Annotated in this window: 52 protein-coding genes (1 of these 52 running past the window's edge); 28 read left to right on the top strand and 24 right to left on the bottom strand. The window is 70.2% G+C overall.

Annotated elements, in window-relative coordinates:
• Nucleotides 1-373, top strand: partial view of an RNA polymerase subunit sigma-70 gene (locus tag ACWEKR_RS09515; protein WP_452354091.1) — the 3' end only. It extends 602 nt beyond the left edge of the window; only the last 373 of its 975 coding nucleotides appear in the window; its start codon lies beyond the left edge, outside the window; it ends in the stop codon at nt 371-373.
• A 9-nt stretch (nt 374-382) separates the two neighbouring features.
• On the opposite strand, the gene ACWEKR_RS09510 is transcribed toward ACWEKR_RS09515, so the two are convergent.
• Both ACWEKR_RS09510 and ACWEKR_RS09505 read right to left on the bottom strand, forming a co-directional pair.
• Nucleotides 383-2317: a UvrD-helicase domain-containing protein gene (locus tag ACWEKR_RS09510; protein ID WP_452354090.1), complete on the bottom strand. Its 1935-nt coding sequence runs from the start codon at nt 2315-2317 to the stop codon at nt 383-385.
• 136 nt (nt 2318-2453) lie between these two features.
• Nucleotides 2454-3491 (bottom strand): AraC family transcriptional regulator, encoded by a 1038-nt coding sequence (locus ACWEKR_RS09505; protein WP_452354089.1) that lies wholly within the window; start codon nt 3489-3491, stop codon nt 2454-2456.
• A 70-nt stretch (nt 3492-3561) separates the two neighbouring features.
• Here ACWEKR_RS09505 and ACWEKR_RS09500 point away from each other — a divergent pair, with 70 nt between their 5' ends.
• Nucleotides 3562-5067 carry a flavin-containing monooxygenase gene (locus tag ACWEKR_RS09500; RefSeq protein WP_452354088.1) on the top strand — a complete coding sequence of 502 codons (1506 nt, stop codon included), beginning with the start codon at nt 3562-3564 and terminating at the stop codon, nt 5065-5067.
• A gap of 31 nt (nt 5068-5098) precedes the next feature.
• Here the strand turns inward: ACWEKR_RS09500 and ACWEKR_RS09495 are convergent, their stop codons facing one another.
• Nucleotides 5099-5911 (bottom strand): DUF1460 domain-containing protein, encoded by an 813-nt coding sequence (locus ACWEKR_RS09495; RefSeq protein WP_452354087.1) that lies wholly within the window; start codon nt 5909-5911, stop codon nt 5099-5101.
• A gap of 166 nt (nt 5912-6077) precedes the next feature.
• On the opposite strand from ACWEKR_RS09495, the gene ACWEKR_RS09490 reads away from it, so the two are divergent.
• Nucleotides 6078-6455: a hemophore-related protein gene (locus ACWEKR_RS09490; protein ID WP_195084697.1), complete on the top strand. Its 378-nt coding sequence runs from the start codon at nt 6078-6080 to the stop codon at nt 6453-6455.
• A gap of 51 nt (nt 6456-6506) precedes the next feature.
• Here the strand turns inward: ACWEKR_RS09490 and ACWEKR_RS09485 are convergent, their stop codons facing one another.
• Nucleotides 6507-7670, bottom strand: coding sequence for a sensor histidine kinase (locus tag ACWEKR_RS09485; protein WP_452354086.1), 1164 nt, complete (start codon nt 7668-7670; stop codon nt 6507-6509).
• Entirely contained in the window at nt 7667-8323 is a 657-nt protein-coding gene (locus ACWEKR_RS09480) for a response regulator transcription factor (protein ID WP_452354085.1), read from the bottom strand. Before ACWEKR_RS09480 ends, ACWEKR_RS09485 begins: the two co-directional genes overlap by 4 nt.
• A 113-nt stretch (nt 8324-8436) precedes the next feature.
• On the opposite strand from ACWEKR_RS09480, the gene ACWEKR_RS09475 reads away from it, so the two are divergent.
• Nucleotides 8437-8847: a nitroreductase family deazaflavin-dependent oxidoreductase gene (locus ACWEKR_RS09475; RefSeq protein WP_195084700.1), complete on the top strand. Its 411-nt coding sequence runs from the start codon at nt 8437-8439 to the stop codon at nt 8845-8847.
• Nucleotides 8848-9070: 223 nt separating this feature from the next.
• Here the strand turns inward: ACWEKR_RS09475 and ACWEKR_RS09470 are convergent, their stop codons facing one another.
• Genes ACWEKR_RS09470 through ACWEKR_RS09460 form a run of 3 tightly spaced genes read right to left on the bottom strand, consistent with a single transcriptional unit; the run spans nt 9071 to nt 11692 of the window.
• A complete protein-coding gene (locus ACWEKR_RS09470) occupies nt 9071-10063 on the bottom strand; it encodes a hypothetical protein (protein ID WP_452354084.1) in 993 nt (330 codons plus the stop codon).
• Entirely contained in the window at nt 10050-11372 is a 1323-nt protein-coding gene (locus ACWEKR_RS09465; protein ID WP_452354083.1) for a hypothetical protein, read from the bottom strand. The genes ACWEKR_RS09470 and ACWEKR_RS09465 overlap by 14 nt, the downstream gene beginning before the upstream one ends.
• A complete protein-coding gene (locus ACWEKR_RS09460; protein WP_452354082.1) occupies nt 11369-11692 on the bottom strand; it encodes a hypothetical protein in 324 nt (107 codons plus the stop codon). The genes ACWEKR_RS09465 and ACWEKR_RS09460 overlap by 4 nt, the downstream gene beginning before the upstream one ends.
• A 404-nt stretch (nt 11693-12096) precedes the next feature.
• On the opposite strand from ACWEKR_RS09460, the gene ACWEKR_RS09455 reads away from it, so the two are divergent.
• The 4 genes from ACWEKR_RS09455 (at nt 12097) to ACWEKR_RS09440 (ending at nt 16493) form a co-directional block, all read left to right on the top strand.
• A complete protein-coding gene (locus tag ACWEKR_RS09455; RefSeq protein WP_452354081.1) occupies nt 12097-13176 on the top strand; it encodes a sugar ABC transporter substrate-binding protein in 1080 nt (359 codons plus the stop codon).
• Between the two features lie 73 nt (nt 13177-13249).
• Nucleotides 13250-14023: an ATP-binding cassette domain-containing protein gene (locus tag ACWEKR_RS09450; protein ID WP_452354080.1), complete on the top strand. Its 774-nt coding sequence runs from the start codon at nt 13250-13252 to the stop codon at nt 14021-14023.
• Nucleotides 14020-15255, top strand: a complete 1236-nt coding sequence (locus ACWEKR_RS09445) for a sugar ABC transporter permease (protein ID WP_195084705.1) — start codon at nt 14020-14022, stop codon at nt 15253-15255. The genes ACWEKR_RS09450 and ACWEKR_RS09445 overlap by 4 nt, the downstream gene beginning before the upstream one ends.
• 29 nt (nt 15256-15284) lie before the next feature.
• Complete coding sequence (locus ACWEKR_RS09440; protein WP_452354079.1) at nt 15285-16493, top strand: ROK family protein; 1209 nt, start codon at nt 15285-15287, stop codon at nt 16491-16493.
• A gap of 79 nt (nt 16494-16572) precedes the next feature.
• Here the strand turns inward: ACWEKR_RS09440 and ACWEKR_RS09435 are convergent, their stop codons facing one another.
• Nucleotides 16573-17814: a phthiocerol/phthiodiolone dimycocerosyl transferase family protein gene (locus ACWEKR_RS09435; protein ID WP_452354078.1), complete on the bottom strand. Its 1242-nt coding sequence runs from the start codon at nt 17812-17814 to the stop codon at nt 16573-16575.
• 226 nt (nt 17815-18040) lie between these two features.
• Between ACWEKR_RS09435 and ACWEKR_RS09430 the strand changes: the two genes are divergently transcribed.
• The 7 genes from ACWEKR_RS09430 (at nt 18041) to ACWEKR_RS09400 (ending at nt 23305) form a co-directional block, all read left to right on the top strand.
• The gene (locus ACWEKR_RS09430) at nt 18041-18727 is read left to right on the top strand and encodes a crotonase/enoyl-CoA hydratase family protein (protein WP_452354077.1); all 687 of its coding nucleotides are present in this window, start codon (nt 18041-18043) and stop codon (nt 18725-18727) included.
• A 6-nt stretch (nt 18728-18733) separates the two neighbouring features.
• The gene (locus ACWEKR_RS09425; protein ID WP_452354076.1) at nt 18734-19315 is read left to right on the top strand and encodes a TetR/AcrR family transcriptional regulator; all 582 of its coding nucleotides are present in this window, start codon (nt 18734-18736) and stop codon (nt 19313-19315) included.
• Nucleotides 19316-19401: 86 nt separating this feature from the next.
• The gene (locus ACWEKR_RS09420) at nt 19402-20754 is read left to right on the top strand and encodes a flavin monoamine oxidase family protein (protein WP_452354075.1); all 1353 of its coding nucleotides are present in this window, start codon (nt 19402-19404) and stop codon (nt 20752-20754) included.
• 58 nt (nt 20755-20812) lie between these two features.
• Entirely contained in the window at nt 20813-21256 is a 444-nt protein-coding gene (locus ACWEKR_RS09415; RefSeq protein ID WP_452354074.1) for a universal stress protein, read from the top strand.
• A gap of 59 nt (nt 21257-21315) precedes the next feature.
• Nucleotides 21316-21798, top strand: coding sequence for a fluoride efflux transporter CrcB (gene crcB, locus ACWEKR_RS09410; protein ID WP_452354073.1), 483 nt, complete (start codon nt 21316-21318; stop codon nt 21796-21798).
• Complete coding sequence (gene crcB / locus ACWEKR_RS09405) at nt 21795-22163, top strand: fluoride efflux transporter CrcB (protein WP_452354072.1); 369 nt, start codon at nt 21795-21797, stop codon at nt 22161-22163. The genes crcB (ACWEKR_RS09410) and crcB (ACWEKR_RS09405) overlap by 4 nt, the downstream gene beginning before the upstream one ends.
• A 134-nt stretch (nt 22164-22297) precedes the next feature.
• On the top strand, nt 22298-23305 hold the full coding sequence (locus ACWEKR_RS09400) for a cation diffusion facilitator family transporter (RefSeq protein ID WP_452354071.1): 1008 nt from the start codon (nt 22298-22300) through the stop codon (nt 23303-23305).
• 115 nt (nt 23306-23420) lie between these two features.
• On the opposite strand, the gene ACWEKR_RS09395 is transcribed toward ACWEKR_RS09400, so the two are convergent.
• Nucleotides 23421-24839 carry an amidase gene (locus ACWEKR_RS09395; protein WP_452354070.1) on the bottom strand — a complete coding sequence of 473 codons (1419 nt, stop codon included), beginning with the start codon at nt 24837-24839 and terminating at the stop codon, nt 23421-23423.
• A gap of 55 nt (nt 24840-24894) precedes the next feature.
• Between ACWEKR_RS09395 and ACWEKR_RS09390 the strand changes: the two genes are divergently transcribed.
• Both ACWEKR_RS09390 and ACWEKR_RS09385 read left to right on the top strand, forming a co-directional pair.
• Complete coding sequence (locus ACWEKR_RS09390; RefSeq protein WP_452354069.1) at nt 24895-27030, top strand: FUSC family protein; 2136 nt, start codon at nt 24895-24897, stop codon at nt 27028-27030.
• A 37-nt stretch (nt 27031-27067) separates the two neighbouring features.
• Nucleotides 27068-27721, top strand: coding sequence for an SDR family NAD(P)-dependent oxidoreductase (locus tag ACWEKR_RS09385; protein ID WP_452354068.1), 654 nt, complete (start codon nt 27068-27070; stop codon nt 27719-27721).
• A 565-nt stretch (nt 27722-28286) separates the two neighbouring features.
• Here ACWEKR_RS09385 and ACWEKR_RS09380 read toward each other — a convergent pair.
• A complete protein-coding gene (locus tag ACWEKR_RS09380; RefSeq protein ID WP_452354067.1) occupies nt 28287-29540 on the bottom strand; it encodes a cytochrome P450 in 1254 nt (417 codons plus the stop codon).
• A gap of 100 nt (nt 29541-29640) precedes the next feature.
• On the opposite strand from ACWEKR_RS09380, the gene ACWEKR_RS09375 reads away from it, so the two are divergent.
• Nucleotides 29641-30111 carry a winged helix-turn-helix transcriptional regulator gene (locus ACWEKR_RS09375; protein ID WP_452354066.1) on the top strand — a complete coding sequence of 157 codons (471 nt, stop codon included), beginning with the start codon at nt 29641-29643 and terminating at the stop codon, nt 30109-30111.
• Nucleotides 30112-30700: 589 nt separating this feature from the next.
• Here the strand turns inward: ACWEKR_RS09375 and ACWEKR_RS09370 are convergent.
• A complete protein-coding gene (locus ACWEKR_RS09370) occupies nt 30701-31861 on the bottom strand; it encodes a L,D-transpeptidase (protein WP_452354125.1) in 1161 nt (386 codons plus the stop codon).
• 315 nt (nt 31862-32176) lie between these two features.
• On the opposite strand from ACWEKR_RS09370, the gene ACWEKR_RS09365 reads away from it, so the two are divergent.
• From ACWEKR_RS09365 to ACWEKR_RS09355, 3 genes are read left to right on the top strand one after another with little or no spacing between them, the layout of a single operon-like run.
• The gene (locus tag ACWEKR_RS09365) at nt 32177-32473 is read left to right on the top strand and encodes a DUF6285 domain-containing protein (RefSeq protein ID WP_452354065.1); all 297 of its coding nucleotides are present in this window, start codon (nt 32177-32179) and stop codon (nt 32471-32473) included.
• Complete coding sequence (locus tag ACWEKR_RS09360) at nt 32470-33468, top strand: phosphotransferase family protein (RefSeq protein WP_452354064.1); 999 nt, start codon at nt 32470-32472, stop codon at nt 33466-33468. The genes ACWEKR_RS09365 and ACWEKR_RS09360 overlap by 4 nt, the downstream gene beginning before the upstream one ends.
• 8 nt (nt 33469-33476) lie before the next feature.
• Nucleotides 33477-34739, top strand: coding sequence for an acyl-CoA dehydrogenase family protein (locus ACWEKR_RS09355; protein ID WP_452354063.1), 1263 nt, complete (start codon nt 33477-33479; stop codon nt 34737-34739).
• A 10-nt stretch (nt 34740-34749) separates the two neighbouring features.
• Here the strand turns inward: ACWEKR_RS09355 and ACWEKR_RS09350 are convergent, their stop codons facing one another.
• Nucleotides 34750-35424 (bottom strand): class I SAM-dependent methyltransferase, encoded by a 675-nt coding sequence (locus tag ACWEKR_RS09350; protein WP_452354062.1) that lies wholly within the window; start codon nt 35422-35424, stop codon nt 34750-34752.
• Nucleotides 35425-35542: 118 nt separating this feature from the next.
• On the opposite strand from ACWEKR_RS09350, the gene ACWEKR_RS09345 reads away from it, so the two are divergent.
• Nucleotides 35543-35707: a hypothetical protein gene (locus tag ACWEKR_RS09345; RefSeq protein ID WP_195084727.1), complete on the top strand. Its 165-nt coding sequence runs from the start codon at nt 35543-35545 to the stop codon at nt 35705-35707.
• A gap of 49 nt (nt 35708-35756) precedes the next feature.
• On the opposite strand, the gene glpD is transcribed toward ACWEKR_RS09345, so the two are convergent.
• Genes glpD through ACWEKR_RS09330 form a run of 3 tightly spaced genes read right to left on the bottom strand, consistent with a single transcriptional unit; the run spans nt 35757 to nt 39856 of the window.
• Entirely contained in the window at nt 35757-37436 is a 1680-nt protein-coding gene (gene glpD, locus ACWEKR_RS09340; protein ID WP_452354061.1) for a glycerol-3-phosphate dehydrogenase, read from the bottom strand.
• Between the two features lie 51 nt (nt 37437-37487).
• Entirely contained in the window at nt 37488-39008 is a 1521-nt protein-coding gene (glpK, locus tag ACWEKR_RS09335; protein ID WP_195084729.1) for a glycerol kinase GlpK, read from the bottom strand.
• 38 nt (nt 39009-39046) lie between these two features.
• Nucleotides 39047-39856, bottom strand: coding sequence for an MIP/aquaporin family protein (locus ACWEKR_RS09330; protein ID WP_452354060.1), 810 nt, complete (start codon nt 39854-39856; stop codon nt 39047-39049).
• A 256-nt stretch (nt 39857-40112) separates the two neighbouring features.
• On the opposite strand from ACWEKR_RS09330, the gene ACWEKR_RS09325 reads away from it, so the two are divergent.
• The 3 genes from ACWEKR_RS09325 to ACWEKR_RS09315 all read left to right on the top strand — a co-directional run bounded on the left by ACWEKR_RS09325 (nt 40113) and on the right by ACWEKR_RS09315 (nt 43346).
• Entirely contained in the window at nt 40113-40877 is a 765-nt protein-coding gene (locus ACWEKR_RS09325) for an IclR family transcriptional regulator (RefSeq protein ID WP_452354059.1), read from the top strand.
• 48 nt (nt 40878-40925) lie between these two features.
• Nucleotides 40926-42443, top strand: a complete 1518-nt coding sequence (gene glpK / locus ACWEKR_RS09320; RefSeq protein WP_452354058.1) for a glycerol kinase GlpK — start codon at nt 40926-40928, stop codon at nt 42441-42443.
• A 63-nt stretch (nt 42444-42506) separates the two neighbouring features.
• Nucleotides 42507-43346, top strand: a complete 840-nt coding sequence (locus tag ACWEKR_RS09315; RefSeq protein ID WP_452354057.1) for a DUF72 domain-containing protein — start codon at nt 42507-42509, stop codon at nt 43344-43346.
• A gap of 53 nt (nt 43347-43399) precedes the next feature.
• Here ACWEKR_RS09315 and ACWEKR_RS09310 read toward each other — a convergent pair whose 3' ends face one another.
• From ACWEKR_RS09310 to ACWEKR_RS09295, 4 genes are all read right to left on the bottom strand, one after another.
• Nucleotides 43400-43948, bottom strand: a complete 549-nt coding sequence (locus ACWEKR_RS09310; RefSeq protein ID WP_159842547.1) for a YceI family protein — start codon at nt 43946-43948, stop codon at nt 43400-43402.
• A 70-nt stretch (nt 43949-44018) separates the two neighbouring features.
• On the bottom strand, nt 44019-44624 hold the full coding sequence (locus tag ACWEKR_RS09305; protein WP_452354056.1) for an FMN reductase: 606 nt from the start codon (nt 44622-44624) through the stop codon (nt 44019-44021).
• A complete protein-coding gene (locus ACWEKR_RS09300; RefSeq protein WP_452354055.1) occupies nt 44621-45715 on the bottom strand; it encodes an LLM class flavin-dependent oxidoreductase in 1095 nt (364 codons plus the stop codon). Before ACWEKR_RS09300 ends, ACWEKR_RS09305 begins: the two co-directional genes overlap by 4 nt.
• 102 nt (nt 45716-45817) lie before the next feature.
• Nucleotides 45818-47065 carry an alpha/beta hydrolase fold domain-containing protein gene (locus tag ACWEKR_RS09295; protein ID WP_452354054.1) on the bottom strand — a complete coding sequence of 416 codons (1248 nt, stop codon included), beginning with the start codon at nt 47063-47065 and terminating at the stop codon, nt 45818-45820.
• Between the two features lie 183 nt (nt 47066-47248).
• On the opposite strand from ACWEKR_RS09295, the gene ACWEKR_RS09290 reads away from it, so the two are divergent.
• The gene (locus tag ACWEKR_RS09290) at nt 47249-47785 is read left to right on the top strand and encodes an Rv3235 family protein (RefSeq protein WP_452354053.1); all 537 of its coding nucleotides are present in this window, start codon (nt 47249-47251) and stop codon (nt 47783-47785) included.
• A gap of 354 nt (nt 47786-48139) precedes the next feature.
• On the opposite strand, the gene ACWEKR_RS09285 is transcribed toward ACWEKR_RS09290, so the two are convergent.
• Both ACWEKR_RS09285 and ACWEKR_RS09280 read right to left on the bottom strand, forming a co-directional pair.
• The gene (locus tag ACWEKR_RS09285; RefSeq protein WP_452354052.1) at nt 48140-49045 is read right to left on the bottom strand and encodes a cutinase family protein; all 906 of its coding nucleotides are present in this window, start codon (nt 49043-49045) and stop codon (nt 48140-48142) included.
• A 220-nt stretch (nt 49046-49265) separates the two neighbouring features.
• On the bottom strand, nt 49266-49865 hold the full coding sequence (locus tag ACWEKR_RS09280) for a TetR/AcrR family transcriptional regulator (protein ID WP_452354051.1): 600 nt from the start codon (nt 49863-49865) through the stop codon (nt 49266-49268).
• A gap of 103 nt (nt 49866-49968) precedes the next feature.
• On the opposite strand from ACWEKR_RS09280, the gene ACWEKR_RS09275 reads away from it, so the two are divergent.
• Entirely contained in the window at nt 49969-50988 is a 1020-nt protein-coding gene (locus ACWEKR_RS09275) for a crotonase/enoyl-CoA hydratase family protein (RefSeq protein ID WP_452354050.1), read from the top strand.
• 236 nt (nt 50989-51224) lie between these two features.
• Here the strand turns inward: ACWEKR_RS09275 and ACWEKR_RS09270 are convergent, their stop codons facing one another.
• Both ACWEKR_RS09270 and ACWEKR_RS09265 read right to left on the bottom strand, forming a co-directional pair.
• On the bottom strand, nt 51225-53792 hold the full coding sequence (locus ACWEKR_RS09270) for an MFS transporter (protein ID WP_452354049.1): 2568 nt from the start codon (nt 53790-53792) through the stop codon (nt 51225-51227).
• 9 nt (nt 53793-53801) lie between these two features.
• Nucleotides 53802-54299 (bottom strand): MarR family winged helix-turn-helix transcriptional regulator, encoded by a 498-nt coding sequence (locus ACWEKR_RS09265; protein WP_452354048.1) that lies wholly within the window; start codon nt 54297-54299, stop codon nt 53802-53804.
• A 134-nt stretch (nt 54300-54433) separates the two neighbouring features.
• Here ACWEKR_RS09265 and ACWEKR_RS09260 point away from each other — a divergent pair, with 134 nt between their 5' ends.
• Nucleotides 54434-55246: an APH(3'') family aminoglycoside O-phosphotransferase gene (locus ACWEKR_RS09260; protein WP_452354047.1), complete on the top strand. Its 813-nt coding sequence runs from the start codon at nt 54434-54436 to the stop codon at nt 55244-55246.
• The last annotated feature ends 47 nt before the right edge of the window (nt 55247-55293 follow it).

Below are 55293 nucleotides of genomic sequence, written 5' to 3'. Positions count from 1 at the left end.
GCCGGGGCAGCGCGGGCTGCTCGAGGAGTACATGACCGCGTTCCGCCGCGCCGATCCGGCCGCCATCGAACGTCTGCTGCATCGCGACGCCGTACTGGAGATGCCGCCGTCGGCCACCTGGTTCGCGGGCAAGCGGACGTGTGCCGCCTATCTGGCCGGACAGGTCCTCGGCACGCCCGGCGAGTGGCTGATGTTCCCCGCGCCGGCGAACGGGCAGCTCGCCGCGGTCGCCTATCACCGGCAATCCGATTGCGTATACCGGGCTTTCGGCGTCGCGGTGCTCACCACGACGAAGGAGTCGATCGTCCGGATCACCGCGTTCGGCGATCCGGAACTGGTCACCACGTTCGGATTCGCGCCGGTTCTGGGATGAGCGAGCGGGTCACCGCTGGAACTCCTGGCGGGCGTCCCGGACGCCGATCCACACGTAGTCCCGGGCCCTGGTGATCGCGACGAGCTTCTGCCGGTCGGCGAGTTCGGCGCGTTCCCGGTCCGCGCCGGTGCGCGATCGGGGTCCGCCGGACCAGGTCGGATGGAATACAGCCGCGAAATCGAGCCCCTTGGCGCGGTGCACGGTGCCGACCTTGACCGCCGCGTGGGGCGTCCCGTCGTAGTCCTCCAACGGCAGCGTCGCGATGCCAACGGCGTCGAGCGCCCCGGCGAGCCTGCCTGCCTCCTGGCGGGTCCGGGTGAGCACGGCGATGTCGGACAACGATTTTCCGCAGCCGCGGATGCCGTCGACCAGCGCCGCTTCCAGGTACTGGTCGGGCCCGCGCCAGATCCGTACCACGCCGTCGGGGAGGACGACGTCGGCGTCGCGCAACAGCACGCCGGGCGCGTCGTCGAAATCGCCGAGCTCGTTCACCGCGTCGATCCCGGCGGCGTTCTCCCAGACGCGGCGGCGGTTGCGGTAGTCGACCCGCAGGATCGCGCCGCGACCGCGCAGATCGATGCCCGCGTCGGCCATGCGCCAGCCCCCGGCGTACACCTGCTGCTGACCGTCGCCGAGCAGCAGCAGCGGACTCGATCCGTTGCCGCCCGCGATGGCGTGGGCGAGCCGCAGCCCGGCCAGGGTGATGTCCTGCACTTCGTCGACGACGACCGCCTCGTAGGGCTCGGGGAGCGGCTCGTTGCGGATCTCGGCCAGCGCGACGGCGATGACGTCGCTGTAGTCGGAGATGCCCCGCTCACGCATCTCGCTCACATAGGGGACGTACAGCTTGTGCCACACTTCGGCACGCGTGTCGTCATCGAGGCCGATGCCGTTGCGCCCGTGGCGCTCCGCGCCTCGATAGACGTCGAGATCGTCGATCTCCCGGCCCTTGATCACCCGGTCGATCTCCTCGCGCCAGTAGCTCTCGTGCGGCTCGAGGTGCTCGAAGTCGGCTCGCGCCCGCTGCCAAACCCGGTGGAACACGTGGTCGGCTCCGTGCGGGTCGAGTTTCGGCGCCGCGATCCGCTGCGCGAGGAAATCCAGAGCCCAGGAATGCAGGCCGGCGAACTGGACGCGCCCCTCGGTCCCCGGCGCGAGCTGCCGGAAGTAGGTCTCCTGGCAGTTCGCGAGCGTCTTGACGAACGTCGTGTACAGCTGACGGCCGGTGGATCGCTTCGCCTGCCTGGCCATTCGGTGCAGCGCTACTACGGTCTTACCCGTGCCCGCCGGGCCGGCCAGCCGGGCGGGACCGGTGTACGTGCGCGAGACCAGGAGTTCCTGCTCGGGATCCAGGAAGGTCATCCAGTGGTGGAACGGCCTTCCCAGCGCCGCCGCACGCTGCGGCGCGAGGACTTCCGACCGATCGAGCAAGGTGAGATCCGTTGCCTCCGGCGCCGGTTCCTCGATCTCCAGCAGCTCGTACTCCCGGGCCGACTGATGCGCGACGGTGTTCGCGACGGCCTGGACGCGGGTGGGCTTCAGCTGCCGGTGCCGTGCGCGGATCACCCGATCGAGCTCGCCCGGCCGGGCGACAGCGAACCTGCCGTCGCCGCGAAGTCCGACCTCACCGGGGACGAGGAGCACGATCTGCGCATCGTGGGCGACGACCTTCTCCCGCCCGAATTGCAGTCTGCCGAACCGCGCCTCGAGATGGCGGCGGATGCCGTCGAGTTCGGCGGGCACGTCCTCGGCGAACCGGAACGCGAAAAGCCCGGTGCCGCAGACCAGCAGCGCATGGGCATGGTCGGCGGGCACCGGATTCCGGTGGACGAGCAGGCAGCGTCCCGGTTCGGTCAGCGCCTCGGTGAGAAACGCGCGCTGATCCGAGGTACAACCGGGGATGCGAGTGAGCGTGTCTGTGACACGCGAATGCCAGGTGTTCATGGAGTCCCCCTTCCGGTGCACACCTACCCCGTGTTCGACGGTAAAGTCGCGGCGTCGAGGAGGGAATGGGCCGAGGGCTTTCGGAGACAACCGTTATCGAATGGGACTTTCCGGATGCCGGACTGTTGTCGATCTGTCACCCGAAAGTGTTGTGCGCCTGCGTCCTTACCTGTGCCTCGGTGCGACGCAGGCTGGTAGGCGTTGTGCCCCACCACCTTCGGGCGCATCGAGTGAACGTCGCCTGCTCGGACAACCCGATCAACGAGGCGACCTGACTCATCGGCATGTCCGTCGTGGTCAGATACCGCCGCGCCGCGTCCCGGCGGACCTCGTCCAGGATCGCCGCGAACGAGGTGCGTTCGGCGGCGAGCCGTCGTTGCAGGGTGCGCGGATGCACGGTCAACAGCCGTGCCACCGCGCCGATCTCGGGCGCGGAGGTGCCGAGCAGTTGCCGGACGGCGGCGCGCACCTGCGGGGCGATCGCCGCCGTCGCGTCGCCGGACTGCTCGGCGAGAAACGCCATGGCCAGCCGGTGCAGGTTCTCGTCACCCCCGGTGAGCGGCCTGCTCGCCAGGCTGCTCGGCAACCGCAGGGCCGCGAACGGACGCTCGGCCCGCACCGGCGCGCCGAAGAACTCCTCGTACCCGGCGACCGCCGCTGCGGGCCGGTAGGGCAGCTCGACCGACCGCAACCCGTAGCGGTTGTCCACCAAGCGCTGAATGGTGCGGTGCACGAATGCCAGTCCCAGGTCGGTGGCCTGGACCGGGGCCGGAAGCCCGGGGTGCACGCCATAGCGCAGCGCGATCACGCCGCGATCGCCGTAGGGGTCCGGCTCCAGCGTCAAGCTGAGCGACCGCGCGTGCAGGAACAGATAGCGCGCCGAGCACTCGAGCACGTCGGCCAGCGACGGCGAATTGCGGATGGCCAGTGCGAGCGGGCCGAGCATGTCCAGGTCCTGCCGTTGCGCGATCCGCAGGCCCAGATCGGGGCAGCGCAGCTGGTGTGCGGCCAATTCCAGGACGGCCGCGACGCGCTCGTCGGGTACGAGCAGGTCGTCGGCGTCCAAGGCGGCCACCGGCAGGCCGCATGCCGTGGCGAGCGCCTCCGCGTTCCCGCCCAGTTCGGCCACGGTCGCGCGAAAACCACGCAACCCGGCCGAGCGAATGACCGACATGTCGTAGAGAATCAAATAGTTGTCGCGCAAAGTCAAGAATGCGCGGCCGCTCGGCTCGCACACTGGAACAATGACCGAGACCGCCGCAGCACCGGAACACCTCGATGTCGTGATCGTCGGCGCCGGGCTGTCCGGTATCGGCGCGGCCTACCGGCTGCAGACCGAATGCCGGGGCAAGACGTACGCCATCCTGGAGGCCCGCGACACGCTCGGCGGCACCTGGGACCTCTTCAAATACCCCGGTATCCGCTCCGACTCGGACATGTTCACCCTCGGCTACCCGTTCCAGCCGTGGCGCGATGCCAAGTCGATCGCGGACGGTCCGTCGATCCTGCGCTACATCACCGAGACCGCGACCCAGCACGGCATCGACCGGCACATCCGCTATCGCACCAAGGTGGTCGCCGCCGACTGGGACAGCGCGGCCGCGCGCTGGACGCTGACGCTCGCGCGGCGCGACCCGTCGGGCACCACCGAGACACACACGCTGACCTGTGGCTTTCTGTACGCCTGCGCCGGGTACTACGACTACGACCAGCCGTACGCGCCGGAGTTCCCCGGCATCACGTCGTTCGCCGGCCAGGTGGTGCACCCGCAGTTCTGGCCCGAGGACTTCGACTATCGCGGCAAGCGCGTCGTCGTGATCGGCAGCGGCGCGACCGCGGTCACGCTGGTGCCTGCCATGGCGGAGCAGGCACAGCTGGTGACGATGCTGCAACGCTCGCCGACCTGGATCAGCGCGGTTCCCGGCCGGGACAAAGTGGCCGACAAGATCCGCGACCTGCTGCCGCCGCGGCCGGCGCATCGCGTGATCCGCGCCAAGAACATCCTGTTCGGCATCGGCTTCTACCAGTACTGCCGACGGCGTCCGGAAGCGGCGCGCAGACTGCTGACCGGCCTCACCACCCGCATCCTGAAGGACGAGCAGGCCGTCGCCGAGCACTTCACGCCCAGCTACAACCCGTGGGACCAGCGGCTGTGCGCGGTCCCGGACGCGGACTTCTTCAAGGCGATGCGCAAGGGCAAAGCCGAGGTCGTCACCGACCACATCGACACGTTCGTGCCGGAGGGCATCCGGTTGCGGTCGGGCCGGGTGCTGGAGGCGGACGTCGTGGTCACCGCGACGGGGCTGCAGCTGCTCGCCTTCGGCGGGATCGCGCCCAGCGTCGACGGCGTGCCGGTCGGATTGTCCGAGCAGTTCGTCTGGCAAGGGGCCATGCTCACCGGCGTCCCCAACTTCGCCGTGTGCATCGGGTACACCAATGCGTCCTGGACGTTGCGTGCCGACCTCACTTCCCGGTTGGTCTGCAAGGTGCTCGATCACATGGACCGCCGCGGTTACGCCGCGGTGGTGCCCGAGCCGCAGGGCGAACTCGCCGAAAACCCGCTGCTGGATCTGGCTTCCGGTTACATCCAGCGCTCCATCGGCGACTTTCCGCGTCAGGGTGACCGTCATCCGTGGAAGGTGCGGCAGAACTACCTGCTCGACTCCGCCACGACCCTGCGCACGGACTTGGACAAGACGCTCACCGGGACGCCGAAATCGGCGCTTCGGCGGCCGGTGCCCGTCGCCTAGCCCGGACGAACGATCACGCGTCCGAGTGCGGTCAGCGGACCCGGAGCACCACGATGCCCGGCACCGACCGGACGTAATCGGCGAACGGCGAGTCGACCACCCTCTGATTGACCGCGAGCGAGGACGCGTTGCGGAAGACCGGACCCGTGTCGGTCATGACGAAGATGCCGACGTGGGTCACGTCCAGGCCCGGTTGGTCTGTGTACGCGCCGATGTAGTCGCCGGTGCGCAGCCCGCTGACGACATCCGAGCCGACGGCGGCGCTCGGGATGTAGGTGACGGCGCGATCGACCACGGGCAGTCCGGGGAGATAGGCGCCGCCGTCTGGTCGGGCATTGAGGTGCTTGCCGACGGTCACGGCCGCGGCGCTCAACGTAGCCGTGACGTCGGTGGCCGCGATGTCGGCGACGTGCGACCAGTCGGTGAAGAAGTGTTTGCGGTGCGGGAACTCGACTCGCCCCCCGGCGTAGCGCGTCCGGATCAGGTTCGCGGTGAACTGGTCGCGGTCGGTCGACGCGGTGAGTGCGTGGACATAGTCGAGGTAGGTGAAGCAGTCCAACCGGCGGAAGTCGATGACCAGTTGTTCGGGCTCGGTCGCCGACCCGATGAGCATGTTCGCGCCGTAGGGCGTGCCGAGGAAGGGGCGCGACAGCAGCTCGATCAGCTCCGCCTTGCTCGCCGAGACGGAGGCTCGACCGCGCAACGCCAGCAATTCGTCGAGCTTTGCGGCGGTGACGTCGTCGAGGCGCGCGGCTTCCGGCGCGCCGAGTGCCGAGGGAGGTATCGACACAGCGCAACAGACGAGGGCCGCGAGAACGAGCAGTACCCGAACGATGATGCGCAAGACGCCTCCAGCAGAAGGGATCGGCCGATCGGTACACGACAGCGCTACCACGGTAACCCGGCGACGGCGTCGGCAAGACCTAGCGCCGTACAAACACCCTTGCTGGTGGACTGAACGCCGGGTCACCACGCGGTGGCCCACGTTCCGACCGAAAGGTTTATCCGACATGACGAGAATCGTTCGAGCCACCCTGGCACTCGGCGGCCTGCTCGCCGCGGGGGCGCTGCTGGTTCCGGCGGCCGCCTCCGCGCAGCCGCAGCCGGGCGGCCTGCTGGAGACGACGTGCAGCTTCGCGCAGATCGACGCCGCCGTCCACGCCCAGTTTCCCGACGCCGCCGCCCGGCTCGACGCGCATCCCGACCGGAGGGCGAAACTTCAGGAATTGCTGAGCCTGCCGGTCGAGCAGCGCAAGCAGCGCGCCCAGGAGTTCTTGAATACGCACCCCGAGGCCAAGCGCAAGTTCGAGGAGCACCGCGACTCGCCGCAGGCTCAGCAGCACCGCGAGAAGCTGCGCGTGCTCGCCGACACCTGCCACAACTACTGACCACGTCGCGGGCGAGGTGTCGGACTCGCCCGCAACCAGCGTGCGGCCTCGCTATCCCCGGGCGCCCGGGAGGTCGACGGTGACCGTCAGACCCCCGTCCGATCGCGCCGCCGCTCGCACCGTGCCGCCGTGAGCCTGTGCGACGGAACGCACGATGGACAAGCCGAGACCGGCGCCGCGGGTCTCGGAATCGGCCAAGCGTTCGGCGTTGGACAGCCTGCGGAACGGTTCGAAGAGACTGTCGACTTCGAAAACGGGTACCGGCGGGCCACTGTTCTCGACGGTGAGCACGGCGCGGTCGCCGCGCGTCCGCGACCGGACGACCACCCAGCCGTTCGCGGGGATGTTGTAGCGCAGGGCATTGTCGAGCAGATTGTGGACCAGGCGTTCCAGCAGCAGGGGATCACCCGAGGCGGGAGCGGGTTCCAGATCGGTGGTGATCTCGGCTCCGGGTCGTTCGGCCCACTGTCCGGCCGCGTCGGCGGCGATGCCGGCGAGGTCGACCCGGCAGTGCTCGGTCAGCCGCTGGTCGCTGGTGGCCAGCACCAAGAGGCCGTCGATGAGTCGTTCGTGGCGGCGGTTCACCTCCAGCAGCGTGGCTCCGAGTCGGCGGGTGGACTCGGCGACGCCGGGGTCCTCCAACGCCACCTCGATCAGCGTCCGGTTGATGGTCAACGGTGTGCGCAGCTCGTGCGAGGCGTTCGCCACGAATCGGCGCTGCCCGTCGAACGCCCGATCCAAGCGCTCCAGCATCGCGTCGAATGTGTCGGCCAGATCTTTGATCTCGTCCTGCGGGCCGTCGAGGGCGATGCGCTCGTGCAGGCTGGTGTCGGCCACTCGCCGTGCGGTCGCGGTGATCCGCTGCAATGGCTGCAAGGCGCGGCCGGCGAGCAGCCAGCCGAACCCGCCCGCGGCGATTCCCACCGCGCCGAGGGAGACCAGCGACCACACCAGCATGGCGCGCAGGGTGTCCCGCCGGTTGCGTTGGGCCTGCTCGGTCAGCGCTTTGAACAGCTCCGTGGAGACCGGGGCCCGGTTCCGCTCCGCTCGCTCGATGAGATACGCCCGGACCACTTGCTGCGCGCCGCCGCCGGGCCGTCGCTCCAGCGACTGGTTCAGGTAGAAGTACATCAACGCGACCAAGACCGCGCCGGCCAGGAAGAACGCCGTCGCGTACAGCAGCGTCAGCCGCAGCCGAATGGTGCGCCCGCTCATCGGATCCGGTACCCGACGCCGGGCTCGGTCTCGATCAGCCGCGGGTCGCCCAGTTTCCGCCGCACGTTCATGATCGTGTACCGCACGACGCCGGTGAACGGGTCGATGTGCTCGTCCCACGCCTTCTCCAGCAATCGCTCGGCGGAGACCACGCCGCCGTCCGCGCGCAGCAGTTCGGCCAGCACCGCGAACTCCTTGCGCGACAGAGTGACCGGCTCGCCGTTCCTGGTCACGGCGAACCGGTGTGCGTCGAGCCGGATGCCGGACCGTTCCAGCACCGGGGGAGCGGGGGTGCGCGCCCGTCGTCCGAGCGCCTGGATCCGGGCGACCAGTTCGGCGAACGCGAACGGCTTCGTCAGATAATCGTCCGCGCCAAGGCCGAGCCCCGCCACCCGCTCGGCCACGGCGCTCGCGGCCGTCAGCATCAGAATCCGGGCCGAGCCGCCCGACTCGATGAGCGTGCCGCAGACCACGTCGCCGGACACGCCGGGTAGGTCCCGATCGAGTACCACCACGTCGTAGTCGTTCACGCCGGCGCGCTCCAGCGCCGCCGCGCCGTCGTACACCACGTCGACCGCCATGGCATGCCGACGCAGTCCGTCGGCGATCGCGTCGGCCAGCAATGTCTCGTCCTCGACAACAAGCACCCGCACACCGTCATCGTGCCCTGTCCGTTGTTGGGCGGACGTTGGTTCGGCTTCGGCAGGCAAGTCTGGGTAGGCTCGCGCACGTCCCGGCGCACCCGACCCACCAGGAGAGACAAGCCATGGCAGGCGACTGGAACACCCAGATCATCGAAGAATTCCGCGCCAACCAAGGCAAGGTCGGCGGCCCCTTCGCCGGTCGCGAGTTGCTGCTGCTCACCAGCATCGGGGCGAAATCGGGGCGTCCGCGCACCAATCCGCTCGCATTCATCCGCGACGGCAGCGACCTCGTGGTCGTCGCCTCCAAAGCGGGCGCGCCCACCAATCCCGACTGGTTCCACAATGTGCGGGCCAACCCCACGGTCACGCTCGAAATCGGCACCGAGACCCTGGAGGCGACCGCGACGGCGATCACCGAAGGCCCGGAACGTGATCGCCTCTACGCCGCGATGGTCGAGGTGATGCCGGGCTTCGCCGAATATCAGGAGAAGACGGACCGGGTGATTCCGGTCGTCAAGCTGACGCCGCGCTGAGGCTCTCCCAGGCGGGCGGACCGCCGTGACGTCGTTGTCCAGGTCGGGCGAGGACACTCCGATGCCGAGAATTCGTGCGCCGATGCGGCTTTTCCAGCGCACCGTCGGCGCCGCCTACACCGGTTGCGTGGAGCGGAAAGGCACGGTGAGCCCCGCTAGGACGGTGGCGATGGCGAGGGTTATCCGGATCAGACGACCCGACGGTCGGACCTTTCGCGCAACTTCAGCCTGCCGTGATTCCGGTGATCAGCGTCTGATCCGTACCGGTCCGTGTGGTGATGAACTGGGTGAAAGTGTTCGACTCTTCGCCGGGAAACTGCTGCGTCAAACGAACTTCCCACCGCGCCTGACCGTCGGGGCCGTCTCCGGCCCGGGAGATCTGCACACAGTAACGGGTGCCCACCGGCACCTGATTGATGCCGCGCTGGATCTGATCGGCGGGCGATACCGCCGCGTCGGGAGCCACCACCGCGCGCGCCCGGTACCCGGACCGTTCGGCGTAGTAGGCGTATTCGAAGGCGAAGATGGCGTCGGGGCCGTTACCGGTGCCGCCCGGGTCGGTGCCGGAAACGACGTCGGCGGTGCGCTTCTGCTCGCATCCCGGCGTGGCGATGGCCCAGGGGGGCTTGACCCGTGAGGTGGATGGCGCGGTGGTCGGCGCGGGCACGGCTGCGCGCGGCGGCGAGGTCGCCGCCGATTTGCGCGAGTTCGCCTCGGAACCGTAGATCATGGCCAGCCCGATCGAGACGGTGGCGACCACGATGCCCAGCACGATCAAGACGGTCAGGGCACGATTGCTTCGCTGTTGATCGGTGCGGCGCGGACGGCGCACCGGAGTGCCGGGCTGGATACCGGATCGGTTGACGATGGCGGGCGCGGTGCCGCGGTTGTCCTCGGCCTGGACCGGCTCCGGCTCTGCGGGCGCGCTGCGTTGCGGCGCGGCCACCGGTTGCGGCGGGCGCGCCGCCGGTGGTGCGGGCTCGAGCCATTGCTCCCACTCGCCGAGTCGCGGCCGGACCGCCGGCCGCTCCTGTGGGCGCGGTGGTTGCGCGGCCTCGTACTCCGGCTCGCGACGGCGAATCTGCTTGCGCCGGCCGGGTGATCGACGACGCTTCGCCGGTTTGCCCGGGGGAATGCGCAGCATCGGTAGACCCGTGTCGAACGGATTGCTCTGGCCTGCGCCCTGACTGGGATGCTCCCGGTCAGGGGGCGTCATCGTCGAATTCGCCCAGCACCGGTACGACCGCGGTCACCGCGGACGGGATGGTCACGCCGAGCTGTCCGTCGCGCGGCTTGTGTTCCTGGTCCGCACCGCCCGGCGGCGGGGCGGGCGGCACCACCATGCCACCGGTGGGGCCGGGATGCGTGGGGTGGTCGGGACTGCTCGCGGGCGCCGGCGGCGCGCTGTCGACACGGGGTGGCGTCACCGCGGGCGCGGGCCTGCTCTCCGGTCTCGGTGCGTCCGCCCGCGCGGCCGGTGCCGAGTTGCCGGGCGGGATCACCGAACCGGGCCCGGTGGTCGACGGCTTGTGGTCCTGGGACCCGCCGAAGTCGAACAACTTCGAGGAATTCTTCGAGTCGTCGCCGTTCGTGCCGGAGTTGGTGGTGGAGCCCGGGTTGATCAGTTCCGGTATCGCCTTGTCCGCGGCCGCCGCGATGGTGTCGATGCCGTGGATGCCTACTTCGGCGATCTTGTCGATGATGTGCGTGCCGATGTCGACGCCCGCGTTGATGGCCGTCGTGCCGAGGTCCACGCCCGCGGAGATGAGCGCCTGCTGCAACTGGAGCTGCGCGGCCAAAGCCGGGTCCATGGGTTGCGTGGTCGCGGGCGCCGTGGCGCCGGGCACGGTGGTGGTGCTGGGCCCGACCTGCCCGGTGCCCCCCTGAGCGGTGGCCTGGCCTTGGCTGACGCCGGACGGCGCGGTGACCGTGAGCGGCCCCATCTCGTCGAGTCGCCTGGTGTGGTCGTCCATTTCGGTGCGCGCGGCCGTCACGGTGGTGAGCGCGTCGCGCAGCGCCAGGGTGGCGCGCGCGATGACGGCGTCGGTCTCCGGCGCCGAGGTCGCGTTGTCCAGGATCTCCCGCGCGTCGCGCCGGAAGTCGGCGATGATCTGGTCGACGCGCCGAGCCGCCCGCCCGGATGTCGCGTGCGCGTCGGCGAGCACGGACAGATACGCAGGCCCTCGATCGGAGATGTCGCCGATCTGGGTCTGTGTCGTGCGCAGCGCGGGAACGGCGCTGTCGGCGGCCCGGGAACTCCAGCTCGACTCCAGCGCGTGCAGGCCTTCGCGGTGCGGGCCTTCGGTGTCCGCCGCCTGGGTGGAGGCGGCCGAGAGCGCCCCGGTCGCCGCCGCGCTCGGCACGCCGACTCCCGTGCCGAGCGAGGAGCGCAGCGTCAGCAGCGGTTTGACCAGCGCGGCGATGATCGGCGGGTCGACGCCGGGCGAAGTGCTCGGCGGCCGGGTGGCCTCGGCGACGGGCTGGGTGGCGTGCGCCCGTTTGCGCAGTCCCATCAGGCTTCTCATGCCAGTGCCTCCCCGGACCGGGTGATCGCGGCCGCCGTCGCGGCGTCGACTTCCTGCGCGTTCTCGCGGTAATCGCGCAGGACCCGGCCGTACGCGCCGACCAGCTGCCCGGCGGTCGACAACGCTTCCGCGTGTTCGGCGACGGCCGCGGAGAAGCGGGCCGCGAATTCCGCGCCGACGAGCCCGAGATCGGCGGCCAGCCGTTCCGGATCCACCGCGCCGGAGGCGACCGTGGCCGCCGACGCCAATTGTTTGGACACCGCGTCCGCGATCGCGGTGTAGGCGGCCACCGCCGCCGGGTCGAGCCTGAGCGTGTCCACTGTTCCCCTCCCGGATCCCAGTCTGTCGCTACCGCGCCATGATTCACCGCCAAGGGTACTGTGCCGGAGGGCCGCCATGCGCCCGATCGTGGGTGGTCTGTTCCGGGCGGATGCCGCCCTTCAGGGTTTCCGGTCTCCGCCACAGGGCGGAGTGCGTACCCGCCGCCTCCACACGCGATGTGCCGACGCGGGCCGACGGCCCTGTTCACCAGCCCTCCCGAGCCGCTAACCTGTCCGGCCGCGATGGCGGCCCTGCGAGCCACGCTGGCGTGTCGAGATTGTTATTCGGGACAACAAATTAGGTGTTGTGCCCTGCGTCACAGTCCCATATGTTGCTGTGAACAACATTCGTTCCACTCCGACCGGCTGGGACAACGTCCTGGCCGGTGATGAAAGGCCCACTCATGCGTAAGGGCATGTTCAGCGCCGCCGCGCTGTCGTTCGCGCTGCTGACCGCCGCGCTCACCGCCTGCGGCGACGATTCCGCGGACTCCGGCGGCAGAACCCAGATCGGCGTGATCCTCCCGGACAGCAAGACATCCGCCCGTTGGGAGACGGCGGATCGCAAATACTTGCAGCAGGCGTTCCAGGACGCGGGCGTCAAGGCCGATATCCAGAACGCCCAAGGCGACAAGAACGCCTTCCAGACCATCGCCGACCAGATGATCACCAACGGCGCCACGGTGCTCGTGATGACCAACCTGGACAGCGGCACCGGCAAAGCGGTGATCCAGAAGGCGAAGTCGCAGGGCGTCACCGTGATCGACTACGACCGGCTCACCCTCGGCGGCGGCGCGCAGTACTACGTCTCCTTCGACAACGTGAAGGTCGGCAGCCTGCTCGGCGAGGGTGTCGCGCAGTGCCTGACCGATCGCAACGCGGTACGGCCGGTCGTCGCGTACCTGAACGGCGGACCGACCGACAACAACGCGACTCTGCTGAAGACCGGCTACGACGGGGTGCTGAAGCCGCGGTTCGACGCGGGCCGGTACGTCAAGGGGCCCGATCAGGCCGTCCCGGAGTGGGACAACACCAAGGCCGGCACCATTTTCGAGCAGATGCTCACCGGCACGCCGGACATCGGAGGCGTCGTCGCGGCCAACGACGGCTTGGCCAACGCCGCCATCGCGGTGCTGAAGAAGCAGAAGCTCAACGGTCAGGTGCCGGTCAGCGGACAGGACGCCACGGTCCAGGGCCTGCAGAACGTGCTGGCGGGCGATCAGTGCATGACCGTCTACAAGGCGATCCAGAAAGAGGCCGAGGCGACCGCGAAGCTCGCGGTGGCGCTGGTGAAGGGGGAGCGGGGCGCGACCAACGGCGCGGTGCGCGACCCGGAGTCGAACGCCGACGTGCCGTCGGTGCTGCTGGAGCCCAAGCCGATCTATCCGCGCAACGTCAAGGACGTGGTGGCCGACGGCTACGTCACCAAAGCCGAGTTGTGCACCGGTGAGTTCGCGAAACTCTGCGCGGACAACGGGATCTGATGTCGCCCGCCCCTTCCGCGGTTCGATGAGGGGATTGCGGAAGGGGCTCCATCCCTGCGGAGGAGCAAAACCCATGTCCGAACTGCCGGTCATCGAATTACGCGGAGTAGAGAAGAGTTTCGGCCCCGTCCACGTCCTGCACGAAGTCGCTTTCAGCGCCTATCCCGGCGAGGTGACCGCCCTCGTCGGCGACAACGGCGCGGGCAAGTCCACGCTGGTCAAATGCATCGGCGGCACCCACCCCATCGACGCGGGCGAGTTCCTCTTCGATGGCGTTCCGGTGCAGGTGCACAGCCCGCGCGACGCGGCCGCGCTCGGCATCGAGATCGTCTACCAGGATCTCGCGCTGTGCGACAACCTCGACATCGTCCAGAACATGTTTCTCGGCCGGGAACGCAGGCGCGGTCTCGTGCTCGACGAATACGCGATGGAGGAACTCGCCGGAAAAACGCTGGCGAGCCTGTCGGTGCGCACCGTCAAGTCGGTGCGGCAGCAGGTCGCCAGCCTGTCCGGCGGGCAGCGCCAGACGGTGGCCATCGCGAAAGCCGTGCTGTGGAACAGCAAGGTGGTGATCCTGGACGAGCCGACGGCCGCGCTGGGCGTCGCGCAGACCCAGCAGGTGCTCGAGCTGGTCCGCAGGCTCGCCGACCAAGGCCTCGCGGTGGTGTTGATCTCGCACAACATGAACGACGTCTTCGCGGTGTCCGACCGGATCGCCGCGCTCTACCTCGGCCGGATGGCCGCCCAGGTACGGACCTCCGACGTGACGCACGCGCAGGTCGTCGAATTGATCACGGCAGGCCGCAGCGGCGCGCTCGGCCTCGAGGCGAGCGGAGCGACCCGATGACCGCGGTGACCACCGAGCGGCGACCGGCGGCGCCGGTGACCGACCTGATGAGCGGCTACGTCGGCCGGGTGCGCGGCGGCGACATGGGGGCGTTGCCCTCGGTGATCGCGCTCGTCGTCCTCTCGGCCGTCTTCTGGGCTGCGCGCCCGGTCTTCATGTCCGAGGCGAACTTCGCCAATCTGTTCACGCAGGGCGCGGCCATCGCGGTGATCGCGATGGGGCTGATCTTCGTGCTGCTGCTCGGCGAGATCGACCTGTCGGCCGGATTCACCAGCGGGGTCTGCGCCGCCGTGCTCGCCGTGCTGCTCACCGACGAAGGGTGGCCCTGGTACGCGGCGGTGCTGGTCTCGCTGCTCACCGGCGTGGCGATCGGACTCGCGATCGGCACGGTCGTGGTGAAGATCGGGATCCCGTCGTTCGTGGTGACGCTGGCGGCTTTTCTCGCGCTGCAAGGCGTGGCGTTGAAGATCATGGACAACGGCCGCAACATCGCCATCCGCGATGAGACGATCGTCGCGATCGCGAACAAGAACGTGCCGCCGCCGATCGGCTGGGCGCTGTACGCGCTTCTGGTCGCCGGTTTCGCATCGATCCAGTACCGGAAGTGGCGGGCGCGCACGAAACTCGGGCTCACCGGCACGACGGCGCGGGCGGTGGCACTACGAGTTGTGCTACTGGCCGTCGTGGCGGGCGCGGCGGTGCTGGTGCTCAACGGCGAGCGCAGCCGCAATCCCGCGGTGCACTCGCTGGCGGGGATGCCCATCGTCGTGCCGCTGATCGTGGCGCTGTTGCTGCTGTGGACCTTCGTGCTGGACCGCACCGTGTTCGGCAGGCACATCTACGCCGTGGGCGGCAACGCCGAGGCCGCCCGGCGCGCGGGCATCGCGGTGGACCGCGTGAAGATCACCGCATTCGTGCTGTGTTCCACGATGGCGGCGGTCGGCGGGCTCATCGCGGCCTCGCGCGCGAACTCCGTCGATCCGAACACCGGCGGCAGCGATGTGCTGTTGACGGCGGTCGGCGCGGCGGTGATCGGCGGCACCAGTCTGTTCGGCGGTCGCGGACGGATGCTGGACGCGGTACTCGGCGCCGCGGTGGTCGCGGTGATCAACAACGGGATGGGGCTGATGGGCTACAGCGCGGGCACGAAATTCGTTGTGACAGGATTCGTGCTGCTCCTGGCGGCCGGAGTGGATGCCTTGTCCCGTAAGCGAGCGCTCCTGCAACGATGAATCCCAGCCCAGTGACGAAAGCCCGGTGAATGCGAGCAGCACCTTCGCCCGAGGAGATCCGCACGCGCAACCTCGCCGCGCTGCTGCGGCACGTGCACCGTGACGGGGCGGTGTCGCGTGCCGCGCTCGCCGAGCGAATGGGCTTGAACCGCAGCACGATTCTCGCGCTCACCACCGACCTGGCCGCGGCGGGCCTGGTGAGCGAGGAATTGCCCGGTCAGACCGGACGGGCGGGCAGACCGTCGCTGGTGGTGCGTCCGCGGGCCGACCGGGTCTACGTCGTCGCGCTGGACGTCGGGGCGGATCGTCTGGCCGCCGCGCGGGTCGGGTTGGGCGGCGCGGTGCTCGAGCGCACCGAGACCGCCCGTCCCGGCGGCGCGTTCGACCCGGACGACGTGACCGCCGCGCTGGCGGGGATGGCCAGGGCGATGATCGCCGCCGCCGCGCCGGACGCTCGATGCGTCGGCGTGGGTGTCGCGTTCTGCGGCATGGTCCGCGAGGAGGACGGCGTGGTGCGCTACGGGCCCAACCTCGGCTGGGTGGACGTCGCGTTCGGCGCCGAGCTGACCAGGGCACTCGATCTCGGGACGCGCGTCGCGGTCGGCAACAACGCCAATCTCGGCGCGCTGGCCGAACGCGAACGCGGCGCGGGCGTCGGCCTGGCGAACCTGATCTACCTGCACGGTGACGTCGGCATCGGCGGCGGCATCATCATGAACGGCGAGTTGCTCGGCGGGGAGGGCGGTTACGGCGGGGAAGTCGGGCACATGATCGTCCACCCGGGTGGGCGGCCCTGCGCCTGCGGATCCCGGGGCTGCCTGGAGGCCGAGGCGGGCGAGCTCGGGTTGATCGCGGCGGCGGGGCGCTCCGATCCCGCGGGGCAGGCGGCGGTCGACGCGATAGTCGAGTCCGCCGCGCGTGGCGACGCCGTGGCCCGCGACGCGCTGCACCAAGTTGGCGAATGGCTCGGCTACGGCGTCGCCAATCTGGTGAACATCTTCAATCCGTCGATGGTGGTGTTCGGCGGAGTGCTGCGGGAGATCTATCTGGCGTCCGCCGCGCAGGTGCGCAGCCGCGTGGCCGTCAACGGTCTGCAAGCCGTTCGCGAACAGGTCCGGTTGCGCACCAGCGCGCTCGGCGGCGACGCGACCTTGATCGGCGCCGCGGAACTGGCTTTCACCGATGTGCTCACCGATCCGCTGCAGACGCTGACGCGCACGTCGGCGGCGCGCACATGACGGAAACTCCGGCGAGTTCGCGGCGTCGTCACCGGTGCGCCGATAGCCTGTCTGCCGCGGGGATTCGGGGTCGCCGGGTTCAGGCCGCGCCCGTCGCGCCGAACTCCGACAGGTGAGCGGTGAGCAGCCGCACCCGCACGCGCTGCTCCTCGGTGGTTTCCTCGGGATGGTGGATCTCGATGCTCAGCCGGTCGTCGAAGGTACTGACGATGATGGTGCCGCTGGGCTGCTGCAGCCGGTAGCCCGTCTTGTCCGGCTTGCCCAGCATGATCGAGCGGAAATCCGTGATGCGCAGTTCTTCCGGCACGCGGGGCCGGCGTACCCGTCCCCAGTTGGTGGCCAGCACGATGCCGGGCGCGCGCGGCGGAGGCCCCGCGGTGATCTCGGGGATCTGCAACGGGGTCTGCTGCACGAGGCCCGCGTCGAGTTCGGCGCGCAGCGTGTCGCTGACGCCGCGGGCCAGATCGACGAGCGTCGCGCCGGTCCGCGCCGTCGGAACGAAATTCGCGAAGCCGAGTACATTGGTGCCCTCGGTCATCCCGATCGGCGGCGTCACCCGGGTGCGCAGGTCGACCGAGTAGGTGTAGAGCAGGTCGGTGAGCGGCAGACCGCGCAGCTCCGCCTCGGTGAGCAGGATCGCGGCGGAGGCGAGTCCGTTGATCGTGGTGTTCTCCCGGTGCCCGAGCTCGACGAGCGCGGTGGTCTGCGTCCGGGTGAGCCTGCAGCGCGCGGTGCGTGGCACGAGGTAATCGGGCTCATCAGGACCGTAGGAGGCCCGTGCGACGGGACGCGACGGCACGGCGGCTGTATCGAACTTGCGAACGCCACGCTCGTGCAGCAGGTCTTCCACGGAGCGTGGGAAACCCTGTGGTGGCAGGTCGGCCGGCTTGGACCGGACGAGGTCGGTGTAGCAGGACCACAGTTCTTCGAACACGGCCAGCGAATGATAGGCATCCGCGACACTGTGGTGGGTCACCAAGGTGACACCCGCCCTCGCGCCGTCCCGGACCACGCACAGCGCGGCGAGCGCGGTGCGCTGGTCCAGCTGGGCGCCGGTGAGCAGCTGTTCCGGATCACCGTCCGCGACCGTCATCTCGGGGGTGACGCCGGGGGTTTCGAGCAGGAGATGGCCGCCGTGCCCGTCCGGCTCCAGATGGGCGCCGAGGATCGGACGGGAGCAGGCCACGGCTTCGAACGCCGCCGACAGCGCGGCGAGATCCAACCGGCCCGTGACCCGAAGCGAATAGCCGACGAGCACTTCGCTGTTGGCGAACATCCCCTCGCTCGGCGCCAGCGGGCGGATGACGGTTGCTGCGGTCATGTCGCTTCCTTCACCTGAGCCTGTCCCCGAGGCTAGTCCGAAGCCCGGACGCGCCAGGCTTTTTCGGCAGCATCGTCTGCTTCTCGTATCGGGTGATCCGGTGCCGCTGTTTCGCATCGTTGCCACATCGACACCTGGCGGCGACCGATGCCGCGAGCGGCGGCCCGACGTTAGCTGTCGCGGCGCTAGAGTGTTACTCTAGAGCTCTGCTCTAGAGGAGGCTGCGATGACCGAACTCGTCACCTATCGGCTCGACGGCGGGATCGCCACGATCACGCTGGACGACGGCAAGGCCAATGTCATGTCCGAGAACATGATCGGCGCCATCGCCGGTGCCCTGGACCAGGCCGAAGCCGACCGGGCGGTCGTCCTGTTGACCGGACGTTCGCGCATGTTCTCCGCCGGCTACGACCTGGCGACGTTCTCCCGTTCCCTCGACGACATCCGCCGCACGCTGCGGGCGGGCGGCGACCTGGTCCACCGGCTGCTCGGATTCCCGTATCCCGTCGTGGCGGCCTGCCCCGGCCACGCCATCGCGCAGGGCGCGTTCACGCTGCTGGCCGCGGACGTGCGCTTCGGCGTCACGGGTGATTTCAAGCTGGGCCTCAACGAGGTCGCGATCGGGCTCACCATTCCGCACTACGGTGTGGAGGTGGCGCGGCACCGGCTCACCGCGCCGGGCTTCGACCGGGCGGCGAACACCGGGACCCTGGTCGGGCCCGAGGAGGCCAGGGAGTTGGGCTTTCTCGATGTGCTCGCCGCCGACGAGGACGACTTGCGCACGCGCGCGACGGCCGAAGCGCACCGGTTGACCGGGATCGACTTCGCCGCGCACATCGGGACGAAACTGCGGGTGCGCGCGCAGGTGCTCGCCGCGGTCCGCTCGGGCATCGACGCCGAATTCGGCGCGTAGCCGGTCGTGCGCACCCGCGAGCGGATCCTGGCCGAAGCGACGCACCAGCTGCTGGCCAAGGGCTATCCGTCGTTCACGGTGGCCGGCGTGCGTGATCGGCTCGGCTTGTCCAGCGGCAGCATGTTCCACGCGTTCGGCTCGAAAGCCGAATTGGCCGCCGCGGTCTACGTTTCCGGGATGATCGACTACCAGCGGACGGTGCTGGCCCGCCTCGACGCGCCGGGCACCGGTCCCGAGCAGGCGATCCGCGCGATGCTGGCAGCCCATCTCGGCTGGGTGGAAGACCATCGCGACCTGGCCCGGTTCCTGTTCGCCACGCTGCCGGACGAGGTGGCGCGGGTCGCGGAGCCGGAACTGACACAACCCAATCAAGCCTTCTTCGGGGCGCTGGAGCGCCGGTACCGGGAGCTGCTCGGCGCCGCGGACGTGGGCGGCGAAGGCTATCCGCTGGCCCACGCGATCTGTGTCGGACCGGCACAGGAGTACTGCAGGCAATGGGTGCGCGGACGGGTCACGGCGCCGCCGCGTTCGCTGACCGCCACCTTGCAGGAGGCCGCCGTCGCCGCCCTCGCCACCCTGCCGCGCTAGCACTGTTGTCTCCCACGCCGGTTGCGGATCGGCCCGGGGTGATCAACAGTGGTTGTCGAGTTACGGTGCGGCGACGGGAGGCCACCATGGACCGTACGGACGTCGTTGTCGTCGGTGCGGGATATGCCGGGCTGAGCGCCGCGCGGACGCTGCGAACGGCGGGCCGTGAGGTCGTCGTCCTGGAAGCGAGCGACCGGGTCGGCGGCCGCACCCTGACCGCGCGGGTCGGCGACGGCTGGGCCGTCGACCTCGGCGGACAGTGGATCTCGGGGGCGCACACGCGTTTCGCCGCGCTGGCCGAAGAGTGCGGCGCGGCGACCTTCGCGCCGCCCGAGGGGGCCGGCCTGCTGGTCGAGGGAGTGGTCCGGCGGCCCTTCCGCGGTGCCCGCCCGCCACTGCCGACGTTCGTCCTGCTCGTACTCGTCCAGGCGATGTGGCGACTGGAACGGATGGCCGCCCGCGTCGACCTCGCTCGCCCGTGGACCACGCCGGGCGCGGACCGTTTGGATGCGATGACCGCGGCGACCTGGTTGCGTCGCAACGTGCCCGAGCGGCGCGCGCGGAACCTGGCCGAAGTGATGATCGGCGAGGAACTGTGCGTCGACGTCGGCAGCATCTCGATGCTCGGCCTGCTGACCACGATCCGTTCCGCGGGCGGGGTCGAGGCCGGGATCACCGCCGAGACGGTGACCCGCCTGTTCGTCGACGGCGCCGACGGGCCCGCGCTGGCCGTCGCCGCCGAACTGGGGGACGCGGTGCGCCTCGGTGCTCCGGTCACTGAGGTCCGGCAGGGCGCGGACGGTGTGCGGGTGAGCGGGGACGCCGGCGCCGTGCACGCCGGGCACGTGATCGTGGCGGTGCCGCCCACCCTCGCTGGACGCATCGCCTACGACCCGCCGTTGCCCGCCGCGCGCGACCAGTTGACCCAGCGCATGCCGATGGGCTCGGTTCTGAAGGCGTTCGCCGTCTACGAGCGGCCGTTCTGGCGCGACGACCTGCTCACCGGCCAGTCGCTGAACCTGCACGATCCGGTGCCCGTCACCTTCGACGCCACCCGCCCCGGCGGTCCCGGAGTGCTCGGCGCGCTGGTGCCCGGCCGGGCCGCGCAGCGCCTGGCCGCGCTTCCCCCGGCCGAGCGCCGCGCCATGATCGTCGGGTCGCTCGTCCGCGCCTTCGGGCACGTAGCCCGGGAGCCGGTCGAGTGGCACGAGAAGGTGTGGGCCGACGATCCCTACGCCCGCGGTGGCTACAACTCGTTCTTCCCACCGGGCGTCCTGACCACCCTCGGGTCGGCTCTGCGTCATCCGGTCGGCGTGATCCACTGGGCCGGAAGCGAAACCGCCACCGAGTGGTCGGGTTACATCGAGGGAGCGATCCGCTCGGGCGAGCGCGCCGCGGCGGAAGTGCTCGCGGCGGATCGCGCCGCGGCGCCCGTCTGATTGCCGAAGGTTTGCCATAACGTTGGCTCCGGCCCATCCGGGGGATCACAATGGAAAGGTGTTCCAGCGGATCGTGGTGGGCTACGACGACTCGCCCGGCGCCAGAGCCGCGTTGACGATGGCGCTCGACTTGGCGACGGTGCACCATGCCACGCTCACGGTCGTCGCGGTCGAAGAGTATCTGCCGCACTACGGTCCGGTGGTCGGCGAGATCGAGGAGGAACGCTCCATCGGGGAAGAGGCCTGCCATCGATGGCTCACCACCGCCGCCGAGACCGCCGAACAGCGCGGCATCGCAGTGCGGGCCGAGATCCGCGCCGGTCAGGCCGCGCGCGAACTGGCCACCGCGGCCGCCGATCACCATGCCGACCTGCTCGTGCTCGGGCGCAGCGGGCATTCGGGCATCTGGGGCCGGTTCATCGGCAGCACCGCGGAGAAGGCCGCACGGCACGTCGGCTGCTCGGTTCTGGTCGCGCACGACGGCGAGGCCGGGGACCGGTGAGCGCGGCGGCGTGGTGACCCGCCGGGACGCCGTCGCGGACGGTTCGGTAAGAGTTCTGCGTGGCCGATGAACTGACCGAGGAGCCGACCGGCATCGCCGAACGCGCGCGACGTCGGAACTTCTGGCGTGCCGACGGCTCGGCCGTGGCGGTCGTGGCCCTCGGCGGGGCGCTCGGCGCGCTCGCGCGCTACGGTCTCGCCCAGGGGCTGCCCTGCCGCCCCTGGCATTTTCCGCTCGCCACCTTCCTCACCAATGTCGCGGGGTGCTTCGCGATCGGCGTGCTCATGGTCGCGGTGACCGAGATCTGGGCTGCTCACCGGTTGCTGCGTCCCTTTCTCGGAGTCGGCGTCCTGGGTGGATTCACCACCTTCTCGACCTACGCCAACGAGGTCCGTCAGCTGCTGGCGCCGGGGACGATCGTCGTCGCGGCCAGCTATCTTGCGGGCACCTTGATCTGCGCTCTCTCGGTCACTTTCGCCGGCATGTGGCTCACCAGGGCGGGGTACGAACGCCTGCGACGCGCGCGAAAGGGGACGCGATGACCGTGCTGCTGGTCCTGGTGGGCGGGGCGATCGGCGCTCCGCTGCGGTATCTGCTCGACCGCGCGGTGCAGGACCGCCGCGACAGTCTGTTTCCCTGGGGCACCTTCTCGGTCAACGTGCTCGGCTGCCTGGTGCTCGGCGCGCTGAGCGGCGCCGGGTCGGCGCTGTCGTCGCCGCTGTTCGCCATGCTCGGCACCGGATTCTGTGGGGCGCTGACCACCTACAGCACCTTCGGTTACGAAACCGTGCGGCTGGCCGAGCGCGGCGCCTACTTGTTCGCGGCGATGAACGTGGTCGGCAGTGTCGTCGCAGGGCTGATCGCCACCGTGTCGACCTATGCGGCGGTGCACGCCCTGGTCGGCTGACCCGGACAGCCGGATCGGTATGCGACGTGATCCAGCTCACTGCGCTGGTCTGTCGCGCGCTACGGGGGGTGGGTTAAGCTGACGGAACAGATGCAGATATGCGCATACATTCGAGGATGGAAGGGGCAGGGCCGATGGGACACGAACACGGTCACGCGCACGGGCACGGGGTGTCCGGTGAGGCCGACCGCCGGTGGCTGACCATCGCGCTGGTCCTCATCGTCGGCTTCATGTCGATCGAGGTCGTGATCGGCGTGCTGGCCAACTCGCTGGCGCTGTTGTCGGACGCGGCGCACATGCTCACCGACGCCGCCTCCATTGTCCTGGCGCTCATCGCGATCCGGCTCGCGGCCCGCCCCGCGAACGGCAAGTACACCTACGGCTACAAGCGCGCCGAGATCCTCTCCGCGCAGGCCAACGGCATCACACTGCTCGTGCTCGCCGGCTGGCTCGCCTATGAGGCCGTGCGCCGCCTGCTGGAGCCGCCGGAGGTCACCGGCGGCCTCGTGCTGGCCACCGCCCTGGCCGGTGTGGTGGTCAACATCGCGGCCACCTGGGCGATCAGCAAGGCCAATCGCTCCAGCCTCAACGTCGAAGGCGCGTTCCAGCACGTGCTCAACGACCTGTACGGATTCATCGCCACGGCGGTGGCCGGGCTCGTCGTGCTGACCACCGGCTTCGCCAGGGCCGACGCGATCGCTACGCTGATCGTCGTCGCGCTGATGGTCAAGGCGGGGCTCGGGCTGGTGCGCGAATCGGGCCGGATCTTCCTGGAGGCGGCGCCCGCGGGCGTCGATCCGGACGCGCTCGGGCGCAGGCTGGTGGACATCGAGGGCGTCGACGAGGTGCACGACCTGCACGTCTGGCAGATCACTTCCGGTGACATCGCCCTGTCGGCGCATGTGCTGGTCCGCGCGGGCGCGGACTGCCATGGACTGCGTCAGCGGATCGAGCACCTGCTCGATCACGACTACGGCATCACCCACACCACCTTGCAGGTCGATCACACCCATGCCGTCGCCTCCTCGGCTGCGGCGGATGCGCAGCGCCTGCTGCCGATGCTGGAGGACCACTGCGACGACGCCCACGGCCCGGTGCACCGCGACCGCCCGTCGCCCGCCGCGAATACCGTGGCGCACTGACCTACCGGGCGCCACGCGCGTGCAGTGACCGCACCGCGTGGGTGCCGTCGGGAGCGCCGAACGCGCGCTCGTAGTCGTAGTCGAGCGCGTCGAAGATGCGGACGCGGAGTGTGGGTCAGCGATCGACGCGAGGGAAAGGCCGCTCGGACTCGACCAGATAGGCCAGCTCCAGCAGGGTGCGCTCGTTGCCGCGGGTGGCGGCGAACTGCACCCCGATGGGCAGCCCGGCGTCGGTCGAGCCCGCCGGCACGGTGATGGCCGGCGTCCCGGTGATGTTGTTGATCGGTGTGAAGCAGACGTAGGCGCGCAACCGGTCGAGGAGCTCGTCGAACGGCACGGTCGGGCTGAGATGGCCGAGCGGCGGCGTGGTGTGACCGAGCGTGGGGAGCAGCACCGCGTCGTAGGGCCCGAGCGCCTGTTCATAGGTGGCCGCCGCCGCACGCAGCCGGTAGATCGTGAGCGGTGCGTGCAAAGCCCGGCGCAGGAAGAACGCACGAAGGCCCGCGGTGAGGTCGTCCACGCGTCGCGCGTCGAACCGGCGGTCGAGAAACCGTCCGGTCGTGGTGATCGCGGCCGCGAGCAGTCCCCAATAGTGCAGGAAGGCGCTTTCGATCGTGGCGTCGAACGGCAACGGCACCGGCTCGACCGAATGACCGCAGGCCTCGAGCGTACGGGCGACGCGTTCGACGGCATCCCGGGTCGGACCGGCCGGCACCGGCCCCGCGAGATTGTCGAGGACGAGGGCGATCCGCATGCGCCGGCTCGGTGGACCGTCGACGCGGCCGATGGGCGGCAGCGCCGGATTGCGTCGATAGCGTTCGGCCGCCGCGGTATACGCCGCCGTGTCCCGCACCGTCCTGGTCAGCACGCCTTCGCTGACGATGTCGACCGGCAGCGACCGCGCCAGTCCGGACACCACGTGCCGTCCCCGCGTCGGCTTCAAGCCGACCAGTCCGGCACACGCCGCCGGGATCCGGATCGATCCGCCGCCGTCGTTGCCGTGCGCGATCGGAACGACACCCGCCGCCACCAGCGCCGCGGCTCCGCCCGACGAACCGCCCACGGAATACCCGGTATGCCACGGATTGCGGGTGGGCGCGAGGTGCGGCGTCTCGCTGGTGGCGTTGAAGCCGAATTCCGGCATGGCGCTCTTGCCCAGGACGGTGAGACCGGTACTGAGGAACTGCCGGGTGTAGCCGCTGTGCGCGCGGGCGGGCCGCGCGCGGAACGCGGCCGTGCCCTGATTCGTCGGCATGCCCGCGACGTCCGTGTTGTCCTTCACGAAACTGGGCACGCCGTAGAAGGCGCCGGTCCGTTCGGTGGGCAGCAACGGTTCGGCATAGCTGCGGTAGGCGACGGCCGCCAGTTCCTCGACCCGTTCGGCGCGCGCCACCGCGGCGGCGGCGAGTTCCTCTGGCGCGACCACGCCGTCGCGCACCAGCGTGGCCAGGGCGACGGCGTCGTGATCACCGAGCACGTCGTCGCCGAAGGCGTGGACGCGCGTGGGTAGCGGAATATGAGCGTCGGCGGTCATGCCCCGAATCTAATGTGTGCACCAGGCAGTTCGTCCAGACCAGAAAGGACAGCAGGTGGCGGCGACATACCCGGATCCGGTGCCACCGAAGGGCCGGGTCGGCTCGCTGTTGTTCGCCCGGTCGCCCGCGGGACGGCGGTGGAGCGTGGCGTTGCGCGCCGCGCTGGCATTCGCCGTTCCGGCCGCGATCATCACCGTCCTCGGTCATCCGGACGTGGCCGTGTTCGTGATGTTCGGCGCCTTCGCCGTGCTCTACGGCGAGGGGCGGCCGTACCGGGTGCGTGGCCGGGTCGTCCTCGCGGCCGGGTCGGCGTTGCTGGCCGCCTGCGGCGTCGGCGCGCTGATCGGCGGCCTGCTGGACGCGGGCTTCGGTTCGTCGCTGCTGATGGTCGTCGTGGTGACGGCGATCGCGGTTGTGGCTGTGTTCGTCATCGACGCGCTGCGGCTGGGTCCGCCGGGCGCGCTGTTCTTCGCGCTGGTCTGCGCGGGCGCGATGAAAGCGGCGGAGACCGGCGCCGCGGCGCTGACGCTGTTGTTCTGCACCGCCTGCGGTGTCGTGGCGGCGCTCGTCGTGTCGATGGCCGGGGTGCTGCGTGATCGTCGCAAACCGGAACGGACAGCGGTCGAGGCGGCGGTCCGCGCGGTCGACGCCTACGTCGCGGCCCGGGATGCGGGGGCGCCGGCCATCGACCCGCGCCATCGGGCGGGCGCCGCGATGGCCGAGGCGTGGGCCGCGGTCTACGACGCGGGCCTGCCCTCCGATCCGAGGGAAGCCGAGTTGCTGGCCACCTTGCAGGGCGCACGCCGCAGGCTCGCCGGGCACGCGGCCGACGACGACACCGACGATCTGCTGGTCGATCCTCTGGTCTCGTTCGCCCGCCCCGGCATCGGCTTCCGGCTGGGGCGTTCGTTGTCGTTCTCCTCGCACGCGGCGATCAGCGCGCTGCGGGTCGCCGCGGGCTGCCTGGGCGCGGGGGCGCTGAGTGCGCTGCTCGGCCTGGATCGCCCGCATTGGGCGGTGCTCAGCGCCCTCATCGTGCTGCAAGCCGGGCCCGATCGCGTGCGGGGGCAGGTGCGGGCCATCCACCGGTTCGTCGGCACCATCGCGGGACTCGGCCTGTTCGCGCTCATCTACCAACTCGGGCCGACCGGCTACGCGCTGATCGTCCTGATCGCCGCGCTGCAGTTCTGCATCGAGCTGTTCGTGCCGCGCAACTACGCGCTGGCCGTCGTCTTCATCACGCCGGTGGCGCTCATCGCGGGTGGGGTCGCCACCACGGGCGGGCCGATCGGACCGGTGCTACGCGACCGGTTGGCGGAGACCGTGCTCGGTGTCGCCGTCGCGGTGCTCGCGCTGTACGGCATCGCGCCCCGCGGCCATCGGCGCACCTTCCGCTGGATGGAGCACCGCGTGCGTGCCGCCGCGGGCGTCCTGCTCGAGCGCCTGCGGCACAAGCCGATGGACGCCGTGGCGTGGGTGCTGGTCCAGCATCTGCAATTCGAGCTGGTCGGCGTGGTCCGCAGCGGCATCGACTCGGCGACCGACGACCCGGGGTGGACCCGCGAGCACTGGCCGGAGCACGCGGCGCTCGCGCACTTCGGTCACGACCTGCTCGCCGCGTGCTGGGTGCTGCCACCCGGCGGGTGGCTGCCGGATGTGGACGGCTGGGCGGCCCGCGCGGCGGCGACCCGGTTCGAGCCGGAAGCGACGGCCGGGCCGCCTGCTAGCGTTCGGCGCATGCATGACAGCGTGACGGTCCGGATGGCCGCGCCCGCCGACGAGATCTGGGCACTGGTCAGTGACATCGAGAACACCGGGCGGTTCAGTCCGGAGACGTTCGCCGCGGAGTGGCTCGGCGGCGCCACCGGCCCGGCGGTCGGCGCGAAGTTCCGCGGTCACGTCAACCGCAACGGCTGGGGGCTGAAGTACGCGACGGTGTGCCGCATCGTCGCCTGCGAGCCGGGCCGGGAGTTCGCGTTCACCGTGCTCGGGCCGCGGGGGATGCCGATCAACACGTGGCGCTATGTCTTCGAACCGGTGGACGGCGGCACCGACGTCACCGAGTCGTTCCAGTTGCACAGCAACCTGGTGCTGCGGCTGTACTGGTTGCTGGCCGGATGGACGCGCGGCAAGACCAATGTCGAAGGGATGCGCGAGACCTTGAACCGGATCAAGGCCGTCGTCGAATGACCGCGAGACACAGCCGCCCGGCCGGGGCGGGGCGATCATGACCGGCGCCGTGCTTCTCGTGCTCGGCGCCGGGCCCGGTGTCGGGTTGTCGGTGGCCCGCCTGTTCGCCGCCGACGGTTACACCGCGGTGCTGGCCTGCCGGTTGCCCGCGGAGGCCGAGCCGCTGGCGAAGGAATTGCGTGAGCAGGGTTTCCACGCGGAGGGCGTGGGGGTGGATCTGCGCGACCCCGCCGATGTGACCCGGGTGGTCGCCCGGGTGGGCGAGCGCCACGGCCGGATCGACGTATTGCACTTCAACCCCAGCGTGTTCCGGGAAGCCGATCCGTTGCGGCTCTCCGTGCCGGAGTTGATCGAAGACTTCACCGTCGGCGCGGCGGCGCTGCTGCCCGCCGTCCAAGCGGCGCGGCCTTTCCTGTCCGAGGGCGCCCGCGTGCTGGTCACCGGCAGCGCGGCCGCGGATAAGCCGTGGCATCGGGCCGCTTCGCTCGGCGTCCAGAAGGCGGCGGTGCGCAACTTGGTGACCAGTTTGGACGCCACCCTCGCGCCCGAGGGCATCCGGGCCGTCGCGGTGCAGATCAACGGAGTGCTCGGCGATGGCGCGTTCACGCGCGACCGTGTGGCGGCGGCACTGCACGCCGCGGCCACGCGCCCCGCCGAAGGATGGACGCCGCACGTCGCGTACGACGGCTGACCGGCACCGCTGACGGAGCCCGACCGCTGAGACGCGGGGTGCTCGGCGAGGGGGCGTTCCCGCGATTGTGTGGGGTCGGGCTGTCCGCGGTGGCCAACTGCTACGCCGAACGGGGGAACGCCGCACGTCGCGTACGACGACTGACCGGCGTCGGTGACGGAGCCCGACCGCTGTGACCTGGCGTGTTCGGCGAGGGCGCGTTCACAGGCGATTGTGTGGGATCGGCGCTGCACGCCGCGGCCACCTGCTGTGCCGAACGGGGGGCGCTGGACGTCGTGTACGACGGCTGACTCGCGTAGACAGCGGAGTCTGATCGCTGTGGCCCGGGGTGTTCGGCGAGGGCGCGTTCGCGCGATTGTGTGAGGTCGGGGCTGTCCGCGGTGGCCACCTGCTGCGCTGAACGGGGGACGCCGGACGTCGTGTACGACGGCTGACCCGCGTCGCCTAGCGGAATCGGACTGCTGCGACGCGGCGTGCTCGGAGAAGAGGGCGCGTGCACAGGCGACTGGGTGGCGGCGGCGCTGCAGGCGGCGGCCATACGCCCCTACGACGGCTGACCCCGTCGTCAGCGGGGCCGGATCGCCGCGAACCCGATGGGCAGGTGCGCGGGTCCGCGCAGGTTGACGTGTTCGCGGTACGGCGGCGGGTCCGTCAGTAGTGAAGGCGATTCCACCCGTTGTGCGAACCGGGTCAGCGCTACGCGCGCCTCCAAGCGGGCCAGGGGAGCGCCGACGCAGAAGTGCGCCCCGAGGCCGAAAGCCAGATGGCGGTTGTCCCGCGCCGGGTCGAAGCGGTCGGGGTCGGCGAACGTCGCGGCGTCGCGGTGCGCGGCGGCGATCAGCAGCACCACCAGATCGCCGCGCTGGATGTCCGTGTCGCCGACGGTCATGTCGTCGGCGGCGATGCGCGGGATCAACTGGACCGGCGGGTCGAAGCGCAGCGTCTCCTCGACCACGCCCGCCGCCCGGTCCGGATCCGCGCGGAGAGCGGCGAGTTCGTCCGGCCTGCGCAACAGGGCGAGGGTCGCGTTGGCGATCAGGTTGACGGTGGTCTCGTGCCCGGCGACCAGCAGCAGTGCGCAGGTGGAGATCAGTTCCGCGTGGGTGAGCGCGTCCCCGGCGTCTTCGGCGGCGATCAGTTCGGACAGCAGATCCGGACCGGGGGCGCGGCGGCGGCGGTCGGTGAGTTCTTCGAAGTAGGCGTGCAGTTCGGTCCCGGCGCGCTGGATCTGCGCCGGGTCGGCGCGGAACTGGGCGGCGGCGCGGGAGGTCGGATCGAGGGTGCGCGACAGCAGCGCGGACCAGGTGCTCAGCTGGGCTTCGTCGGCGAGCGGCACGCCGAGCAGTTCGCAGATGACGGTCACCGGCAGCGGATAGGCGAAGTGGTCGACGGCGTCGAACCGCCCCTTGCGGGCGCGTTGGTCGAGCAGGTCGTCGACGATCTCGGTGATCCGGGGTTCCAGTCGCCGCACGACGCGCGGGGTGAACGCCTTGGACACCAGGCGGCGCAGGCGCGTGTGGTCGGGCGGGTCCAGGAACAGGAACGAAGGTTTGGCCCGGGCCGCACCGTCGTCGCGCGTCCCGTCGTAGATCGGCATCGATCCGAGTTGCAAGCGGGCCAGTGACCGGTCGACGCTCGCCCGGGGATCGCGCAGCACGGCGGCGCAGTCGGCATAGCGGGTCAGCACGACCACCGGAGCCGTGCCGATCCGGAACGCGCCGGACGCGCGCAACCGCGCGAAGAGGGGATATGGATCCGGTCGCACCGCCGGGTCGAGCAGGCGCACGTAGTCGTCGGTCGGGTGGTTCGTCGTGGTCATCGACACTCCCAGCTGTCGGCCCGGAGGGCACGGTCTGTCGGTATTATCGTGATACCGATGGTAGGAAAGCAATACCGCGCCGGGATGCGAAGATAGCGCCATGACATTGCGGCGCCCGGTCGACGATTCGGTCACCCGCGTCGTCGAACTGCTCGGCGACCGGTGGACCATCCTGCTCATCGCCGAGGCGTTCTTCGGGGTGCACCGTTTCAGCGATTTCGCCCGCAACATCGGCATCACCAACCGCAACCTGCTCACCAGCCGCCTGCGCATGCTGATCGACGCCGGCATTTTCACCCGCACCGATCACGGCGGCGGGCGCGTCGACTATCACCTCACCGCCGCGGGCCGTGAGCTTTATCCGATCGTCACGGCGATGATGGTCTGGGGCGATCACCACCTGGCCGGGCCGGAGGGCCCTCCGATCGTCCTGGAGCACCGCAGCTGCGGGCAGGAGACCTCGCCCATGCTGGTCTGCGACCACTGTCGCGAGCCGATCGACCCGCGCGACGTCGAACCCAAGGCCGGTCCCGGCTTCCATCAGCCGCCGGGGGCCGAGCAGGCGGGTTGAGTGGTGCGCGGGTGCGGCAATCGCCAGCGCACTGCCGGGCTCGCTACGGGACCGGTGCGGTGACCGGCTGTCGGCCGTTTCCCAGTAGGAGTCGCCGCCTCGTAAGGCGTCCGGTCCCGGACAAGGTCATCGAACAGCTCCGTGCCGCGCGGACTGCCGAGGGGCGAAAGCGTTTGCCACCGGACGACGGATTCAGTGGGGTGATGTGCCTCCACCTTCGGCAGCGCCGCGCCCGGAAGTAGTCGGGCGCTACTGCCACGCCGAGCGCTTCCGCGGCGGAAGAGTTCACAGCGGCCGGGAAGGGGCGGCGAGGCGAGCGCCACGTCGGAAGTGGAAGCGGTTGCACCGAGCTGGGCGGATCGGCGCTCAGTCCAGTAAGCGAACGAACGACTCGGCCAGATACAGCGGTAGGAGTAGGTAGTACAACAGCATCGCCATCGAGCCGGCTCCGATCGTCAACGCGGGTCCCACACGGCGCCGCGAGAGGTGCACGCGCGGGGATTGGAGACCAAGTGGTCTCGCGAGAGCAGGAATGTAGTGCAGCTTCCCGCCCTCGGCAAGACCGGTCAGCGTGTCGGCTGGACGGCCGCTACCGCAGCGCGCTGCCCTGTACCCACTGGTCCCACGGCAGGCCCCAGTCGCCGTTCTGCCACACCTCGAGCGGTGCGCCGCCGGTGTTGCGGATCTCCACCACGTCACCGGGGACGGCGAACTCGAAGAACCACCGGGCGTTCTCCCCGCTGAGATTGAGACAGCCGTGCGACACGTCGGTGTTGCCCTGCGCCCAGACGGTGGAGTCGAGCTGGTGCAGGTAGATGCCGTCGGTGCTGATCCGGGTGGCCCAGCCGATGGCCTCCTTGTAGCCGAGGCGCGAATTGATCGGCAGGCCGTAGGTGGACGAATCCATGATCACCGGGTTGGCCTTGTCCAGCACCGTGTAGATCCCGGGCTGGGTCCAGAAGGTGATCGTCTTGCCCGCGACGACCTCGCTGCCGCCCATGCCCATCGAGGTCGGCATGGTGCGGATCAGCCTGCCGTTCTCGAAGACCTGGATCTGCTTGGTGTTGTCGTCGGCGATCGAGACGTGCGACGCGCCGATGGTGAACGTGGTCTCGGTGTCCTCCTGGCCGTAGAGCCCTCGGCCGAGTTCCTGGCCGTAGATGTTCGCCGCGACGCTCACCTTGGTGCCGGGCGCGTAGTACTCCTTCGGGCGCCAGTGCGCGTTGCGGTCGTCGAGCCAGTACCAGGAGCCTTCGACGGGCGGGTCGGTGGTGACCGCCAGATGCTTCTCGGCGGCGGCGCGGTCGGGGATGTCCTCGTCGAAATGGGCCACCACCACGGTGCCCACGCCGAACGTGCCGCCGTCGGACAGCGGCGTGCCGCCCGTGGTGGTCAGCGAGACCTTGGTCTGGTTGTTCGGGCTCAGCGTGGAGAAGGTCGAGGTGGCCGGGCCGGTTCTGCCGGTGAGGGTCAGGCCTTCCGCGGTCACGGTGTAGGTGCGGCCGTAGCCGAGCGGCTCGGTGGGTTTCCAGGCCGTCTTGTCCGGTGTCAGGATCCCGTCGACGACCTTGCCCTGCTCGTTGGTCATGGTGACCGCGGTCAGCTGGCCGTCGGCGGTACTCACCTGGACCGGCGCGAGCGGATCGACATCGCGGGTGCCGGATGCGGGCGTGATGGCGATGGGCGCCGGCGCCGGGCCCCCGGGTCCCGGAGTTCCGCCCGGTCCGGACGAGGACGAGCACGCCGCCAGGAGTACCGCCGTGACCAGGGCGAAGCCCGCGACGAAGGCGGAACGGACGCGACCGGTCGCCAATACATTTCTCCTGTGTTCGCCCAGCGCAACGAATGGCGCATCAGCGCCTACTGCCCTCTCGCAGTTTACCGACCGTTCGCATGCCCGACCTCGTGCGAAGCAGACCCGCGGTGGATTCCCAGCCGCCACACAGGAAGCCGGTGCGCGTCGATCTCGACGCCCGTGGCTTTCCGAATCCGACGGCCGAAAGTACCGATCGGGACGGCCCCGGTGCGTGCCATGCTGAGGGCCGGAACCGACCGAGGGGAACGAATGCAGAATCGCCCATCGGCAGCGGAATTGCTGGAATCGCTCGCCGAACTGCTCGAGGAGACGCTGCTGCCCGCCCTGCCCGCGGGATTGCAGCACAAGGCGCGGGTGGGGGCCAACCTCGCCAGGATCGTGCGCCGGGAGATCGAATCCGGCCCGGGCGCGGCCGAGCGGGAGCGCGAGTTGCTCGCGGCTGTGGCCGAGGGCGATGACGAGCAACTCTGGGAAGCGCTGGTCTCCGTCGTGCGGGCCGATCTGGCCATCGCCAAGCCCGGGTACGACGCCTGGACGGGCGAGTGAGCGCCGATCTGGCCGTCGGCTTGGCCGCGTTTCTCGAGTCGGGCGCCGGCCGCGCGGTGGCGGTGTCGAAGGTCGAATATCTCTCCGCGGGCGCCCGCCGCCGCAACGTCGCCTTCGAAGCCGACCTGGGTGGCGGGACGCGGCGCTTGGTCGCGACCATCGTGCCCAGCGCGATCGAGCTGGTCCCCGTCGATGTGGAGGCCGCCGTCCGGGAACTCGCGCGGACCCACGGCGTGCCGGTGCCCCCGGTGGTGGCGATCTGCACCGATAACGCATATGTGGGCGGGCCGTTCGTGGTCTCCGAACGGGTGGATGGAGAGACCGTCCCCCGCAGAGTCTTACGACTGGCCGAGGCCGCGGGTCTCGGTGAACGAGTCGCCGATCAGCTCGGTGAAGCCATGGGCCGCCTGCATGCCATCGACCCGGCGACCGCGCCCACCAGGCTGCCGGAGGCGGCCGCCGATCCCGGACGCCAGCTGGCCGAGGCGGCCGGGCACGTGCGTGCGCTCTTGCCGCACCGGCCGGTGTTCGCCCTCACCCTGCGCTGGCTGGAACGCCGCTGCCCACCCGCGCCGCCCCGCACCGCGCTGCTGCACACCGACCTTCGCAACGGCAACATCGTCGTCGGTCCGGAGGGCCTGCGGGCGGTGCTGGACTGGGAAGGCGCGCAGCGCCACGGCGATCCGATGCGCGACGTGGCCTGGCCCGCGCTGCGCATGTGGCGTTTCCGCGCGGACGACCGGGAATGCGGCGGACTCGCGGGCCGCGCCGCGTTCGTGCGCGGCTACCAGCGCGGTGGCGGCGATTTCGACGAAGACCGGTTCCGCTGGTGGAAGGTGATGTGCACGCTCGCCTGGGGCATCGGGCTGGCCGGGCAGGCCGCGGCCCATCTGGACGGCAGCGTGCGGGACATCGTGATGGCGGCCAGCGGCCGCCGCGTCTCGGAAATCGAATGGGACCTGCTGATGCAGATCCGACCCAGCGGGAAGGGCTGACTGCGCCGATGGATTTCGAACTACCCGCGGAACTGGTCGACTACCTGGCCGAACTCGACGCGTTCATCGATCGGGAGATCACGCCGCTCGAGCAGGCCGACGACAACATCCGCTTCTTCGACCACCGCCGCGAGGACGCCCGCACCGACTGGGATCGCGGCGGCCTGCCGAACGCGCGCTGGGAGGAGTTGCTGGCCGAGGTGCGCAGGCGCGCCGACGCCGCCGGGCACCTGCGGTACGCGTTTCCCGCGCAGTACGGCGGCCGGGACGGCACCAATCTGGGCATGGCCGTGATCCGCGAGCACTTGGCCCGGCGCGGCCTAGGATTGCACTGCGACCTGCAGAACGAGCACGCCATCGTCGCGAACAACGTCGGCCTGCTGCTCATGCTCGAGTACGGCACACCCGCCCAGCGGGCGGAGTGGGTGGACGGGTTGGCCTCGGGAACGAAGTTCTTCGCCTTCGGCATCACCGAGCCCGAGCACGGCTCCGACGCGACCCACATGGAGACCGTGGCGGTGCGCGACGGGGACGACTGGGTGATCACCGGGCGCAAGACCTGGAACACCGGCGTGCACATCGCCGACGCCGACCTGATCTTCGCGCGCACCTCGGGCGGCTCGGGCGACGCCGCGGGCATCACCGCGTTCCTGGTGCCCACCGACGCGCCCGGATTCGTCGTGGAGGAATACCTCTGGACCTTCAACATGCCCACCGACCATGCCCGCGTCGCGCTGGACGGCGTCCGGGTCCCGGACACCGCCGTCTTCGGAGGCGAAGGACGCGGCTTGGCGGTGGTTCAGCACTTCTTCAACGAGAACCGGATCCGCCAGGCCGCGTCCAGCCTGGGCGCGGCGCAGTACTGCATCGATGAGTCGGTGGCCTACGCCAAACTGCGCAAGCCCTTCGGCAAGCCGCTGGCCACCAATCAGGCGATCCAGTTTCCGCTGGTGGAGTTGCACACCCAGTGCGAGATGCTGCGCGCCCTGATCCACAAGACCGCGTGGTCGATGGACACCTACGGCACGTTCGCCGTCTCCGAGCAGGTCTCGATGTGCAACTACTGGGCCAACCGGTTGTGTTGCGAGGCCGCCGACCGCGCCATGCAGGTGCACGGCGGCCTCGGCTATTCCCGGCACAAGCCGTTCGAGCACATCTACCGCCACCATCGGCGTTATCGGATCACCGAGGGCGCCGAAGAGATCCAGATGCGGCGGGTCGCGGGCTACCTTTTCGGGTTCATGGGCGGCGCAGCGCCCAAGGGAGTGTGAGCTCGACGGTTCACAGGCGGTGGATCCGGGCCAGCCATGCCGCGGCGTCGACCTGGCCGGACTCGGAGATCTCCAAGTCCGCGGCCTCCTGAGCGACCAGGTCGGTGACCCGCCCCCGGTACTTCGTGGGCCGCAGGTCCTCGACCTTCCAGCCGTCGCCGAACGACTCCCGGATCAACGTGTCGCTGATCCGCGGGCCGAATCCCGGTTCGACGTCGGAGAGCGCGAGAACGTAGACCGTGCCGCCCGGCTTGCAGACCGCGTGCAGGCTGCGGACATAGGCGGCGCGCGCCTCGTCCTCGGTCCCGAAGACGTGGAACAGCGCGCTGTCGACCACGGTGTCGAACGCGGGCGCGGAGCCGGGCGGGTCACCGGCGAAGTCGGGCCGGTCACCGAGCGCGAGCGCGTCGGCCACCTCGAACGCGGCGGACGGCACGCCCTGCTCGGCCGCGTTGGCGCGCGCGTACGCCACCGCACTCGGCGACATGTCGATTCCGCGCACGTCGTATCCGAGCCTGGTCAGCAGGATGGTGTGCTCACCCGCGCCGCAGCCGGGGTCGAGCACGCGTCCGGTGATGCCGCCGTCGCGCTCGAGCGCGACGATGGCCGGTTGCGGCTCGCCGATCACCCAGGGTGCGGTGTCGTTGTCGTAGACGGTGTTCCAGAAATCCGCTGGACGAGTCATGCAGACCATGGTCCGTCCTCAACCGCGCTCGAGGTCAAGCCGCCACGCCCGGCGATGCGCTTCGCCCGGCCGGCTGCGCCGGGTGCGTCAGGGCGGCGAGGCTGGGTACGCGCGGGTTATGAGCACACCGAATGTCGATCCGACGACGGCGGAGTCGATGCAGCAGGACGCGGATTTCGCCGACGAACACACCAAGCCGACGCACGCCGACGAACACCCGGCCGGTGCGGACCTGGAGACCGACGAGTCGACGCCGAGCGGGCACAGCGGCATGGATCAATGAGCGCGGGCGTGGCACGGATCCGCCGCGAGAACCGTGCCACGAACCGGGCTCAGGCGACCGTGACCAACCGGGCCGCGTTGGCGGACTCGTCGTCGGCCGCCCGATTGGCGGCCAGTTCCGCCCGCACCCGCTCGCGGTAGCGCGCGATCTCACGCTCGGTGGTGTCGGCGTCCCAGTCGAGGTGCGCACCGATCAGCCAGGCCACCTCGGCGGCGGCGGCCAGACCGCGGTCGGGCGCTTCGATGGAGACCCGGGTGCGGCGGGTGAGCACGTCGTCCAAGTGCAGCGCGCCCTCGTGCGTCACCGCGTACACCGCCTCCGCGCCGAGGTACTCGGGTGCGCCCGTGAGCGGGTCGCCCAACGCGGGCTCGCGCGCGATCAGGTCGAACAGGTCGGTGATCGCCGAGCCGTACCGGCCGAGCAGACGCTCGACCGTCGCCCGCGGCAGACCCGTGCGCTGGGCCAGGCTGTCCAGGTCGGCGGCGAGTTCCTGGTAACCCACCGCGCCGAGGATCGGCAGGTGCTCGGTCACCGACGGGGCGACCGCGCGGCCGAGTCCGGCCACCGCCGCGTCCACGACGTCGGCGGCCATCACCCGGTAGGTGGTGTACTTGCCGCCCGCGATCACGAACAGGCCCGGCGCCGGTTCGGCGACCGCGTGCTCCCGCGAGAGCGTCGCGGTGTCGGCCGACGCGCCGGACAGCAGCGGCCGCAGCCCCGCGTAGGTCCCGACGATGTCGTCGCGGGTGAGCGGCTCGCGCAGGACCCGGTTGACGTGATCGAGCAGGTACCGCACGTCGGCGTCGCTGGCCGCCGGGTGATCCTTGTCCAGCGACCAGTCCGTGTCGGTGGTGCCGATGATCCAGTGCCGGTGCCACGGGATGACGAACAGCACGCTCTTCTCGGTGCGCATGATCAGGCCGGTGTCCAGATGCAGGCGATGGCGCGGCACCAGGATGTGCACGCCCTTGGACATCCGGACGTGGAAGGGGAAATCGACGCCGGTCATCCGGTTCATCTCATCGGTCCACACCCCGGTGGCGCTGATCACCCGGCGCGCGCGGATGGTGTGCACCCGGCCGGTCTCCCGGTCGGTGACCTCCGCGCCGACGACGCGTTCACCGTCGCGCAGCAGCGCCGTCACCTTCGTGCGGGTGAGCACGGTCGCGCCGTGCTGCGCGGCCGTGCGCGCGATCATCATCGTGTGCCTGGCGTCGTCGACCTGCGCGTCGAAGTACCGGATCGCACCGGTGAGCGCGTCTTCGCGCAGCGCGGGCGCGAGTTCGAGTGCGCGGGTGCGCGACAGGTGCCGGTGCATCGGCAGCGCGCGGGCGCCGCCGATGGTGTCGTACAGGGCGACCCCCGCGCCGATGTAGGCGCGCTCCCAGACGCGATGCTGCAAGGGCAGTAGGAACGACACGGGCCGCACCAGGTGCGGGGCCAGCCGGTGCAGCAGCAGGCCGCGTTCCTTCAGCGCCTCCCGTACCAGCCAGAAGTCCAGCTGCTCCAGGTAGCGCAGCCCACCGTGGATGAGTTTGCTGGAGCGGCTGGAGGTGCCCGCCGCGAAGTCCCTGGCCTCCACCAGGGTCACGGTCAGGCCGCGGGAGGCGGCGTCGAGGGCGGCGCCCGCGCCGACCACGCCGCCGCCGATGACGAGTACGTCGCTCTCGGTGTCGCCGAGTGCGTTCACCGCGCGGGCGCGGTACTGGGCGTCCAATCGTGCGGACACAGCGGTATCTCTCCTTGTTTCGGGGTTATTCGGGGAGGACGGCGTCGCCCCTCATTCGTCGACGTCGATCCAGTCCAGGGTGCGGGCGACGGCCTTCTTCCAGCGCGCGTAGCCACGCTCGCGCTGCTCCGCCGACCAGGTCGGATTCCAGCGCTTGGCTTCGTTCCAGTTCTGTTCCAGCTCGTCGGTGTCGTTCCAGAAGCCGACCGCCAGCCCGGCCGCGTAGGCGGCGCCGAGTGCGGTGGTCTCGGCGACCACCGGGCGCGACACCGGCACGCCGAGGAAGTCGGCCTGCAATTGCATGCACAGCTCGTTGGCGGTGACGCCGCCGTCCACGCGCAGCACGTCCAGCTGGACGCCGGAGTCGGCCTGCATCGCCTCGACCACGTCGCGGGTCTGGTAGCAGATCGATTCCAGCGTCGCCCGCGCGAGATGGGCGTTGGTGCTGTAGCGGGACAGTCCGACGATCGCGCCCCGCGCGTCCGAGCGCCAGTACGGCGCGAACAAGCCGGAGAACGCGGGCACGAAATACACCCCGCCGTTGTCCTCGGCCTGCCGGGCCAGCGATTCGCTCTGCGCCGCGCCGGAGATGATGCCCAGCTGGTCGCGCAGCCACTGCACCGCCGAGCCGGTCACCGCGATCGAGCCTTCCAGCGCGTACACCGGCTTCTGGGCGCCGAGCTGGTAGGCCACCGTGGTCAGCAGGCCGTGCTGGGAGCGCACGATCTCGGTGCCGGTGTTGAGCAGCAGGAAGTTGCCGGTGCCGTAGGTGTTCTTCGCCTCGCCGGGACGGAAGCAGACCTGTCCGACCGTGGCGGCCTGCTGGTCGCCGAGCACACCGGCCAGCGGCACGACGCCGCCGAACGGGCCGTCGGCCCGGGTGGTGCCGAACAGGTCCGGGTTGGCCGAGGGCGCGATCGTGGGCAGCATCGCGCGCGGCACACCGAACAACGACAGCAGTTCGTCGTCCCAGTCCAGGGTCTCCAGGTCCATCAGCATCGTGCGGCTGGCGTTGGTCGGGTCGGTGACGTGCACGCCGCCGTCGACCCCGCCGGTCAGCTGCCACAGCAGCCAGGTGTCGGTGGTGCCGAACAGCGCGTCGCCGCGTTCGGCGTCCTCGGCCACCCCCGGGACGTTTTCCAGGATCCAGCGCAGCTTGCCGCCGGAGAAGTAGGTGGCGGGCGGCAGGCCCGCCTTGCGGCGGATGGTGTCGCCGTGGCCGGCCCGTTCCAGTTCGGCGGCGATGCGATCGGTGCGGGTGTCCTGCCAGACGATCGCGTTGCAGTACGGTCGTCCAGTCTTGCGGTTCCACACCACCGTGGTCTCCCGCTGGTTGGTGACGCCGACCGCGGCCAGGTCGCTCGCGACGAGATCGGCCTTGGTGAGGGTGGTCTGGATGACCGCGCGGGTGCGTTCCCAGATCTCGGTCGGATTGTGCTCCACCCATCCGGGGCGCGGCAGGATCTGCTCGTGCTCGAGCTGGTGGCGGGCAACCTCGTTGCCGCCGTGGTCGAACACCATGAAGCGAGTGCTCGTGGTGCCCTGGTCGATGGCGCCGACGTACTGGCTCATCGCGGTCCTTTCGGGAAACTGCTGGGGGACAGAAGGATTCAGAACAGGAACTGTGCGGCGAGGCCGGCCAGCGCGCCGCCGAGCAGCGGACCGAGTACCGGCACCCAGGCGTAACCCCAGTCGGAGTCCTTGCCGCGCGGCGCGGCGTCGGGCGCTCCGGCCGGTGCGGGAGCGCCCGCGCCCACCGGGACCAGGACCGCGTCGGCGGAGGCGGATTTGCTCACCGGCAGCAGGGCGTGCGCGATGCGCGGGCCGAGATCGCGAGCGGGGTTGATGGCGTAGCCGGTCGGACCGCCCAGCGAGGCGCCGATGCCGACGACCAACAGCGCGGCGGCGGCCGGGCCGAGCCCGCTCGGCGTGTGGCCGAAGGTGAGGATCACCAGGACGAGGGTGAACGTGCCGATCACTTCGGTGACGAGATTCCAGCGCAGGGCGCGGATCGCGGGGCCGGTGGCGAATACCGCGAGCTTCTTCTCCTCGTCGGTCTCGGCGTCGAAGTGGCGCTTGTAGGCCACGTAGGCGACGGTCGCGCCGAGGAACGCGCCGGCGAATTGGCCGCTCAGATACGCGAGCGTCGCGGAGCCGGAGACCGGGATGCCGGCGGCGAACTCGTCGGCGCCGCTGAACAGGATTCCGACGGTGACCGCGGGATTCAGATGGCCGCCGGTCTTGTAGGCGACGTAAACGCCTGCCAGTACGGCGAACCCCCATCCCACGTTGATCAGCAGCCAGCCGCCGTCCAACCCTTTGGACTTCGCCAGCAATACGTTCGCGACCACACCGACCCCGAGCAGCACCAGCACGCCTGTGCCGAGTGCTTCGCTGAGGAAGATCGAGCCGAAGTTCATCGTTGAGCCTCCGTTCGCCCCGCACGTCGCGGACGCGACCGTGCGTGCAACGGAAGTTACGGGGGGACGATCGACCCGGATATCGCTGCCGTTCGACAATGTCGAACGTCCCGACTGGTTGCCGGGAGGCGGCGCCACTACCGTCCGACGCGCGAGGAGGATGTATGGCGCAGCTCACACCCGGTTTCACTGATGTTGCCCGGGTATTACCAACCGTTCGACAATGTCGAATCACGACACGAGTAGGTTTTCCGACATGCCGGGTGCGATCCAATCGATCGAGCGGGCGGCGGCCGTGCTGCGGCTGCTGGCCCGTGGTTCCGGGCGGCTCGGCGTCGGCGACATCGCAGGTGCGCTCGACCTGCCGAAGCCGACCGCGCACGGCATCCTGCGCACCCTCCAGGGCGTCGGTTTCGTCGAGCAGGACCAGGCCACCGGCAAGTACCAGCTCGGCGCGGCGCTGCTGCACCTGGGCACCAGTTACCTCGACGCGAACGAGTTGCGCTCGCGCGCGATCAACTGGGCCGACGCGCTGGCGGCGCGCACGGGCGAGTCGGTGCGGATCGGCGCGCCGATGGACGGCGCGGTGGTCGTCGTGCATCACGTGTTCCGGCCGGACAACACCCAGCAGGCGCTCGAACTCGGCGAACTGCTGCCGCCGCACGCCACCGCGCTGGGCAAGGTCCTGCTCGCCTACGACGCCGACCTGGCCGCCACGATGCGCCGCGCCGAGCTCGCCCCGCTCACCCACCGGACCCTCATCGATCGCGCCGCGCTCGCCCGGGCGCTGGGCGGCGTGCGGCAGGCCGGCTGGGCGGGCGACACCGAGGAATTCCGCACGGGCGAGGCGGGTATCGCCGCGCCGATCCGGGCGCCCGGTGGACTCGTGGTCGGCGCCATCGGCATCACCGGCGCGGTGGACCGGCTCTGCGACGCCCAGTTGCGGCACCGGCCCGCGCTGGTCGGCCAAGTGCTCGACGCCGCACGCGCGGTATCGCGTGATCTCGGTGCGAGCCACTGACTTTCGCCCGGCCGGTGACCAGCCGGCGTCGACCAGGAGCAGTCGAGCATGAAGCAGCGTTACGTGCTGGCCATCGACCAGGGCACCACCTCCACGCGGTGCATCCTGTTCGACCAGCGTGCCCGGCTCGTCGGCGTCGCCCAGCGCCCGCACCGGCAGCACTATCCGCGGCCGGGATGGGCCGAGCAGGACGCGCTGGAGATCTGGCGCAATGTCGAGCGCATCGTCCCGCAGGCGCTGCGGGATTCCGGCGTGGCCGCCGACCGCATCGCCGCGGTCGGTATCGCGAACCAGCGCGAGACCACCGTGGTATGGGACCGCCGCACCGGCACGCCGATCGGCCGCGCGATCGTCTGGCAGGACGTGCGGACCGAGGATCTGGTCCGGGACCTGGAGAGCGCGCCGGGCGCCGACCGCATTCGTGACCTGTGCGGTCTGCCGCTGGCCAGCTATTTCGCCGCGCCGCGATTGCGCTGGATGCTGGACTCGGTGCCCGGCCTGCGCGACCGCGCGGAGCGGGGCGAGGTGCTGTTCGGCACCATGGAGACCTGGCTGATCTGGAACCTCACCGGAGGCCCCGACGGCGGGCTGCATTTCACCGACGTCACCAACGCCAGCCGCACCCTGCTGATGAACTTGCGCACCCTCACCTGGGACGACGAACTGCTGGAGTTCTTCGGCATCCCCGCCCGTATGCTGCCGCGCATCCAGCGGTCGACCGCGTCCTACGGCAGCACGCGCCGGGTGGTGCCCGGCATCCCGATCGCCGCCGCGCTCGGCGACCAGCACGCCGCGTTGTTCGGCCAAACGTGTTTCGCGCGTGGAGAGACCAAGTGCACATACGGCACCGGCGGCTTCCTCATGATGAACACCGGGCGCGAGCTGGTGCGCTCCGAGCACGGTCTGCTCACCACGATCGGTTACCAGATCGGCCCGGAGCCGGTCTACGCGCTGGAGGGCCCGATCGCGGTCACCGGCTCGCTCGTGCAGTGGGTACGGGACAACATCGGGCTGGTCACCAGCGCGCCGGAGATCGAAACCCTCGCGCGCACCGTCGAAGACAACGGCGGCTGTTACGTGGTGCCCGCGTTCTCCGGCCTGTACGCGCCGCATTGGCGCAGCGACGCCCGCGGGCTCATCGCCGGGCTCACGTCCTACGTCACCAAGGGCCACATCGCCCGCGCCGTGCTGGAGGCGACCGCCTGGCAGACCCGCGACGTGGTGGAGGCGATGAACGCCGACTCCGGACTCCGGACCGCGGCCCTGCGCGTGGACGGCGGGATGACCTCGAACAACCTGCTGATGCAGATCGTGGCCGATGTGCTGGACGTTCCGGTGTCGCGTCCGTTCGTCGCCGAGACGGTCTCGCTCGGCGCCGCGTACGCCGCGGGCTTGGCCGTGGGTTACTGGCCCGATCTCGAAGGGCTGCGCAACAATTGGCGCCTTGCCGCGCAATGGGTTCCGCGGATGGATCCCGAACTGCGGGAGGACGAGTACGAGAACTGGAAGCGCGCCGTCGAGCTGACCTTCGGCTGGGTTCGGTCGCGGAAACGGGCGCGCCGGTGATTCCGGGTGGCGGGCACCTGTCGCCGGACGGTCGTGTCGGGAGGGTGGGTTAGCGTCGAAAGCATGCGGCTTCACGTGGGATGTGCGATGTGGACGCACGCGGCTTGGCAGGAACGGCAGCTCGCGCCGGGGGAGCGGTTGCGCTGGTACGCCACGTGGTGCAACGCGGTCGAAGGCAACACCACGTTCTACGCGACGCCGTCGCGGCGCACGGTGGAATCGTGGGCGGCGCAATGCGATCCCGCGTTCCGGTTCGTGCTCAAACTGCCCAGGCCGATCACCCACGAACGCAGGTTGACCGGCGCCGAGGAGGAACTGCGAGCCTTCCTCGCCGCGATGGAGCCGCTCGGGGAGCGCGTCCACGCGCTGTGGGTGCAGTTGCCCGGCTCGTTCGGGCCCACCGATCTCGGTGCGCTGGCCGGTTTCCTGCGGCAGGTGCCGCGCGCCCACCGGATCGCCGTCGAGGTCCGGCATCCGGCGTTCTTCGCCGACGAACAGGCGGCGCGCAGCCTGGAATACGTGCTGTCCAGGGTGGACGCCGAATGGGTCCCCTTCGACACCACCGTGCTTTTCGACGGTCCGCCCACCAGCGCGGCGGAACAAGAGGCGGCGTCGAAGAAGCCCCGGGTGCGGCGCAGGATGCGCGCGCTGACCGAATACCCCATCGTGCGATACCACGGCCGCGACGATGTCCGGCGGACCGTCGCGGGCTGGCAGCCGTGGATCGGCACGGTGGCCGGATGGCTGCGGGAGGGCCGGTCGCCGACGGTGTTCCTGCACACGCCGGACAATGCGGGCTCGCTGGAGCTGGCCCGTCGCTTCCACGACGAGATCCGTGCCCGGCTGCCCGAACTCGACCCGCTGCCCGAGCCCGCCGCGGCCGAGCCGATGACCCTCTTCTGACCGGCATGCCCGCCTCCCGCAGGAACGCTCGGCTCCTGCGGGAGGCGGATCGCTCAGGACTGCAGGCCGACCTCCACCTCCAGGGTGAGGGTGATCTTGTCGCCGATCACCGCGCCGCCGTCGGGCAGCGGCATGTCGATGGTGATGCCGAAGTCGCGGCGGTTGATCACGGTCTTGGCCTCGAAGCCGGCGACCGGTCCCTGACCCATGCCGGGGTTGACGCCGAGGAACTCCACCTCCAGCGAAACCGGCTTGGTGACGCCGCGGATGGTGAATTCGCCGTCCACCACGAAATCGTCGCCGTTCACCCGGAAACCGGTGGACTTGAACGTGGCCACCGGGAACTGCTCGGCCTGGAAGAAGTCGGCGGTGCGCAGATGCGCGTCGCGCTGTTCGTTGTCGGTGGTGACCGAGTCGACCCGGATCTCGGCCTCGGCCGAGGCGCTGCCGTCCTCGCCGATGACCAGCTTGCCGGAGAAGTCGGTGAAGCGGCCGCGCACCTTGCTGACCATCAGGTGGCGTACCGAGAAGCCGAGGGTGGAGTGGGCGGGGTCGATGGCCCAGGTGCCCGCGGTCAGAGCGTTGGCGGTTCCGGTCGTCATGGATGTCTCCTCAGGTAGTTGAGAGTTGAACTAATTGGTTGTGGGTAGAGCCGGGGTTTTCGGGAGAAGGTCAGTGGGTGCCGAGCAGCTGTGCGAACGGTACCGGGTCGTCGTACGGATCGGCGGCACGCGTGCGCGGTGTGTTGGTCAGCATGGCGGCGAACTCCGCTGCGGCGCGGTCGATCCGGACGCTGAGACCCTCCGTCGCCACGGACGCCCAGTCTTCCGACGCCGCGTAGACGGCGGTGGGCGCCACCACCGCGCGCAGGTAGCTGAACATCGGGCGCAGGGCGTGCTCCAGCGCGAGGGAATGGCGCGCCGAGCCGCCGGTGGCGCCGAGCAGCACCGGCAACCCGGCCAGCGATTCCGGTTCCAGCACGTCGAAGAACGTCTTGAACAGGCCGCTGTAGGAGGCGTTGAAGATCGGCGTGACGGCGATCAGGCCGTCGGCGCCGGTCACGCGATCGATCGTCGCGCGCAGCCCGCCCGGCGCGAATCCGGTCAGCAGGTTGTCGGCCAGATCGCGGGCGTGCTCGCGCACTTCCACCACGTCGAATGTCACGTCCCCGGCGTGTGCGGACAGTGCCGCGCCGCTGGCGGCGGCCAGCCGATCGGCGAGCAGCCGGGTCGACGACGGCTGCGACAGGCCCGCGGAGACGACGGCGATGCGGGTCATCGGGTGGCCTCCAGGGCGGCGTCGCGGGCGGCGACCAGGCTCGCGTGCGTCGGCGCGTCCGGCACCTGGGCCGGGCGTCCGGCCGCGAACTCCTTGCGCAGCACCGGGACCACTTCCTCGCCGAGCAGATCCAGTTGCTCGAGCACGGTCTTCAACGGAAGGCCCGCGTGATCCATCAGGAACAGCTGGCGCTGGTAGTCGCCGAACGACTCGCGGAAGGTGAGCGTCTTGTCGATGACCTCCTGCGGACTGCCCACGGTGAGCGGCGTCTGTTCGGTGAACTCCTCCAGCGACGGGCCGTGGCCGTACACCGGCGCGTTGTCGAAGTAGGGCCGGAATTCGCGCACCGCGTCCTGGGAGTTCTTGCGGATGAAAACCTGCCCGCCCAGGCCGACGATCGCCTGGTCGGCGGAGCCGTGACCGTAGTGCTCGTAGCGCTGCCGATACAGTGCGATCAGTCGCTGGAAGTGCTCCTTCGGCCAGAAGATGTTGTTGGCGAAGAATCCGTCGCCGTAGTAGGCGGCCTGCTCGGCGATCTCGGGGCTGCGGATCGAGCCGTGCCAGACGAACGGCGGCACGTCGTCCAGCGGGCGCGGCGTCGAGGTGAACGACTGCAGCGGCGTGCGGAACTTGCCCTCCCAGTCGAGCACGTCTTCGCGCCAGAGCCGGTGCAGCAGGTGGTAGTTCTCGATCGCCAGCGGGATGCCGTCGCGGATGTCCTTGCCGAACCAGGGGTATACCGGCCCGGTGTTGCCGCGGCCGAGCATCAGGTCCACCCGTCCGTCCGCCAGGTGCTGCAGCATGGCGAAGTCCTCGGCGATCTTCACCGGATCGTTCGTGGTGATCAGCGTCGTCGCGGTGGAGAGCTGGAGTCGCTCGGTCTGCGCCGCGATGTAGCCGAGCATCGTCGTCGGCGACGACGGCACGAACGGCCGGTTGTGGTGCTCGCCCGTGGCGAACACGTCCAGCCCGACTTCCTCGGCCTTGCGCGCGATCGTCACCATCGCCTTGATGCGCTCGTGCTCACTGGGCGTCCGGCCGGTCGTGGGGTCGGTCGTCACATCGCCGACCGTGAAGATTCCGAACTGCACGACGCCTCCTTCGTTCTCAGTCTGACTCAATTTGGTGGATATGGCAACCAATGGAACGGGATGTGGTGGGCGGGTATTCCCGGCGCGGCGATGTGGCGTCGGTTACGCCAGGTACTCCGCCAGCCAGGTGCGGGTGAGTTCGCGGGTGACCTGCGCGCCGGTGTCCAATTCGGTGGTGCCGAAGGCGTGCTCCAGGAAGGGCAGCTCGACGTAGCGCTGCGGAACGCGCGCCGTTTCCAGCGCGGCGGCGTAGGCCGCGGTGTGCTGCGCGAGCACGAGGTGATCGCTCGCTCCCTGGATCAGCAAAGTAGCCGGGGAGTCGACGGTGACGTGCGGAGCGGAGCTCGTCGCGGCGTAACGGCCGGGGTACTGCTCGGGCGTTCCGCCCAGGTATTGCCGCGCCGCGTCGACGCCGAGCGCGGTCTCGGTGCCCGACGCGGCCAGGTCCACCGCCGGGTACAGCGCGATCGCCGCCCGTACCTTCGGCAGCTCCGCGGCGCTGCCGCAGCTGGGCCGCAGGGCGCCCGCGTTGCTCTTGTTCGCGACGTTGACGGCCAGATTGCCGCCCGCCGATTCGCCGAACGTGGCGACCCGGCGCATATCCCAGTGGTATCGCTGCGCGTTCGCGGCGGCCCAGGTCAGCGCGCAGGCGATGTCGGCGTCCGCCGTGTCCCAGTGGTGGTCGGCCGTGCTGGAGAGGCGGTAGTCCACGTCGAGCACGGCGTATCCGTTGCCGGCCAGCCAGGTCGTGTAGGCGTCGGTGCCGCGGCTGCCCCCGACGAACGCGCCGCCGTGAATGCTCACCACCAGCGGCGCCGGTACCGGCCCCGGAGCGGGCAAGTACAGATCCGCCTGGATCGGCTGCCCGTCGAAGGTGGCGTAGGTGACGGTCTCGTCGGGGGCATCGCCGACGGTGCTGAACGGGACGGTCGGGGCGAACGGAATCCAGACGCCGGCCGCGTCACGCGCCGCGAACACCAGCGTCGCGCCGGTCACGACGGACAGGACGAGACCGGCGACGGCCACGCCCGTCACCGTGCCCGCCAGGCGCCGCCCCCGCTCGGCGGAGCGCAACGCCGTTACCGCGAGCCCGGTCGCGAGCACCGCCAGCACCATGTTCCAAGAGCCGAGCGCGTCCCGGACCGCGCCCAGCAAGAGCACGGCCGACTGGACGAACGCGTTCCGCAGCAACGGCATCGTCCAGGAAACCGGCAGGATCGCGAGCAGTTGAGCGAGGGCGAGATACGCGGCGAGCGCGCCGGCGAGCGCGAGCAGCCCGGCGCGGGCGACGCGACGCGGGATCGCGGACTCTTCGGGCACGGTCGTCTCCGCTCCTCGCTCGTCGGTCATCCAGGTCTCCGTTGCCGGGCCGGAGTTTGCCGCCTCCAACATAGGTCGGTCTTCGTGCCCGCCCGATTCCGGTGGCGGCGCGTCCGGACGGAATCGGGTAGCCGACTACCCGCGACTTCCGTCGGCGTGTCCGCAGAATCGGTCGGCACAGGGCTTCGGCCACCGGATTTCGAAGGGACGTGCATGACTGGTTATCGGGAGTGGTTGACCCCTGCTCCGAATCCGGAGCCGCCGTTGGACAGCCGCAGGCGCGCCGAGGCGGCGCGCGATCCGGCGCCCGCTCGGGCACTTCCGTGCCGCACGCGGCCGCACGCGGCTTCCGGTCGGTCGAGTGCCGGGATACGCAGCGTGGTGCGCCGCAGCCATGCGTCCACCGCACCTGCGGGGGAGGAAACACGCTCGGCGGCGCGCCGGTTCGCCGAATCGGCGGTGCGGATCGTCCTGGAAGTGCTCGACCGCAGGAGACCCCTGCCGCACCTGGCGACTGTCGCCGACGCCACGGTCGTCGCCGCCGCGCGCACGTTGATCAGGGCCGATCTCGTGCCCGGCCGCAACCTCGGCGTCGCGGCGCCGATCCGGGTGAGCGTGGTCCTGGTGAACGACAAGACCGCCGAGGTCTTCGCCACCTACGGCCGGGGCGAGCGTCGTTTCGCGTTGGCGGCGCGCATCGTGCGAACCCGGTCGGCGGGCTGGCGGCTGACGGCGCTGCGCCTCCGATGACCCGATAGGGGAATGTCTTCGGCGGCCCAGGCGGATACCGTTGCGGCCGGTATGCGTCGGCCGCCCGTTCTCGGGGACGGTGCGCCGCGGGTCGGCGTCGGCAGGCCGGTGCGGCTCGCGGACGCGCCGGATGGCGGCTGCGGATCACCGAACTCGCGGACGCGCTCCACGCCTCCGAGAGCGGGCACGCATCAGGTGACGCCGCTGGAGAAGGCTGGTCCGCGAGGCATTGCCCGGCCGACGTGCGCGGCGTGATCGCGGCCGCGCCCGGCCATGTCGGGAGTGTGCGCCGCGTTCTCGTCGACGCGCTCACCCGCCGCCCAGCGGGATGCCGACGGCGCTGGGCCGGCCGGCTCAGGCCAGTGACGCCAGCCAGTCGCGCATCCACGACAGCGCGGTCGCTCCGCCGCCGACGGGATAGCTGCCGTAGGCGGTGTGCGCTTCGGAGCGGTAGAACTCGTCCAGCAGCCGGGCGCGTTCCTGGTTGGCCGACTCCGACAGCTGGCTCTGCAACACGGGGATGCCACCGTTGGACATCAGATCACCGACGATGGCGCCCATTTCGAGCTGGTAGCGCCAGAGATTGGCCGGGTCGGGGTGGGAGGTCTGCGCCAGGAAACCGGCGAAGCGGGTGATGAAATCGTCGGAGGCCGTGGAGCAGTACAGATCGCCGATCGCGCAGATGGTGCGGGTCTGCGGGGTGAGGAAGCCGAAGCCGCCGATGCGGGGACCGCCCGCGCCCGCGCCGCCCACCGCGGGACCGACGAGCGCGTCGGTGGGGGAGCGGCGCGGGTCGGAGATCAGCCCGACCGCGGCGATCCGGTGCGGCGGCACGACGCCGATTCCGGTGCCGATCTCGGCGGCCAGATCACCGGCGGCGTCCGCGCCCTGGCTGTAGCCGAGCAGTGCGATCTTGGTCGCGCCGCACTCCCTGGCCATCGCGCCGATCATGCCGCGCGCGTTGTCCACGGCCTCCCGCTTCGAGGCGCCGTAAACTTCGCTCTCCCAGGGGAATGCGGTCGCCGCGTAGCTGACGTAGTCGACCCGGACCGAGGACGGCAGCCCGCTGGTGACTCCGGCCAGCATGCCGGGGCCGGGGCGCTCGTCCGGCCGGCCGGTGGTCTCCCATGTTCCAGGGATCGCCACGACGTACATGCTCGGGCAATCCGGTGCGGCGACAGCGGGCCCGCTGCCCGGTCCTACGCACGACAGCGCCATCGCCGTGAAACCGATGGCCGCAGAGATCCACTTCGATCGCATGGCGTTTGCTCCTGGTGATACAGGCGCCGCAGGCGCTCCCCGGCAGGATCGGCCTCCGCCGGCGCCGTGCGGTGGTCGAACCCGGCCCCGTCGAAGGCTGCATTGAGACTCGATGGTCTCAAAGTGCAGCCAGGATAACGACAGTGTGGGAGGCGGCACAATCTGCGGTGGAAGTGACACGTATCACAGTTGATTTGGCCCCGTCGGCGCCCGTCGATTGCTAGGAGTCCGGCGCTAAAAGAACTGTCATGGCCTCCGCCCATCGGCTGATGGTTGCCGCAGCGGCGCGTTCGGAGTTTCGCAGCGGGCGCGACATCGCCGTGCCGCGCAGTATCGCGATGGTCAGGTCGCGGACATCCGGATAGCGCGGATGGGCGACGATGTCCGGGCCGAACAGCGCGTCCACCACACGCCGCAGGTCCCGCCCGGCTTTTCGTTCGGCCGTCCGCAACGCCTCGGCAAGCGCAGGATCGGTCCGCGCCGCCGCCCACAACTCGAACTCGGCTTGTGCCGCCGGTCGCGCCATCGACTCGTAGAGGGCGGTCAGGGCGCGCAGCACCGGATCGGCTCCGTGGTCGAGCCCGGCCGCGGCCTCGCGGACAGCCGCCTCGTTGCGAGCGACCAGATGCCCGACCAGTTCGCCGATCAACGCGCCCAAGGTCGGGAAGTGATGCAACAGCGCCCCGCGGCTGACCTCCGCTGCGCGCTGGACGGCCAGGGTCGACAGTGCCCGGTGGCCGTGCTCGGCCAGTAGATCGGCGGCGGCGTCGAGGATGCGGACACGGGTCGCGCGTTTGCGCTCCTGGCGTACTCCGGCCATTCCGGCTCCTCCCGTCGGCGTGACATTTTCACAGTCAGTATTGACTGTCAAATGGCCGGTGCGCCAGACTGCCGAGACCGGGTCCAGCGTCGAAGGGAAAGCGATGACCGACAGTGACATCCAGACTGGTGGCGGCGCGGGCGCGTGGTATCGCGGGTGGACCGAGACGCCGGACTCCCCGTGGAACGGACGCCCCGCCCCGCAGGACGCGCGCGAATACCGGACGCTGACCTACGAGCGGGACGGCCGCATCGCGCGCATCACCTTCGACCGGCCGGAGAAGGGCAACGCGATCACCCCCGACACCCCGCTCGATCTGGCGCACGCGGTCGAACGCGCGGACCTGGATCCGCGCGTGCACGTGATCCTGTTGTCCGGGCGCGGCAAGGGCTTCTGCGGCGGATACGACCTGAGCATGTTCGCCGAACAGAGTTTCGCGGCCGCGGGCGGTTCCGGCGACGTGGCCGGGACGGTCGTCGATCCGGTGGTGCAGGGCCGCAATCACGATCCGGCGCGGACCTGGGACCCGATGATCGACTACGCCATGATGAGCCGGTTCAACCGGGGTTTCGCCAGCCTGATGCAGGCGAACAAGCCCACCGTGGCCAAGCTGCACGGATTCGCCGTAGCGGGCGGCAGCGACATCGCCCTGTTCGCCGATCAGATCATCTGCGCCGACGACACCAAGATCGGCTACCCGCCCACCCGGGTCTGGGGCGTCCCGGCGGCGGGCATGTGGGCGCATCGCCTCGGTGACCAGCGCGCCAAGCGGCTGCTGTTCACCGGCGACTGTCTCACCGGAAGGCAGGCGGTGGAATGGGGGCTGGCGATCGAATCGTGGCCCGCCGACGAACTCGACGCCCGCACCGAGGAATTCGTCGCGCGGATCGCGCGCATGCCGGTCAACCAGCTGATGATGGCCAAGCTGGCGCTCAACTCGGCGCTGTACGCCCAAGGCGTGGCCAATTCGGGCATGATCAGCACCGTCTTCGACGGCATCGCCCGGCACACCCGAGAGGGTTACGACTTCCAGACGCGAGCCGCCACCGCGGGTTTCCGCGAAGCCGTCCGGGAGCGCGACGAACCGTTCGGCGATCACAAGCGGCCTCGGGCGCAGGAGTGAACCACGGTTGAGGTAGTCCACGAACTGGCGGGCCATGCCGATGCGTCAGGGGCCGCGCAGGCGGGGACGGCCACCACCACAGCGCTGCGGTGCGTTCCGGTTGCGAAGCGTCCGTGTGGCGTGGACTGCCGCCGCTGCGCTCTGCGGCGCCCATTCCGGCGATCAACGAGGGCCGGGAAACGGCAGGGGGCGGTGGTCCGAATACCACCGCCCCTGGCGAGCGTTCCGCAACCGCGTCAGCGAGCGGGCGGAATATTCTCGGCCGCCTCGTCCTCGATTTCGTAGCTCAGCCGCACGTCGTGGGCGATCTCGCCCCCGCTGACCGTGACCCGGCTCGTCACCGCCGGGTAGCCGCGCGCCACGACCGTGTAGTCGCCTTCGGCGAGATCCGCGACGACGTAACGGCCGTTCTCGTCGGTGCGCGTGGTGGCCGTCAGCGCGCCCGCCGCGTCGAGCACGCTGATCTGCGCGTCCGCGATCGCCCGGCCGCCGTCCGACCACGCCGACCCGGCCAGCACCGCCATCGGCGTGAGCTCGATGTCGTGCCGCAGCAGCCCGCTGTCCGGTACGGTGAGCGCGGCCGCGCTGGGACGCATGTGCTCGGCGACCGCCACGACCGTGTACGTCCCCGGCACCACACCGTGGCAGACGTAGGCGCCGTCGGCCGCCGCGGTCGCGGATCCGACGACCTCGCCGTCCAGATCGGTCAGCGTGATGGTCGCCCCCGGCAGCGGCTCGCCGAGGGTGCTCGACCGGACCACGCCGGACACCTCGCCGGAGCCGAGCAAGGTGACGTCGAACTGCTGCGGCCGGTCCCCGACGGCCACGTTGACCGCGGCGGGCTGATGACCCGCGGCCGACACGATCAGCACGTAACTGCCCGCGTCGGGCGCGGTGACGAGATAACTGCCGTCCGCGCCGCCGCTGGTCCGCGCGGCTTGCCGCCCGTGCTGGTCGATCAGCGTGAGCGCGGCGGCGGGCACCGGCCTGCCGTCCTCGCGGTGCACGTAGCCGCCGAGGGAACGGCCGTCGTGCTCGGCGCCGTCGAAGCTCGCCCGGGGCTCGCGCCGGTATGCGCCGTTGCTTGCCGGATCGCCCGAGGCGTAACCGCCCGCGGCCGCGGCGAGTACCGGTTCCGGCTCCGACAGCGCCTGCGCGGCGCCCTCCCAGACCTGATCCGCCTCCCAGTGCGACTCGGCGGCTTCGGTCTGGTCGACCGGTGCCTGCGCGGTGGGCGCCGGAACGTCCTGCAGCGGAATCTCCTTCATGAACATCAGCACCACACAGGCCAGCAGCGCGACCCCGGCCGCCGCGTAGAACACGCCGTGCATCGAGTCGGTGAAGCCGGTGAGGATCGGCACCTTCAGCTCGTCGGGGAGCGCGGCGATGCCGCTGGTGTTCGACTGCATGCCGCTGAGCTGGTCGGCGTCGAACCCGGGCGGCAGCGCGCCGCCGAACGCGTCGATGATCCGGTGCGGCAGCAAGTTGAACAGGATGGTCAGGAACACCGCGACGCCGAGCGTGCCGCCCATCTGCCGGAAGAACGTGGCCGACGCGGTGGAAACGCCCATGTCCGAGCGCGGTCCGGCGTTCTGCGCGGCGATGATCAGCGTCTGCATGCAACAGCCGAGCCCGAGCCCGATCACCGCGCCGATCGCCAGCGGCTGCCACAGCGGGCTGTCGTATTCCACCTGTGCGTACAGAGCCGCGCCGACGGCGACGATGAACGTGCCCGCCACCGGCAGGATCTTGTAGCGCCCCGTCCGCTTGGTGATCCGCCCGGCCGCCTGCGAGCCGACGGTGATGCCGAGTACCAGCGGCAACATGAGCAGACCGGCCTTCGTCGGCGAGTAGCCGCGCACGACCTGGAAGTACTGCGGAACCATGGTGATCGCGCCGAACATCGCCACACCGACGATGAACCCGCCCGCGATGGTGACGCTGAAGGTCGAGTTCCGGAACAGCCGCAAGGGAATCAGCGCGGAGTCCTTCATCAGGAACTCGACCAGGACGAACAGCACCAGGCCCGCGGCCCCGATGCCGTAGCAGAGCAGCGACTTCTCCGACGACCAGCCCCAGTGGCGTCCCTGTTCGGCGACGATCAGCAGCGGCACCACACAGATCGTCAGCGTCAGCGCGCCGAACCAGTCGATGCGGTGCCGCTGGCGCTGGTGCGGCACGTTGAGCACCTTGGCCACCACGAGCAGGGCCAGCAGGCCGACCGGGACGTTCACCAGGAACACCCACCGCCAACCTTCGATGCCGCCGAGTTCTTCGTAGTCGGAGAAGAAGCCGCCCAGCACCGGGCCGAGCACCGTCGCGGTGCCGAACACCATCATGAAGTAGCCCTGGTACCGCACCCGTTCCCGGACCGGGACGATGTCACCGATGATGGTGAACGCCAACGACATCAGCCCGCCCGCGCCCAAGCCCTGGAACGCGCGGAACGCGGCGAGCTGATACATCGAGCCAGCGAAGGTGCACGCGACCGAGCCGATGACGAACAGGCCGATCGCGGTGAGGTAGAACGGCTTACGGCCGTAGATATCGGCCAGTTTGCCGTACAGCGGCGTGGTGATCGTCGCGGTGATCAGGTAAGCGGTGGTCGCCCACGCCTGTTCGTCGAAACCGTGCAAACTGTTGGCGATCTTGACGATCGCGACGCTGACGATGTTCTGGTCGAGCGCGGCCAGGAACATGCCGAGCAGCAAGCCGGACAGGATGGTCAGGATCTGCCGGTGCGACAGTGACGTGTCCGCGCCTGGGTCCGGGTTCCGCGGAGCCCGGGTGGTGGAAGTCGTCATGGATGAGCCCTATTTCGGATCGGCTGGGTGTCGGGGAGTGGTCTCTATTCCTGCGGTGAGCCGGTCGAGCAGTGTGGTCAGGGTGTCGCGGTCCGATGCGGGCCAGTCGGCCAGGATGTCGGCCAGCCACCGGTTGCGCAGCGCCCGGTTCTCCTCGAAGACGCGTACGCCTTCCGCGGTGGCCGCCAGCACGCACGCGCGGCCGTCGACCGGGTCGGCCCGGCGTTCGACCAGGCCGTGCGCCACGAGCGATCTGCTCTGCCTGCTGATGGTGGACGCCTCGGCGTGCAGCAATTCGGCGAGCCTGCCCGCGCGCTGCGGCCCCTCGTGCACCAGGCAGAACAGCACGGAGTAGGCGAGTCGTTCCAGTCCGTCCGGACCGGGCCTGGTCGGCAGCCACCTCGCCCGGTTCACCGCGCGCATGAACCGGACCAGCCGCTGACCGAGTTCGTCGGCGGCCGCGAGTTCGGTCTCCGTGACCTGGCGCTCGCGGGCGGTTGCGGACATGACACTCACCTCGACGTTCCCCACCGGCAGATTTGATTAGCAAGTACAACTAGTTGCTTTTGGCAACTATACATCCGGGTTGCCCGCGATCTGCGGGGTGGGGCGCGCGCGGTTGCGTTGCTACCGTCGACGGCGTGTCCGAGTCGCTTGTCCGCTTCCGTGCCGCCCTGCCGTCCGACCGCCGATGGGAACCGGTCGGCAACGGGGAGTCCGGCGCCGAGGTGTTCCGGTCCGCCGACGGCTCGCGCTACGCCAAGTGCGTCGACCCCGGCCGGGCTGCCGACCTCGCGCTGGAACGGGACAAGGTCGTCTGGCTCGACAGTCACGAGATCCCCGGTCCCCGAGTGCTGGACTGGCGGACCGATGCCGACGGCGGCGCCTGCTTGGTCACCAGTGCCGTCCCCGGCATCGCCGCGGACGCCGTTCCCGTACAAGCACTTTCCAGTGCATGGGCGTCCATCGCGGAGACGGTGCGTCGCTTGCACGAGGTGCCCGTCGAGGAATGCCCGTTCGATCGCGGTTTGGCGCGGATGTTCGCGATCGCCCAGGACGTGGTGGTGCGCGGTGCGGTCCACACCGAGTTCCTCCCGGAGGAACAGCAGGACACTCCGCCCACCGTCCTGCTCACCAGGCTGGCCACCGAATTGGGACAGAGGATGACGCAGGAATCCGCCGAAGCCGTGGTGTGCCACGGCGATCTGTGCCTGCCCAACATCATTCTCGATCCGGATACGCACACTGTCGCCGGATTCGTCGACCTCGGGCGTCTCGGCGTCGCCGACCCGTACGCCGATATCGCTCTGCTACTGGCCAATGCCCGGGAATCATGGCAGGACGAGCGGCGCGCCGAAGCCGCCGACCGCGCCTTCGCCGATCGCTACGGCATCGCACTGGACGTCGCGCGTCAGCGGTTCTTCCTCCATCTGGATCCACTCACCTGGGGTTAGCTCGGCTGCGTCCCGGGTTCGATTCAGGACGGCGGTGCCGTAGGCCG

Source organism: Nocardia sp. NPDC004573 (genome assembly GCF_053602135.1).
This window is presented reverse-complemented; position numbering and strand designations above follow the sequence as displayed.

Bases quoted from the DNA above. Each gene is read 5' to 3' on its own strand.
- ACWEKR_RS09315 (WP_452354057.1), top strand. From the start codon at position 42,507: ATGCGGCTTCACGTGGGATGTGCGATGTGGACGCACGCGGCTTGGCAG.
- ACWEKR_RS09305 (WP_452354056.1), bottom strand. From the start codon at position 44,624: ATGACCCGCATCGCCGTCGTCTCCGCGGGCCTGTCGCAGCCGTCGTCG.
- ACWEKR_RS09470 (WP_452354084.1), bottom strand. From the start codon at position 10,063: ATGACGCCCCCTGACCGGGAGCATCCCAGTCAGGGCGCAGGCCAGAGC.
- ACWEKR_RS09325 (WP_452354059.1), top strand. From the start codon at position 40,113: ATGCCGGGTGCGATCCAATCGATCGAGCGGGCGGCGGCCGTGCTGCGG.
- ACWEKR_RS09285 (WP_452354052.1), bottom strand. From the start codon at position 49,045: ATGCGATCGAAGTGGATCTCTGCGGCCATCGGTTTCACGGCGATGGCG.
- ACWEKR_RS09430 (WP_452354077.1), top strand. From the start codon at position 18,041: ATGACCGAACTCGTCACCTATCGGCTCGACGGCGGGATCGCCACGATC.
- ACWEKR_RS09500 (WP_452354088.1), top strand. From the start codon at position 3,562: ATGACCGAGACCGCCGCAGCACCGGAACACCTCGATGTCGTGATCGTC.
- ACWEKR_RS09475 (WP_195084700.1), top strand. From the start codon at position 8,437: ATGGCAGGCGACTGGAACACCCAGATCATCGAAGAATTCCGCGCCAAC.
- ACWEKR_RS09420 (WP_452354075.1), top strand. From the start codon at position 19,402: ATGGACCGTACGGACGTCGTTGTCGTCGGTGCGGGATATGCCGGGCTG.
- ACWEKR_RS09385 (WP_452354068.1), top strand. From the start codon at position 27,068: ATGACCGGCGCCGTGCTTCTCGTGCTCGGCGCCGGGCCCGGTGTCGGG.
- glpK (WP_195084729.1), bottom strand. From the start codon at position 39,008: ATGAGCCAGTACGTCGGCGCCATCGACCAGGGCACCACGAGCACTCGC.
- crcB (WP_452354072.1), top strand. From the start codon at position 21,795: ATGACCGTGCTGCTGGTCCTGGTGGGCGGGGCGATCGGCGCTCCGCTG.
- ACWEKR_RS09435 (WP_452354078.1), bottom strand. From the start codon at position 17,814: ATGACCGCAGCAACCGTCATCCGCCCGCTGGCGCCGAGCGAGGGGATG.
- ACWEKR_RS09440 (WP_452354079.1), top strand. From the start codon at position 15,285: ATGCGAGCAGCACCTTCGCCCGAGGAGATCCGCACGCGCAACCTCGCC.
- glpK (WP_452354058.1), top strand. From the start codon at position 40,926: ATGAAGCAGCGTTACGTGCTGGCCATCGACCAGGGCACCACCTCCACG.
- ACWEKR_RS09380 (WP_452354067.1), bottom strand. From the start codon at position 29,540: ATGACCACGACGAACCACCCGACCGACGACTACGTGCGCCTGCTCGAC.
- ACWEKR_RS09330 (WP_452354060.1), bottom strand. From the start codon at position 39,856: ATGAACTTCGGCTCGATCTTCCTCAGCGAAGCACTCGGCACAGGCGTG.
- ACWEKR_RS09355 (WP_452354063.1), top strand. From the start codon at position 33,477: ATGGATTTCGAACTACCCGCGGAACTGGTCGACTACCTGGCCGAACTC.
- ACWEKR_RS09465 (WP_452354083.1), bottom strand. From the start codon at position 11,372: ATGAGAAGCCTGATGGGACTGCGCAAACGGGCGCACGCCACCCAGCCC.
- ACWEKR_RS09265 (WP_452354048.1), bottom strand. From the start codon at position 54,299: ATGTCCGCAACCGCCCGCGAGCGCCAGGTCACGGAGACCGAACTCGCG.
- ACWEKR_RS09445 (WP_195084705.1), top strand. From the start codon at position 14,020: ATGACCGCGGTGACCACCGAGCGGCGACCGGCGGCGCCGGTGACCGAC.
- ACWEKR_RS09270 (WP_452354049.1), bottom strand. From the start codon at position 53,792: ATGACGACTTCCACCACCCGGGCTCCGCGGAACCCGGACCCAGGCGCG.
- ACWEKR_RS09310 (WP_159842547.1), bottom strand. From the start codon at position 43,948: ATGACGACCGGAACCGCCAACGCTCTGACCGCGGGCACCTGGGCCATC.
- ACWEKR_RS09275 (WP_452354050.1), top strand. From the start codon at position 49,969: ATGACCGACAGTGACATCCAGACTGGTGGCGGCGCGGGCGCGTGGTAT.
- ACWEKR_RS09375 (WP_452354066.1), top strand. From the start codon at position 29,641: ATGACATTGCGGCGCCCGGTCGACGATTCGGTCACCCGCGTCGTCGAA.
- ACWEKR_RS09450 (WP_452354080.1), top strand. From the start codon at position 13,250: ATGTCCGAACTGCCGGTCATCGAATTACGCGGAGTAGAGAAGAGTTTC.
- ACWEKR_RS09280 (WP_452354051.1), bottom strand. From the start codon at position 49,865: ATGGCCGGAGTACGCCAGGAGCGCAAACGCGCGACCCGTGTCCGCATC.
- ACWEKR_RS09505 (WP_452354089.1), bottom strand. From the start codon at position 3,491: ATGTCGGTCATTCGCTCGGCCGGGTTGCGTGGTTTTCGCGCGACCGTG.
- ACWEKR_RS09290 (WP_452354053.1), top strand. From the start codon at position 47,249: ATGACTGGTTATCGGGAGTGGTTGACCCCTGCTCCGAATCCGGAGCCG.
- ACWEKR_RS09345 (WP_195084727.1), top strand. From the start codon at position 35,543: ATGAGCACACCGAATGTCGATCCGACGACGGCGGAGTCGATGCAGCAG.
- ACWEKR_RS09490 (WP_195084697.1), top strand. From the start codon at position 6,078: ATGACGAGAATCGTTCGAGCCACCCTGGCACTCGGCGGCCTGCTCGCC.
- ACWEKR_RS09365 (WP_452354065.1), top strand. From the start codon at position 32,177: ATGCAGAATCGCCCATCGGCAGCGGAATTGCTGGAATCGCTCGCCGAA.
- ACWEKR_RS09395 (WP_452354070.1), bottom strand. From the start codon at position 24,839: ATGACCGCCGACGCTCATATTCCGCTACCCACGCGCGTCCACGCCTTC.
- ACWEKR_RS09295 (WP_452354054.1), bottom strand. From the start codon at position 47,065: ATGACCGACGAGCGAGGAGCGGAGACGACCGTGCCCGAAGAGTCCGCG.
- ACWEKR_RS09510 (WP_452354090.1), bottom strand. From the start codon at position 2,317: ATGAACACCTGGCATTCGCGTGTCACAGACACGCTCACTCGCATCCCC.
- ACWEKR_RS09350 (WP_452354062.1), bottom strand. From the start codon at position 35,424: ATGACTCGTCCAGCGGATTTCTGGAACACCGTCTACGACAACGACACC.
- ACWEKR_RS09400 (WP_452354071.1), top strand. From the start codon at position 22,298: ATGGGACACGAACACGGTCACGCGCACGGGCACGGGGTGTCCGGTGAG.
- ACWEKR_RS09455 (WP_452354081.1), top strand. From the start codon at position 12,097: ATGCGTAAGGGCATGTTCAGCGCCGCCGCGCTGTCGTTCGCGCTGCTG.
- ACWEKR_RS09485 (WP_452354086.1), bottom strand. From the start codon at position 7,670: ATGAGCGGGCGCACCATTCGGCTGCGGCTGACGCTGCTGTACGCGACG.